At 60.5% G+C, this 57671-nt stretch carries 51 protein-coding genes (2 of these 51 only partly in view); 31 read left to right on the top strand and 20 right to left on the bottom strand.

The annotated features are described in order from the left end of the window. From PH551_RS09670 to PH551_RS09650, 5 genes are all read left to right on the top strand, one after another. Positions 1-288 carry the 3' portion of a GNAT family N-acetyltransferase gene (locus PH551_RS09670; protein ID WP_285192829.1) on the top strand. 228 nt of this gene lie to the left of the window's left edge, so 288 of the gene's 516 nt are visible here — the last part of the coding sequence; its start codon lies off the left edge, out of view; the stop codon is at positions 286-288. 288 nt (positions 289-576) lie between these two features. After that, entirely contained in the window at positions 577-1473 is an 897-nt protein-coding gene (locus tag PH551_RS09665) for a glycosyltransferase family 2 protein (protein ID WP_350223848.1), read from the top strand. Positions 1474-1584: 111 nt separating this feature from the next. After that, the gene (locus tag PH551_RS09660; protein WP_285192828.1) at positions 1585-3957 is read left to right on the top strand and encodes a glycosyltransferase; all 2373 of its coding nucleotides are present in this window, start codon (positions 1585-1587) and stop codon (positions 3955-3957) included. Between the two features lie 207 nt (positions 3958-4164). After that, a complete protein-coding gene (locus tag PH551_RS09655; protein WP_285192827.1) occupies positions 4165-5346 on the top strand; it encodes an ATP-grasp domain-containing protein in 1182 nt (393 codons plus the stop codon). Then, positions 5343-6557 carry a Gfo/Idh/MocA family protein gene (locus PH551_RS09650; RefSeq protein ID WP_285192826.1) on the top strand — a complete coding sequence of 405 codons (1215 nt, stop codon included), beginning with the start codon at positions 5343-5345 and terminating at the stop codon, positions 6555-6557. Before PH551_RS09655 ends, PH551_RS09650 begins: the two co-directional genes overlap by 4 nt. 219 nt (positions 6558-6776) lie before the next feature. On the opposite strand, the gene PH551_RS09645 is transcribed toward PH551_RS09650, so the two are convergent. After that, a complete protein-coding gene (locus tag PH551_RS09645; protein WP_285192825.1) occupies positions 6777-7886 on the bottom strand; it encodes a DegT/DnrJ/EryC1/StrS family aminotransferase in 1110 nt (369 codons plus the stop codon). A gap of 191 nt (positions 7887-8077) precedes the next feature. Between PH551_RS09645 and PH551_RS09640 the strand changes: the two genes are divergently transcribed. Genes PH551_RS09640 through rfbA form a run of 5 tightly spaced genes read left to right on the top strand, consistent with a single transcriptional unit; the run spans position 8078 to position 13473 of the window. Further along, positions 8078-10072, top strand: a complete 1995-nt coding sequence (locus PH551_RS09640) for a CgeB family protein (protein ID WP_285192824.1) — start codon at positions 8078-8080, stop codon at positions 10070-10072. Further along, positions 10062-10640, top strand: coding sequence for a dTDP-4-dehydrorhamnose 3,5-epimerase (gene rfbC / locus PH551_RS09635; RefSeq protein ID WP_285192823.1), 579 nt, complete (start codon positions 10062-10064; stop codon positions 10638-10640). The genes PH551_RS09640 and rfbC overlap by 11 nt, the downstream gene beginning before the upstream one ends. Positions 10641-10646: 6 nt before the next feature. Next, positions 10647-11702 carry a dTDP-glucose 4,6-dehydratase gene (gene rfbB / locus PH551_RS09630; RefSeq protein ID WP_285192822.1) on the top strand — a complete coding sequence of 352 codons (1056 nt, stop codon included), beginning with the start codon at positions 10647-10649 and terminating at the stop codon, positions 11700-11702. 3 nt (positions 11703-11705) lie between these two features. Next, complete coding sequence (gene rfbD / locus PH551_RS09625; protein ID WP_221112329.1) at positions 11706-12593, top strand: dTDP-4-dehydrorhamnose reductase; 888 nt, start codon at positions 11706-11708, stop codon at positions 12591-12593. Between the two features lie 10 nt (positions 12594-12603). Then, on the top strand, positions 12604-13473 hold the full coding sequence (rfbA, locus tag PH551_RS09620) for a glucose-1-phosphate thymidylyltransferase RfbA (protein WP_285192821.1): 870 nt from the start codon (positions 12604-12606) through the stop codon (positions 13471-13473). Positions 13474-13593: 120 nt separating this feature from the next. Here the strand turns inward: rfbA and PH551_RS09615 are convergent, their stop codons facing one another. The 7 genes from PH551_RS09615 to PH551_RS09585 all read right to left on the bottom strand — a co-directional run bounded on the left by PH551_RS09615 (position 13594) and on the right by PH551_RS09585 (position 20176). Next, complete coding sequence (locus PH551_RS09615; protein WP_285192820.1) at positions 13594-14205, bottom strand: riboflavin synthase; 612 nt, start codon at positions 14203-14205, stop codon at positions 13594-13596. Further along, complete coding sequence (gene ribD, locus PH551_RS09610; protein WP_285192819.1) at positions 14205-15362, bottom strand: bifunctional diaminohydroxyphosphoribosylaminopyrimidine deaminase/5-amino-6-(5-phosphoribosylamino)uracil reductase RibD; 1158 nt, start codon at positions 15360-15362, stop codon at positions 14205-14207. The genes PH551_RS09615 and ribD overlap by 1 nt, the downstream gene beginning before the upstream one ends. Before the next feature lie 3 nt (positions 15363-15365). Beyond that, the gene (gene nrdR, locus PH551_RS09605) at positions 15366-15842 is read right to left on the bottom strand and encodes a transcriptional regulator NrdR (RefSeq protein ID WP_003547190.1); all 477 of its coding nucleotides are present in this window, start codon (positions 15840-15842) and stop codon (positions 15366-15368) included. 9 nt (positions 15843-15851) lie between these two features. After that, complete coding sequence (glyA, locus tag PH551_RS09600; RefSeq protein WP_085777703.1) at positions 15852-17150, bottom strand: serine hydroxymethyltransferase; 1299 nt, start codon at positions 17148-17150, stop codon at positions 15852-15854. A gap of 206 nt (positions 17151-17356) precedes the next feature. Beyond that, a complete protein-coding gene (locus PH551_RS09595; protein WP_285192818.1) occupies positions 17357-18658 on the bottom strand; it encodes a L,D-transpeptidase family protein in 1302 nt (433 codons plus the stop codon). Positions 18659-19092: 434 nt separating this feature from the next. Beyond that, complete coding sequence (ldtR, locus tag PH551_RS09590; RefSeq protein WP_004673822.1) at positions 19093-19608, bottom strand: transcriptional regulator LdtR; 516 nt, start codon at positions 19606-19608, stop codon at positions 19093-19095. Between the two features lie 130 nt (positions 19609-19738). Beyond that, positions 19739-20176 (bottom strand): DUF6163 family protein, encoded by a 438-nt coding sequence (locus PH551_RS09585; protein WP_285192816.1) that lies wholly within the window; start codon positions 20174-20176, stop codon positions 19739-19741. Between the two features lie 131 nt (positions 20177-20307). On the opposite strand from PH551_RS09585, the gene hemB reads away from it, so the two are divergent. The 4 genes from hemB to PH551_RS09565 all read left to right on the top strand — a co-directional run bounded on the left by hemB (position 20308) and on the right by PH551_RS09565 (position 23708). After that, positions 20308-21321 (top strand): porphobilinogen synthase, encoded by a 1014-nt coding sequence (gene hemB / locus PH551_RS09580; protein WP_285192815.1) that lies wholly within the window; start codon positions 20308-20310, stop codon positions 21319-21321. A 74-nt stretch (positions 21322-21395) separates the two neighbouring features. Continuing rightward, positions 21396-21854, top strand: coding sequence for an RDD family protein (locus PH551_RS09575; RefSeq protein ID WP_064801688.1), 459 nt, complete (start codon positions 21396-21398; stop codon positions 21852-21854). A 195-nt stretch (positions 21855-22049) separates the two neighbouring features. Beyond that, positions 22050-22826, top strand: a complete 777-nt coding sequence (locus tag PH551_RS09570; protein WP_085777700.1) for an arginyltransferase — start codon at positions 22050-22052, stop codon at positions 22824-22826. Continuing rightward, positions 22827-23708, top strand: coding sequence for a DMT family transporter (locus PH551_RS09565; RefSeq protein WP_285192814.1), 882 nt, complete (start codon positions 22827-22829; stop codon positions 23706-23708). An 81-nt stretch (positions 23709-23789) separates the two neighbouring features. Here PH551_RS09565 and PH551_RS09560 read toward each other — a convergent pair whose 3' ends face one another. Beyond that, positions 23790-24248 carry an SRPBCC family protein gene (locus tag PH551_RS09560; protein ID WP_285192812.1) on the bottom strand — a complete coding sequence of 153 codons (459 nt, stop codon included), beginning with the start codon at positions 24246-24248 and terminating at the stop codon, positions 23790-23792. Positions 24249-24469: 221 nt separating this feature from the next. Next, positions 24470-26725: a DNA topoisomerase IV subunit A gene (gene parC / locus PH551_RS09555; protein ID WP_285192811.1), complete on the bottom strand. Its 2256-nt coding sequence runs from the start codon at positions 26723-26725 to the stop codon at positions 24470-24472. Between the two features lie 233 nt (positions 26726-26958). Between parC and PH551_RS09550 the strand changes: the two genes are divergently transcribed. Then, the gene (locus PH551_RS09550; RefSeq protein WP_285192810.1) at positions 26959-28146 is read left to right on the top strand and encodes a YdgA family protein; all 1188 of its coding nucleotides are present in this window, start codon (positions 26959-26961) and stop codon (positions 28144-28146) included. A gap of 127 nt (positions 28147-28273) precedes the next feature. Here the strand turns inward: PH551_RS09550 and aspS are convergent, their stop codons facing one another. Next, a complete protein-coding gene (gene aspS, locus PH551_RS09545; RefSeq protein WP_285192809.1) occupies positions 28274-30064 on the bottom strand; it encodes an aspartate--tRNA ligase in 1791 nt (596 codons plus the stop codon). A 255-nt stretch (positions 30065-30319) separates the two neighbouring features. Between aspS and PH551_RS09540 the strand changes: the two genes are divergently transcribed. The 4 genes from PH551_RS09540 to PH551_RS09525 all read left to right on the top strand — a co-directional run bounded on the left by PH551_RS09540 (position 30320) and on the right by PH551_RS09525 (position 35591). Further along, the gene (locus PH551_RS09540) at positions 30320-31711 is read left to right on the top strand and encodes a multicopper oxidase family protein (RefSeq protein ID WP_285192808.1); all 1392 of its coding nucleotides are present in this window, start codon (positions 30320-30322) and stop codon (positions 31709-31711) included. A gap of 131 nt (positions 31712-31842) precedes the next feature. Next, the gene (gene rnd, locus PH551_RS09535; RefSeq protein WP_183699535.1) at positions 31843-32988 is read left to right on the top strand and encodes a ribonuclease D; all 1146 of its coding nucleotides are present in this window, start codon (positions 31843-31845) and stop codon (positions 32986-32988) included. 76 nt (positions 32989-33064) lie between these two features. Then, positions 33065-34126, top strand: a complete 1062-nt coding sequence (locus PH551_RS09530) for an adenylate/guanylate cyclase domain-containing protein (protein WP_285192807.1) — start codon at positions 33065-33067, stop codon at positions 34124-34126. A gap of 106 nt (positions 34127-34232) precedes the next feature. Continuing rightward, complete coding sequence (locus tag PH551_RS09525; protein ID WP_285192806.1) at positions 34233-35591, top strand: esterase-like activity of phytase family protein; 1359 nt, start codon at positions 34233-34235, stop codon at positions 35589-35591. Between the two features lie 76 nt (positions 35592-35667). On the opposite strand, the gene ppx is transcribed toward PH551_RS09525, so the two are convergent. From ppx to PH551_RS09505, 4 genes are all read right to left on the bottom strand, one after another. After that, the gene (gene ppx, locus PH551_RS09520) at positions 35668-37188 is read right to left on the bottom strand and encodes an exopolyphosphatase (protein ID WP_285192805.1); all 1521 of its coding nucleotides are present in this window, start codon (positions 37186-37188) and stop codon (positions 35668-35670) included. A gap of 11 nt (positions 37189-37199) precedes the next feature. After that, a complete protein-coding gene (locus PH551_RS09515) occupies positions 37200-39404 on the bottom strand; it encodes an RNA degradosome polyphosphate kinase (protein WP_285192804.1) in 2205 nt (734 codons plus the stop codon). 65 nt (positions 39405-39469) lie between these two features. Further along, entirely contained in the window at positions 39470-40183 is a 714-nt protein-coding gene (hdaA, locus tag PH551_RS09510; protein WP_085777688.1) for a DnaA regulatory inactivator HdaA, read from the bottom strand. Next, complete coding sequence (locus PH551_RS09505) at positions 40176-41300, bottom strand: AI-2E family transporter (RefSeq protein WP_085780030.1); 1125 nt, start codon at positions 41298-41300, stop codon at positions 40176-40178. The genes hdaA and PH551_RS09505 overlap by 8 nt, the downstream gene beginning before the upstream one ends. Before the next feature lie 247 nt (positions 41301-41547). Here PH551_RS09505 and purM point away from each other — a divergent pair, with 247 nt between their 5' ends. The 3 genes from purM (at position 41548) to PH551_RS09490 (ending at position 44558) form a co-directional block, all read left to right on the top strand. Then, positions 41548-42621 (top strand): phosphoribosylformylglycinamidine cyclo-ligase, encoded by a 1074-nt coding sequence (purM, locus tag PH551_RS09500; RefSeq protein WP_285192803.1) that lies wholly within the window; start codon positions 41548-41550, stop codon positions 42619-42621. Continuing rightward, on the top strand, positions 42618-43289 hold the full coding sequence (purN, locus tag PH551_RS09495) for a phosphoribosylglycinamide formyltransferase (RefSeq protein WP_285192802.1): 672 nt from the start codon (positions 42618-42620) through the stop codon (positions 43287-43289). The genes purM and purN overlap by 4 nt, the downstream gene beginning before the upstream one ends. A gap of 249 nt (positions 43290-43538) precedes the next feature. Then, the gene (locus PH551_RS09490) at positions 43539-44558 is read left to right on the top strand and encodes a hypothetical protein (protein ID WP_285192800.1); all 1020 of its coding nucleotides are present in this window, start codon (positions 43539-43541) and stop codon (positions 44556-44558) included. A gap of 25 nt (positions 44559-44583) precedes the next feature. On the opposite strand, the gene PH551_RS09485 is transcribed toward PH551_RS09490, so the two are convergent. The 3 genes from PH551_RS09485 to PH551_RS09475 form a co-directional block, all read right to left on the bottom strand. Continuing rightward, positions 44584-45753, bottom strand: a complete 1170-nt coding sequence (locus tag PH551_RS09485) for an alpha-D-ribose 1-methylphosphonate 5-triphosphate diphosphatase (RefSeq protein WP_285192799.1) — start codon at positions 45751-45753, stop codon at positions 44584-44586. Between the two features lie 133 nt (positions 45754-45886). Further along, positions 45887-46477, bottom strand: a complete 591-nt coding sequence (locus PH551_RS09480; protein ID WP_285192798.1) for an NUDIX domain-containing protein — start codon at positions 46475-46477, stop codon at positions 45887-45889. After that, positions 46474-48678 (bottom strand): molybdopterin-containing oxidoreductase family protein, encoded by a 2205-nt coding sequence (locus PH551_RS09475; protein ID WP_285192797.1) that lies wholly within the window; start codon positions 48676-48678, stop codon positions 46474-46476. The genes PH551_RS09480 and PH551_RS09475 overlap by 4 nt, the downstream gene beginning before the upstream one ends. 16 nt (positions 48679-48694) lie before the next feature. Here PH551_RS09475 and PH551_RS09470 point away from each other — a divergent pair, with 16 nt between their 5' ends. After that, on the top strand, positions 48695-49564 hold the full coding sequence (locus PH551_RS09470) for a 23S rRNA (adenine(2030)-N(6))-methyltransferase RlmJ (RefSeq protein ID WP_097598453.1): 870 nt from the start codon (positions 48695-48697) through the stop codon (positions 49562-49564). 60 nt (positions 49565-49624) lie between these two features. Then, positions 49625-50221 (top strand): glutathione S-transferase, encoded by a 597-nt coding sequence (locus PH551_RS09465; RefSeq protein ID WP_221112315.1) that lies wholly within the window; start codon positions 49625-49627, stop codon positions 50219-50221. Between the two features lie 84 nt (positions 50222-50305). On the opposite strand, the gene PH551_RS09460 is transcribed toward PH551_RS09465, so the two are convergent. Then, positions 50306-50941: an outer membrane protein gene (locus PH551_RS09460; RefSeq protein WP_011424814.1), complete on the bottom strand. Its 636-nt coding sequence runs from the start codon at positions 50939-50941 to the stop codon at positions 50306-50308. Between the two features lie 364 nt (positions 50942-51305). Here PH551_RS09460 and PH551_RS09455 point away from each other — a divergent pair, with 364 nt between their 5' ends. From PH551_RS09455 to PH551_RS09435, 5 genes are all read left to right on the top strand, one after another. Next, positions 51306-52073 (top strand): SDR family oxidoreductase, encoded by a 768-nt coding sequence (locus PH551_RS09455; RefSeq protein ID WP_097598455.1) that lies wholly within the window; start codon positions 51306-51308, stop codon positions 52071-52073. Beyond that, a complete protein-coding gene (gene uvrC, locus PH551_RS09450; RefSeq protein WP_285192796.1) occupies positions 52070-54109 on the top strand; it encodes an excinuclease ABC subunit UvrC in 2040 nt (679 codons plus the stop codon). Before PH551_RS09455 ends, uvrC begins: the two co-directional genes overlap by 4 nt. Before the next feature lie 157 nt (positions 54110-54266). Beyond that, entirely contained in the window at positions 54267-54857 is a 591-nt protein-coding gene (gene pgsA, locus PH551_RS09445) for a CDP-diacylglycerol--glycerol-3-phosphate 3-phosphatidyltransferase (RefSeq protein WP_097598457.1), read from the top strand. Continuing rightward, positions 54854-55108 carry a molybdopterin converting factor subunit 1 gene (gene moaD, locus PH551_RS09440; protein ID WP_285192795.1) on the top strand — a complete coding sequence of 85 codons (255 nt, stop codon included), beginning with the start codon at positions 54854-54856 and terminating at the stop codon, positions 55106-55108. The genes pgsA and moaD overlap by 4 nt, the downstream gene beginning before the upstream one ends. 222 nt (positions 55109-55330) lie before the next feature. After that, complete coding sequence (locus tag PH551_RS09435; RefSeq protein WP_085777676.1) at positions 55331-55792, top strand: molybdenum cofactor biosynthesis protein MoaE; 462 nt, start codon at positions 55331-55333, stop codon at positions 55790-55792. A gap of 56 nt (positions 55793-55848) precedes the next feature. On the opposite strand, the gene PH551_RS09430 is transcribed toward PH551_RS09435, so the two are convergent. After that, complete coding sequence (locus PH551_RS09430) at positions 55849-56745, bottom strand: branched-chain amino acid ABC transporter permease (RefSeq protein ID WP_285192794.1); 897 nt, start codon at positions 56743-56745, stop codon at positions 55849-55851. 64 nt (positions 56746-56809) lie between these two features. On the opposite strand from PH551_RS09430, the gene PH551_RS09425 reads away from it, so the two are divergent. Continuing rightward, on the top strand, positions 56810-57355 hold the full coding sequence (locus tag PH551_RS09425; protein WP_285192793.1) for a CGNR zinc finger domain-containing protein: 546 nt from the start codon (positions 56810-56812) through the stop codon (positions 57353-57355). Next, positions 57352-57671: the 5' portion of a hypothetical protein gene (locus PH551_RS09420; protein ID WP_285192792.1), read on the top strand. The gene runs 184 nt beyond the window's last position; only the first 320 of its 504 coding nucleotides appear in the window; it begins with the start codon at positions 57352-57354; its stop codon lies beyond the right edge, outside the window. Before PH551_RS09425 ends, PH551_RS09420 begins: the two co-directional genes overlap by 4 nt.

Below are 57671 nucleotides of genomic sequence, written 5' to 3'. Positions count from 1 at the left end.
TTCATCGGCGAAGCTGGTTTCCTCGAAGCCCGGCGCGATATGGAACCGTCGATCGAGGGAACGATGGAGATCGGCTGGGCGCTGATGCCCGCGGCTCACGGCCGCGGTTATGCCACAGAGGCGCTGACGGCTCTGATCGGCTGGGCGGAGGCGCATTTTCCGGGAAAGCCGATGAGCTGCATCATCAGTCCCGAGAACCACGCCTCGCTGCGGGTCGCAGCCAAACTCGGTTTCCGCGAGACCATCCGCACGCAATACAACGGCGAGATCATTCAGTTTTCGCGTTAGGGAATTCCGCCAAGCGGGTAACGCAGCGCAGAGCGTCCACCACACAGGCCGATGCTCGTGGAACGCAGAATTGCGAATGCCCGAGAGCGTGCCACCTTCTCCCAGCAATCATGCAGCTATCGAGCGAGATCCGAGGCGTCTTTGGCCAATTTTTCCTGCCCTGCTGCGCAAGCCTCGCGTAATGCCCGAATTCTATGGTCATGGCCAGCGGTCTGCTTGGTCCTTCGGCGAAGCGATCACCGCTCTCGCCGACTGAGGCTGGAGAGAAGCGTTTCAAGGGAGAAGCATTTGCCGCGCGTGTCGATCTGTATACCGGCCTACAAGCCTGATTTCTTTGAACTCGCCCTAAAGAGCGCAATCGCGCAAAGCTATGCGGATGTCGAGATCATTGTCTCGGACGATTGCCCGACGGACGCCATCGAGGCAATCTGTTCACGGTATTCCAGCCTCATTGCTTATAGCCGCAATCCCCATCCCGGCGAATACACCAATATCATGAGGCTGGCGGGTCTCGCTGAGGGCGAATACATCAAATTTCTGTTCGATGACGACGTGCTTAGCCCTTTCTGCGTGCAGTTTCTTCTCGAAGCGCTGGAGGCGACGCACGGCAGAGGGACGAAACTTGCCTTTTCACCGCGGCACGTGATCGACGAGAGGAACAACTTCATCAACCTGATCAACCATTTCCAAGTCGATCGGGGTTTGAAGATCATCGAAGGCCGGGATTTCATCCGCTTGACCGCGATGCATCACCTCAACCTTATCGGCGAATATTCGACCGTGATGATGCGTAAGGCGGACTGCTTTGACGGAAATGGCGAGTTCCGCCTTTTCAGGCCCGAAAACGGGGTCTTCCGTGGCCTTCTTGATCTTTCAGGCTGGACAGAACTCGCCAAGGAAGGCGCGTTCGTCGCCCATCCGCACCCGCTTTCCTATTTCCGGCAGCATTCCAATTCCAAATCAAACCACACCACGAACCCGATCTTCATCTACGCCATCGTCTTTTACGAAGACATTCTGAACTATGCGCACGCCAACGGATTCCTCAGCCCGCAGGATTTGCCGGTCTCCTATCGCAATCTGATCAATGTCTACCAGTATTGGCGCGCCGCCTTTCCAGAACTCGATGCGAGGATCGCTCGCCTGAGCGCGCTGCTTGATGATGTCGGGCGATGGAGCGCGTAGCGGTTGGGTCGCTCGATCCCGGCGAGATTCACTATACCCGCACGTTTCGCGCAATTCTCACGATTTAATTGATGGTCGACATGGCGCGATCATGCAGACAGAGGGTTTCAAATGATGCAGTTGCTGGATGATACTATGGCGGGTTTCGGCGGACGCGAGCAGATCGTGCAGGCGTCTTTTTCCGTCGTCGTTCCCGCCTACAACGCATCAAACGTCATCGGGCGATGCCTGCAGAGCCTATTAAGTCAGCAGGGGCAGACGGCATTTGAAATTATTGTCGTCGACGATTGCTCGGCGGACGACACGATCTCTAAAGCCGAAGAGATAGGTCGTGGGCACAATAACATTAGCGTCCTGCGCCTCGACAGCAACGGCGGACCCGGCATTGCCAGGAATGCAGGGGTACTCAGAGCAAAAGGCGAATGGATTTGCTTCGTGGATGCCGACGACGTCGTGGAGAACAACTTTCTGGAGATGCTTCAGGCATCCGTCGAAGACTTCACGGATATTCTCGCGTTCAACTCCAGCCTTTATGACGCAGAAACCGGCAATAGCCTGAAAGCCAGCATCCGCGAGGATCTCGCCCGAGTCGAGGGCGCCGAAAGGCTGGCGGATTATCTTCAGGATCGCGTTGATCGATCAGTCATCTTCCATCTGTTCCGCCGCCGTTTCCTCCTAGACAATAACATCATGTTCCGCGGCGGCCTTCACGAGGACGTCGATTATATGTTTCACGCGCTGATGCGCGCGCGTTCTGTCAAGAGTCTTGACAGGCAGATCTACCGCAAGCTCGATACCCAGGGCTCAATCGTAAATTCGCTCAGCACCCGTCATGTCGACGGCTTCTTCGATGCGCTCGATGCCATGCATGCGCTCGTGGCGGACACGCCGATGTGGCCTGACCTGAAAAATCCTTTCCTGACCGGCATCATTAACGTGACCGCGTCTCGCCTGCTCAGGCTGCTGCCCGGCAAGGTGGTCAAGCTCGAGGATGCCGGCAAAATTCTCTCCACGCTTCACGGCCGTGTCGTGCGCTCAATGAAGCTTGCCGAGATTGCCTATCCCCTGCCGGTTCCGCCATCCGGCTTCCGCACCAAATATCGGATCACCTTCGATGCCTTTATGAACGGCATGGAAAAAGGCGATACGACCGAAGATATGCTGAGAGTCTTCGCGGAGATCGCGCCGAAGCTCTGGAGCTGCTACGACCTTCATCATTCCATTCTGCTCGGGCCTGGCGAGGTGCGTACCTGCTGCAAGCGCTTCACCTATGAAGGCGAACTGAAAGGCGATGTGGTTCTTTTTGGCGGCAACGGCAAGGATTTCCAGTTCACCTACAGCGATATCAAGCAGGCAAAAGATGCCCTGTTCCTCGAGATCAACCGAGACAACTCGGATGAATGCCGCGGTTGTCCCTTCTTGAAATTCGAGGATTGGGGCCGGCCGCTCGATCAAGGCGTCAAGTATCTTTCCTTCGAGCATCACTCGCTTTGCAATATGCGCTGCACCTATTGCAGCGAAACGTATTTTGGCGGCAAGAAGCCCGCCTATGACGCCGGCGCCTTTATCGACACGTTGAAGGATGCGAAGGCGCTCGAGAACATGGAATATATCGTCTGGGGCGGCGGCGAACCGACGGTCGAGCCGCGCTTCGACGAGCTTCTCAGCAAGCTGGCCGAGGGCATTTCCGATGTAAAGCAACGGGTCATCACTAACGCGACGATGTATTCGGAGACCCTTGCCGACCTTCTTCGGAAGGACCAAGCCCATATCGTTACCAGCATCGACGCCGGAAATAGCAAGAATTTCAGTGAGATCCGCAAGTATAAACATTTCGAGCGGGTATTCGAAAACCTGCGCCGCTATGCTGCCTGCTCTTCGCGCAATGTCGTCATAAAATATATTCTTTTGCCGGAAAACAGCTCCTCAGACGAACTTCGGCAATATGCCGACCTGATCGTCGAGAATGGCCTTACCGATTGCAACTTCCAAATCAGCTGCGATTTCAAAACGGATCGCGTGACCGATGACCAGTTAGTGTCGATCGTAGAACTTCACCATCTGCTGAGAGTTCGCGGCGCGCGCCTCATTTTCCTTGACGATCTCGTTTGGCAGCGGATTTTGACGGTTACGCCGGCTACCCTGGAATTGCTGAAATCCAAGCTGCAACCTTCGGTGCTGGAGACGGCATTCGAGCCGGCCCATCCTGAGGGCGTTGTGGTTTGGGGGATCGGCGGACAGGCTCAGATCATTCGCCGCAAGTCGCAGTTTTTTAAAACGAGCAAAATCGCTTATTTCATTGATCCGCGTCCCGAAATGATCGACCAGAGGCTCGGCGGCATTGAAGTGCGCTCTCCTCATTCGGCCCTGTCGGATGACCTGCCGATTATGATCGGCGCCGTGCAAAGCGCGCCGGAAATCTACGATCAGATTGAGGCTCTCGGCATAAGCCCCCAACGCATTCTGCAGAAAGTCATCCTGTAGCGCTGAACGCAGATCGGAGCGATGGAAAGTCCACCGCCTCGATCAGCAAGCCTCGGGAAACGCCCGCGGCCTACGATTTTGATCACCGCATCCATTTTCGAGTCTTTGAACACCGGAAGCGGATGGAAGAGAGCTGTCAATCTGCTGCTCCAGCGGTTTGATGCGGAACGCCCCTAACTCGTCAGGGGATGTGGGAGGGATTTGAGAATGACCAAGAGAGCATTGCTGGTCGGCAGCAACTTCAGCGCAGTTCCCCTTCTATTCGCGCTGAAAAGGCGCGGCCTGCATATTTCCGTGTGCGGAAACCGGCCGGATGAGCCCTGCCACGCGCATGCAGATCAATCGCATTTCATCGACTACAGCGATCCGACCGTGCTGCTCTCCCTCGTCGAGAGCGGCGATTTCGATTTCATCGTGCCGACCGGCAATGACGTTGCCTATATGTCGACCACCTTCGTCGCCGAAAAGCTCGGATTCCCGCGCTTCGATTCGCTGGAAACTGCGACCATCATTCACACCAAGCAGGCGTTCCGCAGCTTCACCGAGCAGTACGATATCCCTGCCCCACGTTCGGTGCGTCTGCATGGCGACTCGCCGGTCGAGACCGGCGCACTGCGCTACCCGCTGCTTGTAAAGCCAAGCGACAGTTTCAGCGGTCGTGGCGTCACGAAGGTTTTCGACAAGACAGAACTTGCGGACGCCGTCGCCGACGCCCGGCGCAACTCGCGCGCGGCGGAGATCGTTATAGAGGAATTCGTCGAAGGCAGCCTGCACAGCCATTCCGCCTTCATCAAGGACCAGGAAATCGTCTTCGACGTCTTCGTCGACGAATATTGCACAGTCTACCCATACCAGGTCGATTCATCGAATCATCCGTCGCGACTCTCCGAAACTGTCCGTTCGAAGACGCGTGCCATTATGGCGCGTGTCGTCAAGCTGCTCGGACTGCAGGACGGCCTCATCCATACGCAGTTCCTGTCAAATGACGACGATGTCTGGATAGTCGAATGCATGCGACGGTGCCCGGGTGATCTTTACGGCTCACTTGTCGACCAGTCTCTCGGCATCGATTATGCCGACCTGGTCATAACGCTGCTGCTGGGCGAGGAATTTTCGGTCAATCCGCGCTTCAAACCGCCGCTGTTTTTTGGGCGCCACACCATCACCTCCGTCAGGCCCTCGACGCCGTTTTCCTTCTCACATTCCATTCCATCATCCGATGTCCGCATTGCACAACTCAAGACCACGGGCAAACCGATGAATTCGGCACCGCTCGACAAGCTCGCCATCCTCTACGCCCGTTTCGAGACGCAAGACGAGATGCTGAAGGTGGCGCCGGATTTCAAAACGTTCATTTCGCTCCAAACGATGCAAGGAGACCTCGCATGAGCCGCTCAAGCCAGGGAGTAGCGGGAAAGCTGCGCCTCGCCTTTCTGGGCGGCGCCGTCAATTCTGCTGTAGGTCGCGCTCATCGCGATGCAATCGAACTTGATCAGAAATTCGATCTCGTCGCCGGCTGCTTCAGCCGCCACGGCGAGATCAATCGCGAGACAGCGGAACAGTACCGCATTTTGCCGGAGCGCTGCCATGCCGACTTCGATAAGTTGCTATCGAAAGAAGCCGGCAACATCGATGCTCTCGTCGTGCTTACGCCGACGCAGCAACATACGAAGCAGGTTGTCGGCGCACTCGAGGCGGGTATTCCGGTGATCTCGGAAAAGGCCCTTGCCGGCTCGAGCGCCGAGACGCGCATGATCGACAATGCGCGCAGTAACGGGACCTTTTTGGCCGTAACCTACAATTACACGGGGTACCCCATGCTCCGCGAAATCCGCGGCATGGTCGAGCATGGTGTTTTCGGTGAATTGCAGCAGATCCATATTGAGATGCCGCAGGAGAGCTTCCTCCGTTTCCGCCGCGACGGGACGCCGATGACGCCACAGGATTGGCGCTTGCGTGACGGTCCCGTGCCGACCGTTTCGCTCGATCTCGGCGTTCATGTGCACTCGTTGCTTCATTTTCTTACCCAGCGGGAGCCGGAAGAAGTCTGCGCGACCAGCCAGAGTTTCGGCAACTTTCCGCAGGTACTCGACAATGTACAGGCGCTTGTGCGCTGCGCCGGCGGCCTGCATTGCAGCATGTGGTACGGCAAGACAGCGCTCGGGCAACGCAACGGGCTGCGTGTTCGGCTCTATGGCTCCAAGGCATCAATCGAATGGCTTCAGGAAAACCCCGAGATTGCCTATTTCTACGACCGCAGCGGCCGCAGGCAGGTCCTCGATCGCGCCAGCCCGGAAATTATGATCGCCAACGCGAGCCGCTATGAGCGGTTCAAGGCGGGTCATCCTTCGGGCTTCATCGAAGCTTTCGCAAATTATTATGCCGACCTGGCGGACGCCCTGCTGCAACACAAGACCGGTACCACTCGCTTGCCTCACCCCTATGTGCTCGGGTTCAATGAGGCGGAAGAAGGACTGCTGCTGCTGGAAGCGATCGAATGCTCGCGGCTTGAAAAGCGCTGGGTCGAGGTTGAGCCGCGAGGCGTACGACGCCCGGCGATAGACCGGCTCGAAATCCAAGCTCCGCAACTGGCACTCTAAATCTATCCTCTACAAGATAAGAAAGCGGCGTGATCGATGGTCACGCCGCTTTCGTATGAGCAGCCGGCTGCATGCGCGGTTGGCAATTACTTGTTTTGGCAGGCAGGGCCCGCGTTCCCAATCTGCTGACAAGGCGGGCCGCCTGGCCTATTGGCGCGCATATCGCACCGCAGATCGTTTCTATCTGCGGTGCGATACGACATCCGGAATATCGCGTTTTCAAACTGACTCGATCAGCCCACAAACCTTGTCGACGATCTCAATCTCCATGTCCGGATAGATGGGAAGGCAGAGCACCTGTAGTGCTGCTTCGCTTGCGACCGGCAGATTCGACGCCTGGGCGGAAGGCAGGCTGCGATACATCGAGAAGCTTGAAATCAGCGGATAGAAATAGCGGCGCGTATGAATGCCGTTTTCCTTCAATAACTCATAGAGCCCATCTCGTGAAATGGGATAGCCGGGACGGACGAGGATCGGGAAATAAGAGAAGTTGGAGACGGTCTCGCCGGAACGGTCCAGGCATTCAATGCCCGCAACGCCGCGGAGCCGCTCGCGGTATGCACGGTCGATGAGCTCACGCCTTTCCAAGGCAAACTTGATGTATTTCAGCTGCAACAGGCCGAGCGCAGCGTTGAACTCGCTCATCTTGCCGTTCGTGCCTGGCGCGACCACGGTCACTTCATCGACGTAACCGAAGTTCTTCAGCTGGTCGATGCGGGTCTTCGTCTTGATGTCCGGGCAGATGATGGCGCCGCCTTCGAATGTGTTGAAAACTTTCGTCGCATGGAAGCTGAGGATGGAAAGGTCGCCGTGATTGAGAACACTTCCCCGTTCGTCCTCCACGCCGAAGGCATGGGCGGCATCATAGATGACCTTGAGATTGTAGAGATCGGCGATCTTCTGGATCGCATCGACGTCGCAAGGGTGGCCGTAGCAATGCACCGGCATGATCGCCGTCGTCTGCTGCGTGATCGCCGCCTCGATCTTCGCTGGATCGAGATTGAGCGTCACCGGGTCGATGTCGACGAAGACGGGTTTTAAGCCGTTCCAGAGAAGCGAGTGCGAAGTGGCCACGAAGGAATAAGGCGTGGTGATGACTTCGCCCGTGACGCGGAGTGCCTGAAGCGCCGTCAGCAGCGCAATGGTGGCGTTCGAAAAGAGGCTGATGTGCTTCACGCCGAGATGGTTGCAGAGCTCCTGCTCCAGTTGCCCGTGGAATGGCCCGCCATTGGTCAGGATGCGATTGTTCCAGATCGCTTCCAGCGAAGGAATGAATTCTTCAAGCGGCGGCAGGCTGGGCTTTGTTACATAGATCTTTTCGTTTTTCATGACGCCGTCCAGGGTTGGGCCCTATCACGGATTTGGGCCTGGTACGAACATCACGGCTTAACCTGTTGCGAAGCTGACCAGCGAAAGTCATGCCAACAGTGTGGCGCAAGCTTCACGTCCAATAGTCGGCACCCATACGAATGCCGCATCGTGAATCACGAAGACGGCAGCCATTCGCGAAGGACAACGCCTTGACGATCAATCAGCCCATTTCTTCCTTGCCGGCCGGTCTTCCCGATCTGGCGCTTCTCACGGAGAAAGCTGCCGGGACGGGATCCGTCATCATCTATCAGCCTTACCTCGACCCTTCGCAGCGCAGCCAAATCGACGCGGCGGCCATGCCGCTCGACATCTCGTTCAATACGCAGGCCACGACCCGCGAATATGAACTCTTCCGCACCCTGCATCAGCATCACGAGGCGATCGGCCTCGGCGAGGATGTATTCTGGGGGTTGCTCTCCAGCAAATTCGAGATGAAGTCGGTGACGAGCTTCCCGTCCTTTGTCACGGAGGCGGAAAAGGCCAGGGCAGAAGGTGCGGACGCCTATCTTTACAATCCCCTGATCGGCCACGCGGCGATCTACAGCAACGTTTGGGAACATTCGCTGCTTGGCGGTCATCCCGGTATGGACCCGATTTTCCTGCACATCCAGGACCTCGGCTATCCGATTGCGCCGCCGCAGGACAAGACTTCCTTCGCGTTCTGCAATTATTTCTGCGGAAACCGGAAATTCTGGTCCGAGTATTTCGCCTTTTGCGAACGCATTCTCGAATCGCTGGAACACCAGGCGCGCGCCGGCACGCCGGCGGGCACCGCCTATGCCGGTACAGCCCACTATTCGCGCGATGCCAACGCGAAGATGCGGCCCTTCGTGATCGAGCGCCTGCTGGGGCTCTATGTCCAGCAGGCTGCCGCCTCCGGATTGAAAATCGCCGCCTTCGTACCGGCTCTTGCCGATTTCGAATGGAAGTTCGGTACCCGCCTCGGCCGGATGCTGCATGGCCTCTTTGCCGCCAAGGAAGCCTTTCTGAAGACCCGTGACGAGGCTCTGCTGACCTCGTGGCAGGAAGGCCGCCAGCCGCTCATCAAGCAGCCTCATCTGATCTGGATGGCTGACGATCCGCCGGGCTGGATGCCACGCGGGCAGTTCATCGGCGGCCGCGAATTGATGCGCGCCTATGCTCCGCGGGCCCAAGGCGCCCCCCCGATGCCGCAGCAGCCGGTGCGGACGGAAAGGCCCGCTATACCAGCTGCGCCGAAAATCGAGCAGCCGCTCCGCAACCCGCTGCAGCCTTTCGCCGGCGGATGGCAGGCACACAAGGATCGTCATTGCATCTGGATCGTGACGCCCGAAAACTACAATCACAGCCACGCCTTCGACGAAGTCGCACTCGGCATGCAAGGCGCCTTCGAGGAACTCGGCGGCTCGGCACCGATCGTCCGCGACATGAATGCATTCGCCGGCCGTGCGCCGATCATCTACGGCGGCAATCTTCTCCCCGCCGAAATCGTCGGCCATCTGCCGAAGGACAGCGTCATCATTAACCTCGAGCAAGTGTCCGAGGAAAGCAGCTGGATCAATTCGCGCTATACGTCGATCCTGAGGGCGATGCCGGTGCTCGACTACAGCCCGCGCAACCGCGAAAACCTTGCCGCCAAGGGCATCGATCATGCCGGTGTGCTCGAAATCGGTTACAGCGGTTGCCTGAGCCAGATCCAGCACAACCCCGTCAAGGATATCGACGTCCTCTTCTACGGCTCGATGAACGAACGCCGCCACCATATCCTGAAGACGTTGAACGACAGCGGGCTCAAGGTCGCGCACCTCTTCAACATCTATGGTGCGGAACGCGATACGGCGATTGCCCGCGCCAAGATCGTCATAAACATCCATCACTATGCGAGCGGCGTTTTCGAGATCGTGCGCATTTCCTATCTGCTCGCCAATCGCGTTTGCGTGCTGACGGAAGGCGACATCCGCGATCCAGACCTCCAGCCCTTCATCGGCGGGTTGGCAATTGAGCGCTATGACGACATGATCGAGCGCTGCTACAAGCTGATCGCAGATGTAGACGAGCGCGATGCCATTGCCGCGACAGGCCTTGCGGCCATGCAGAGCCGCTCGCAGGCGGAGATGCTGATGAACGTCATGAAGGCCGCAGAAAAGGTAAGTCATGCGCATTGAGACCGCGGTCATCGAGGGCATTGTTGCAATCACGCCGCCACGCTTCGGCGATCACCGCGGCTACTTCTCGGAGGTATTCAAAGATGCCTGGTTCCGGGAAAATGTGGCCGACGTCGCGTTCATCCAGGACAATGAATCGCTTTCGGCGCAGGCTGGAACCGTCCGGGGGCTGCATTTCCAGATCCCGCCCTTTGCACAGGGCAAGCTGGTGCGCTGCCTTGCCGGTCGGATCATGGATGTCGTCGTCGATATCCGCGAGGGATCGCCGAGCTTTGGCAGATGGCTCTCTCAGGAACTCTCGCCGGAAACCGGCAAGCAGCTCTGGATACCGGCTGGTTTCGCACACGGATTCGTTACGATCGAGCCGAACAGCGTCGTCAGCTACAAGGTAACCGCACCCTACAGCCCGCAGCATGATCGGGGCATCGCGTGGAACGATCCGATGATCGGCATTCGCTGGCCGTTCGATGAGAGAGAGATGGTGTCGTCCGACAAGGACAAGACGCTGCCGCGGCTCGCCGATCTGCCAAGCCATTTTTCCTATTCAGCACAACAACCCAAGGATTGATCGTCGATGCGCATACTGGTCACGGGCGGAGCGGGCTTCATCGGATCGGCATTGGTGCGCCATCTTGTCAGCGAGATCGGCGCTGAGGTGCTGAATGTCGACGCGCTGACCTATGCCGGCAATCTGGCATCGCTGAAATCCATCGAATCGGCGCCGAACTATCAATTCCTGCGCGCCGACATCTGCGACCAAGCCAGAATGCAGGAAGCATTCGCATCCTTCCGCCCTGATATCCTCATGCATCTGGCAGCAGAGAGCCATGTCGATCGCTCTATCTCGGGCGCGGCCGATTTCATTCAGACCAACATCGTCGGTACATTCAGCCTGCTGGACGCCGCACGGCACTATTGGGACGGGCTTGACGCGCGCAGCAAGAGCGCCTTCCGCTTTCTGCATGTCTCGACGGACGAGGTGTACGGCTCGCTCGGCGACCAGGGCCTCTTCGAGGAGACGACGCCTTACGATCCGTCATCGCCCTACTCCGCCTCCAAGGCCGCGAGCGACCATCTGGCGATCGCCTGGCACCGCACCTACGGCCTGCCCGTCGTCGTCTCCAATTGCTCCAACAATTACGGCCCGTTCCATTTTCCGGAAAAGCTCATTCCGCTGATGATCCTGAACGCATTAGAGGGCAAGCCTCTTCCGGTTTACGGCAACGGCACGAATGTTCGCGACTGGCTCTATGTCGAAGACCACGCCCGCGCGCTCTTTGCGATCGCATCCAGAGGACGCCCCGGCGAAAAATACAATGTCGGCGGCCGCAATGAGCGCAGGAACATCGATGTCGTTCATCGCATCTGCGCGATCCTTGACGGCGTCTACACTGACAAGGCACCGCATGCGCGTCTGATTACCAACGTCACGGACAGGCCCGGGCACGACGCACGCTATGCAATCGATGCCTCGAAGCTCGAAAGCGAACTCGGCTGGAAGGCGCAAGAGACCTTCGAAACCGGTATCGAGAAGACCGTGCACTGGTACTTGGAAAACGAATGGTGGTGGAGGCCGCTACGCGAAAACGTCTACTCCGGCGAACGCCTCGGCGTTTTCAAGGGACGATAAGCGATGCGCATTGCCGTCACCGGCAAACAGGGCCAGATCGTTCAGTCGCTGCTCAGACGCGGCGCCGAAACGGGCGTTGAAATCAGTGCGGTCGGCCGCCCGGAAATGGACCTCGCAAATCCCGCAAGCATCGCCGCCGCTTTCTCGGCTCTGCGCCCGGATGTGATCGTCTCGGCGGCCGCCTATACGGCGGTCGACAAGGCCGAGAGCGAAGCCGAGCTTGCTTTTTCTGTCAACGCGGCGGGCGCCGGGGCGGTTGCCGAGGCTGCCGCGCGGATCGGGGCTCCGGTCATCCACATTTCGACCGACTACGTCTTCAGCGGCGACAAGGCCTCCGCCTATTCCGAAGAGGATGCGACGGCGCCGATCTCGGTCTATGGGCGTTCGAAGCTTGCGGGCGAGAAGGCCGTCGCGGCGGTGAACCCGAACCACGTCATCTTGCGCACAGCCTGGGTCTATTCGCCCTTTGGCAGCAATTTCCTGAAAACGATGCTGCGGCTTTCCGAGACGCGCGATCATCTTCGCGTTGTCGCCGATCAGACAGGATGCCCGACCTCGGCACTCGACATCGCCGACGCGATTCTTGTGATCGCAACCCGCATCGTAGCGGATCCTGCGCCATCGCTGCGCGGCACCTTTCACCTGACCGGCAGCGGCCAAGCAAGCTGGGCGGACTTCGCCGAAGAGATATTCGCGGAGCTCCTTAAATCCGGCGGCAAAAAGGTCGAGGTCGAACGCATCCCGACGGCGGACTATCCGACACCGGCGAGGCGTCCCGCCAATTCGCGTCTCAACGGCGACAAGCTCGCCAAAACATATGGAATCCGGCTCCCGGAGTGGAAGCAGTCCATGATGGTGGTCATGCAAGACCTTTTGAATAAAGGTCTTTAAGGAGATGGGCATGAAGGGAATTATTCTCGCCGGCGGCACAGGCACACGTCTGCATCCGATCACAGAGGCTGTCTCGAAACAGTTGATGCCGGTCTACGACAAGCCGATGATCTACTATCCGCTGACGACGCTTATGCTCGCCGGCATCAGAGAGTTGCTGATCATCACCACGCCTCACGACGTCGAAGCTTTCAAGCGCCTTCTCGGCGATGGCTCGCAATGGGGAATTTCGCTGACCTATGCCGTACAGCCGAGCCCGGACGGCCTCGCCCAGGCGTTCATCATCGGCGCCGACTTCGTGCACGGCGACAGCTCGGCACTCGTTCTCGGCGACAACATCTTCTACGGGCACGGCCTGCCGGAAATCATGAAATCCGGCACGAGTCGTCGCGAAGGCGCGACGGTCTTCGCCTATCACGTCACCGATCCGGAACGTTATGGCGTCGTCGGCTTCGACGAAAAGATGAATGCGCTGTCGATCGAGGAGAAGCCGAAGGAGCCAAAATCGAACTGGGCGGTGACCGGCCTCTATTTCTACGACCAGCAGGTGGTCGATATCGCCGCCAACCTGAAGCCGTCACCGCGCGGCGAATTGGAAATCACCGATGTCAACCGTACCTATCTCGAGCGCGGCCAGCTTTTCGTGGAGTTGATGGGCCGGGGCTATGCCTGGCTCGACACCGGCACGCCGGACAGCCTGCACGATGCCGCGGGTTTCGTCAGCACGCTGGAGAAACGCCAGGGCTTCAAGATCGCTTGTCCCGAGGAAGTCGCCTGGCGCATGGGTTACATCTCGCAGGCCGAACTCGCCAAGCTCGCGGAGAAGCTCGGCAAGAGTGCCTACGGCCAGTATCTGAGGAAGCTGTCCCCGGATTGGTGAACCATCTGGCTTGCGCCGCCTCACAGACGGTAGTTGGACGTCTCAGGGGCGCAGATGATGTTCCTCGCGCCCGGCATGCCAGTCGTGGCGCGACACCGGAAAGCAGTACAGGTTTGTAATTCAGGCGCTCGGGAATTCCGCCAGCCTGGCAGCGTAACGCGCCATTGTATCGACTTCGAAATTGACGAAATCGCCGGCTTTGCGCTCACCCCACGTGGTGACGTCGAGCGTGTGGCGGATGAGCAGGACATCGAAATCGGTGCCGTCGACCGCATTGACGGTCAGCGAAGTGCCATCGAGTGCGATCGACCCCTTGGGGGCGACGAATCTCGCCAGATGCTCAGGTGCGCGCAAGCGGTAACGGGTAGCATCGCCCTCCGATGTCACCGACAGGATTTCCGCCTTGCCGTCGACATGGCCGGAAACGATGTGGCCGCCGAGTTCATCTCCGATCTTCAGCGACCGTTCGAGATTGATGCGGCTGCCTTCACGCCAGGTGCCGATCGTCGTCAGCCGCAGCGCCTCTTCCCAAGCTTCCACTTCGAACCAGCGGCCATTGCTGCCTTCATCAGGCAGGCCTGTCACGGTGAGGCAGATGCCGGAATGGGAGATGGACGCGCCCATATCGATGGTCGCAGGATCGTAGCTTGTTGCGACGCGCAGCTTGATGCCCTCCTTCAGGGGGGAAACGGATTCGACTATGCCGACATCGGTGACTATTCCGGTGAACATCAAAGCCCTCTTTCGTATTCGTCCAGGCGATCGTCGCCAAACATTCGCGTGCTCATATGCATGAAACCGGATGGTATGTCGGTTGCCTGCACCGGGGATTCAATACCGCCCTCACCGATGAGGCCGGGCGCCTGGTAAAGCTGGATTCGATCGACGAGGCCGGCCTCAAGGAAAAGCCGTGCTGTCTTTGCGCCCCCCTCGACCAGAAGCGAGGAAATACCCCGCGTCGCAAGCGCCGGCAGCAGGACCTCGGGGTGATAGGGATTGCAGTAGACGACTTCGACGCCGGCGGTTTCGAGCGCGGTGCGGCGGGAGTCTATGTCGGCGGGGTCAGTGGGGGAGATGTCCGGCAGGACAGAGGGGGGTAATCCTTCAGCATCCGCCGCCAACGGCGAAACTTTCTCGCTCGCCACCACGATGACCGGCACCTCCCGCGCCGTCTGAACCAGCTTACTCGTCAGCGGCAACGCAAGAGACGGATCAAGGACGATGCGGATCGGCGACTGGGCTTCGAGGCCTGGCGTGCGCACCGTCAGAAGCGGGTCATCCGCTATCGCGGTGCCGATGCCGACGAGGATCGCGTCGGATTCGGCGCGCAGCGCCTGAACCTCGGCGCGGGCCTCCGGACCTGTGATCGTCACTTGGCCCTCCCCCTCCCGGCCGATCATGCCATCGGCGGAAACGGCAAGTTTGAGAGTCACATAGGGGCGGTTCTTCGTCTGGCGGGTGAGATAGCCGGCCAGCGAACGCTGGCCCTCCGTCTCCAGTGCGCCGGCGTCCACCTCGATGCCGGCTTGGCGCAGCATGGCGATGCCTCGGCCGGAGACGCGCGGATCGGGATCGGTAACGCTGATGACTACGCGAGCCACGCCATAGGCGATCAGCGCCCCGGCACAGGGCGGTGTCTTGCCGTGATGCGAGCAGGGTTCGAGCGTCACATAAGCGGTGGCGCCGCGGGCGCGTTCGCCGGCTTCGGCGAGCGCCTGCGGCTCGGCATGCGGACGGCCGCCGAGCGCCGTGACCGCACTGCCGACGACGACGCCGTCACGAACGATGAGGCAGCCGACGGAAGGGTTGGTGGCGGTGCGGCCGAGATGCCGGCGCGACAGGCGGATCGCCGATGCCATGAAACCTTCGTCATCCGCCGTGACGCTCATGGCTCATCTGTCCAGCGGGTCGCGGGCGATCTTGGCGTTGATTTCGGAAATGACCTTCTCGAAATCCTCGGCAAGCGAGAAATCCCGATAGACCGAGGCGTAGCGCACGAAGCCGACATCATCAAGGCTCTTCATGGCTTCCAGCACCTGCAGGCCGATCTGCTCGGAGGAGATTTCCGTCTCGCCGGAACTTTCGAGCCGGCGGACGATGCCGGAGACGGCACGCTCAATGCGATCCCGCTCGACAGGGCGCTTGCGCAACGCGACTTCGAAGGAGCGCACCAGCTTGTCACGATCGAACGGTACCTTGCGGCCGGTCTTCTTGATGACCATCAGCTCGCGCAGCTGCACACGCTCGAAGGTGGTGAAACGCCCCCCGCAATCCGGACAGATACGCCGCCGGCGGATGGACGTATTGTCCTCCGCCGGACGCGAATCCTTGACCTGGGTATCTTCCGAACCGCAATAAGGGCAGCGCATCGCTACTCCTTACCCCATGTAGCCATACATGGGGAAGCGGTCTGTGAGGTTGACCACCTTGCCGCGCACGGCGGCTTCGACGGCGGCGTTGCCGTCATCGGAATTGGCGACCTTCAGGCCGTCGAGAACCTCGACGATCAGATTGCCGATCTCGCGGAATTCGGCTTCCTTGAAGCCACGCGTCGTGCCGGCCGGTGCGCCCAAACGCACGCCTGATGTGACGAAGGGCTTTTCTGGGTCGAAGGGGATGCCGTTCTTGTTGCAGGTGATATAGGCGCGGCCAAGCGCTGCCTCGGCGCGCTTGCCGGTGGCGTTCTTCTTGCGTAGGTCGACCAGCATCAGGTGGTTGTCGGTGCCGCCGGAGACGACGTCGAGGCCGCCTGCAATCAGCGTTTCGGCCAGCGCCCGGGCGTTCTTGACGATCTGAGCGGCGTATTCCTTGAATTCCGGCTGCAGCGCCTCGCCGAAGGCGACCGCCTTGGCAGCGATGATGTGCATCAGCGGACCGCCCTGCAGGCCGGGGAAGACGGCCGAATTGAACTTCTTGGCGAGATCCTCTTCATTCGTGAGGATGACGCCGCCGCGCGGGCCGCGCAGCGACTTGTGCGTTGTCGTCGTCGCGACATGGCAATGCGGGAACGGCGACGGATGCTGGCCGCCGGCAACGAGGCCGGCGATATGGGCCATGTCGACCATCAGATAGGCGCCGACGCTGTCGGCGATCTCGCGGAAGCGCTTCCAGTCCCAGATGCGGGAATAGGCGGTGCCGCCGGCGATAATGAGCTTCGGCTTGTGCTCCTCGGCCTTGCGGGCGACTTCATCCATGTCGAGAAGGTTGTCGCCTTCTCGCACGCCGTAGGATACGACGTTGAACCACTTGCCGGACATGTTGACCGGCGAACCATGCGTGAGGTGGCCGCCCGAATTCAGGTCAAGACCCATGAAGGTGTCACCAGGCTGCAGCAGCGCCAGGAACACGGCCTGGTTCATCTGCGAGCCGGAATTAGGCTGGACGTTTGCGAAATTGACGCCGAACAGCTTCTTGGCGCGCTCGATCGCCAACTCCTCGGCGATGTCGACGAACTGGCAGCCGCCGTAATAGCGCTTGCCGGGGTAACCCTCGGCATATTTGTTGGTCATGATGGAGCCCTGGGCTTCAAGCACGGCGCGGGAGACGATGTTCTCGGAAGCGATCAGTTCGATCTCGTGCCGTTGGCGACCGAGTTCCTTTCCGATCGCGCCGAAGATTTCCGGATCGACGTCCGCAAGCGAGCGATTGAAGAAGGATTCGGTGGAAGCATTGGTCATGGGCGGGCTCCTCAACTGGAATGCGCTGAGGTATTAGCCTTCCGCCGGGGCAAGGGCAATACGAAGAACGACATTTGCTGGGCAAAGCGCGCTGCAGCTCTTTTGTGAGCACCCCTCGGCAGGACGCGTCAAACAGCGCCCTTCCCGGCATAAAAAACCGCGCCCCGAAGGCGCGGTTCTCAAAATCACCATGCTGAGGTCGCCGCTTACTGAACCGGCTGTTCCATGCCGGCCGTGGTGTCGAGCGCGAGCTCGGCATTGCCGTCCATCTGATAGATGTCGTCGCGAAACTGGACGATGCCGTCGGGCATGCCCCAGGCGGAGATGTAGACGAAATAGACCGGAACTTCGGTGGCGAGCTTGATCGGCGTGTTGACGCCGCTTGCGATCACCTGCTCCATCTGCTGGCGGCTCCAGCCCGGCGTCTCGCGCAACAGCCAGGTCGACAGGTCGCGCACGTTCTGAACGCGGACGCAGCCCGACGATTCAAAACGCATGAGCTTGTTGAACAGGCCCTGCTGCGGCGTGTCGTGCATGTACTCGCCGTTCTTGTTGTAGAAGTTGATCTTCGTCGATGCCATGGCGTTGATCTTACCCGGGTCCTGGCGGAACATCAGGTTCGGCGCCTCGCCGTTCCAATCGACAGTCTCCGGAGAAACCTCATTGCCCTTGCCGTCGATCAGGCGGATCGCGTTCTTTTCGAGATAGGTCGGATCCTTGCGCATCAGCGGCATGATGTCCTTTTCGACGATCGAGCGCGGCGCGGTCCAGTAGGGGTTGAGGATGACTTCGTAGATCTTCGAGTTGACGAGATGCGTCGGGCGGCTCAGACGGCCGACGACCGCAGTGTGGCGAGTTGCAACGCTGCCATCTTCGACCGCCTCGACATAGGCGGCCGGAATGTTGACCATCAGGTGGCGGCGGCCGAGATCTTCCGGGAAGGTCTGCAGGCGGACCAGGTTGGTGTTCAACTGCTGCAGGCGGACATCGGCCGGAATATTCATCGCCTTCAGCGTGAACTCGCCGAGAACGCCGTCGGACGGCAGGCCGTGACGCGCCTGGAAGCGTTTGACGGCGCCGTCGACATAGGAATCGAAGGCGTTCGACATGCCTGCCTCCCGCGGCAGGTCGCCGGTGATCGCAAGGCGCTGGCGCAGCGCCTGGACGGCGGGAGAGGAAACGCCGAGCTGCAGGCGCTGATCACCGGGATTGACTTCGGGCCAGCCGCCCGCAGCGGCAATCTGCTGATACTGCATGATCGCCTGCTGGGCGCTCGCGACCGATTGGGGGCCGAGGATCGGCGTGTTGGAAACGACGGCCGTCGCCGTGCGCGACGCCGCCTTAGCATCGAACTGGTCGTCCCAGTTGCCGCGGCGCGGCGCGTTGATCAGCGTATCGAGCGCCGACTGCGCGAATGCCGGCGCGGCCATCGCGCTGGCGCCGATCGTTGCCGCGGACGCAAGGAAAGCGCGGCGCGAGAGAGCTTCATTTCCGTTTTTCTTCGACATAGTCCCAACCACTGAATGCCGCTATGAAGGAAGCGCGGCGCTTTGCGATATCACTGCGCCGTAACGCAGATCCCTATCCATTCGTTCTCCCGGCACATCGGAAAATCCTGCCCACCGCATCACAAGATTGCGATGCGGAAGCCTGAACGTTCCTGGTCCATTGAAAGCGCCGGTTGCCAACCTTCCGCTGCCACACCAATATGGCCAATTCGTGTTGCCTGGACCGCAGATAGCTGGCGATGGCCGAGTCATCACGCAACGAACCATGTGACGAGGTAAATCGTGCCGGTTAATAACGGCTAAAAAACGGCTTGAATACCGGCTCTTACGCTTGCCCGCCATGCGTTGCAAAGATGCCACGGGCGCAAACGACAAAACCGGACGCGCAGGGAACGCATCCGGTTTTCTTCAACCCTGAAAGGAGGTCGAGGGTCTTAGAGGCGATACATGATCGAGTCGTTCCAGAAGCGATCCAGGCGCTGGAGCAGCTTGTTCATCTGGGTGAACTCGTCGGTGCCGATGCCGCCGACCTTGTCGATCGAGGCGATGTGGCGTTCGTAGAGCTTGGCGACCGTTTCGGCGATGTCCTGGCCGGTTTCGGTCAGGCTGATGCGGACCGAGCGGCGGTCGATGCGGGAGCGTTGGTGGTTGATGAAACCGAGGTCGACCAGCTTCTTGACGTTGTAGGATACGTTGGAGCCGAGATAGTAACCTCGCGAGCGCAGCTCGCCGGCGGTCAGCTCGGAATTGCCGATGTTGAAAAGGAGCAGCGCCTGGATGGCGTTGACGTCACTGCGACCCTGACGGTCGAACTCGTCCTTGATGACGTCGAGAAGACGGCGATGAAGACGTTCGACAAGATGAAGGGATTCCATGTAAAGATCACGGATGCCCTGATCCTGCTGGTCACGGAAGTTGGATACCGCCTGCGGCTTGATTTTCGTGTTCATATTGACTGCCTCACTGTTTTGTTTGGCGGTGTCGTTTTCTTCCCGCCTTGAGTGAGACCCTATCGAATACATATAAAATTCGACTTAAACCGCAGGCTTAATGGAGCCTTACCGGAAACCCCACGTTGTCTCAGGGTAAATCAACACTTACCTGGCGGCGGTGCCGGCGCTTTTCCAGCCAGAGCAACAGGCGGAAAATGCAGTAGACCGCGGCGACCATGAGATGCAGCAGGATGATCAGCTTATTGGGCCCGAAAATATCAGGCAGCAGACCATACATCAGAATCTGGCCGCCCGCTGCCAGCACCCAGATAACCGGCCCCCAGGAGACGGTGAGCCAGAGGCCGAGGGAGGCGACGGGGAAAAGCACGGCAAGGCTGGTGCTTGCCACCTTCCACGGCAGGCTCAAAAGATCGAAGCGGCCGGCCCCGACCAGCGAATAACCGACGAGCATCGCCCAATATTGCAGCCCGAACCAGAAGCAGGATACGGCCACCAGCCTCAGGAACAGGATGAAGAGAAGATCCGCCAGCGTGGGTTTCGGTAATGTCGGGGAATCGGTTTCCATAGCGCAAACATCGGTTCGGGATCGGATCGTTACAAGCGGTTTTTCCGCCGCGGCCAATCGTCCGGTTTGGATTTTCCGGGCGCCATGATAATGAGCGCTGCGATAAATGGAATGGGCCAGGGATAGATATCATGCAGGACAAGACGCATCTCGTCGACGACATCACCGGCCATCGCCGCATGCGGCGCAATCGCAAGGCAGACTGGACGCGCCGGCTGGTGCAGGAAAACCGGCTGACGGTCGACGACCTGATCTGGCCGATCTTCGTCGTGCCGGGCTCCGGTATCATCGATCCGATCCGGGCCATGCCCGGCGTCAACCGTATGAGCATCGACAAAGCAGTCGAGGCCGCGCGCGAAGCGGCTGGCCTCGGCATTCCGGCGCTGGCGACCTTTCCCAATATCGAGATGGAGCTGCGCGACGAGACGGGTTCGAACAGCCTCGAGGCCAACAATCTGATCAATCAGGCCACGGCGGCGATCAAGAAGGCGGTGCCCAATATCGGCGTCATCACCGATGTCGCGCTCGACCCCTTCACCAGCCACGGCCATGACGGCATTCTGAGAGACGGCGAGATCGTCAACGACGAGACGGTCGATCAGGTGGCGCGTGCCGCGGTGATGCAGGCCGATGCCGGCGCCGACATCATCGCGCCCTCGGAGATGATGGACGGGCGCGTCGGCGCGATCCGCAGGGCGCTCGATGCCGCCGGCCATCAAGAGGTCGGCATCATGAGCTATGCGACGAAATTCGCCTCCGCCTTTTATGGCCCCTATCGCGAAGCGATCTCGACCGGCGGGCTGCTGAAGGGCGACAAGAAGACCTATTATATCGACCCGGCCAACGGCACCGAGGCGATCCGCGACGCCGCCCTTGACGTCGAGGAAGGCGCCGACATGCTGATGGTCAAGCCAGGCCTGCCCTATCTCGACATCTGCTGGCGGATGAAGGAGGCCTTCGGCCTGCCGACCTTCGCCTACCAGGTTTCCGGTGAATATACGCAGATCAAGGCCGCAGCGATGAACGGCTGGATCGACGGCGAGCGGGCGATGCTCGAAACGCTGCTGTCGTTCAAGCGGGCGGGATGCGACGGCATCCTCACCTATTTCGCAGTCGAGGTGGCGAAAATTCTCAGCAAACGGTGATTTCGAGGCGAATGATTGTATTTCGCCCCGCCGACACCATATCAGCGGCGTCGCTTTTGCGAGAGGAGATCGAGATGAGCTACAACCCCAATCCGCTTTACGCCGCACCGGAGGACTGGCGCGCCTATAGCGGCGTGTTGAGCCGCCGTGTCTTTGCCTTCATCCTCGATTACCTCATCGTGGCGCTGCTGTGCATTCCCGCGGCGATCGTTTTGTTCTTCCTTTCGATCGTCACGCTCGGCCTCGGCTTCTTCCTCTACCCTGCCCTCTTCGTCATCGTCGCCGGCCTTTATTTCGGCCTGACCGTCGGCGGGCCGAGCCAGGCTTCGCTCGGCATGCGGGCAATGGGAATTGCGATCGTGCGCGTCGACGGCCGGCCGATGGATTTTCTGACGGCGATCGTGCATCTGGCGCTGTTCTGGATCCTCAACTCGGTGCTGACGCCGCTCATCCTGCTTGCCGGCCTATTTATCGAGCGCAGCCGTCTCATCCACGACCTCCTGGTCGGCACGGTGACGGTGCGCACTGCCTGAGACCTGCCGTCTGAGACCTGGCGGCGGAGACGAAAAAACTCTCCGCCTTGCCTGTACCCGGCATCACGACGCTCCATATCCAAAGATTAGAAGACTGAAATGAAGGGCGGAGACCGCCGCGCTGTTGACGTTTTCTATTCTTAGGTCATGCTGTCAGAAAACGGCACTGTCTCGACAAGGAAACTTCCGCGACAAATGAATACGCAGACGACGCCATCCCCGCAGTTTTATCTGACGGCTCCGGCTGCGTGTCCGTATCTGCCGCATGAGATGGAGCGCAAGGTCTTCACCCATCTGGTCGGCCCGCGGGCCGCCGAGATGAACGACATCCTCACCCAGGGCGGGTTCCGCCGCTCGCAGAACATCGCTTACCGACCGGCCTGCGAATCCTGTCGCGCCTGCGTTTCCGTGCGGATTCTCGCCCAGGAATTCGAACCGACGAAATCGATGAAACGGGTGCTTGCCGCCAATTCCGATGTCATCGCCACCGAATTCGCAGCCCAGCCTTCCAGCGAGCAATATTCACTCTTCCGGCGCTATCTCGATTTCCGCCACCAGCAAGGCGGCATGTCCGATATGACCGTGCTCGATTATGCGATCATGGTGGAGGACACGCATGTGAACACGCGAATCATCGAATACCGCCGGCGCGAGGAAGGCTCCGGGCTGGAGGAGCGGCCGAAGGGCGAACTGCTTGCCGCCGCACTGACCGACACGATGAGCGACGGGCTGTCGATGGTCTATTCCTATTTCAATCCTGCGCTCGAGCGGCGTTCGCTCGGCACGTTCATGATTCTCGACCATGTCAGGCGCACGAAAGCGCTCGGTCTGCCGCATGTCTACCTCGGCTATTGGGTTCAGGGGTCACGGAAAATGGACTATAAGACCCGTTTCCAGCCGCAGGAGCATCTGACCCCGCGCGGCTGGGAACGTTTCGACCCCTCCTCCATGCCCGAAAGCACGCGCGACTGAATGTTCCCCACCGCTCTTTCCGATCATCGGAAAGGCCTGCTGCTGACGGCGATCGGCGGGCTGGCACTTTCCATGGATATCCCGCTCGTCCGCCTTGGCGACGGTGACATCTGGTGGGTTCTCGGAATGCGGAGCGCAGCAACAGTTGTCGCCACGCTCGTGATATTAGGAGCAATGCGCCTTGTTTCGGGCAAGTGGCCGGTCCTCGTTCCGGGGCAACCTGGTCTTATCGCCGGTCTGCTCTACGGTCTCTCTTCCCTAACTTTCGTGCTGGCCGTCTTCAATACGGCCACGGCCAATGTCGTCTTCATCGTCGCCTTCAATCCGATGTTCGGGGCGCTGCTTTCCTGGATTTTCCTCAAGGAGAAGCCCCCGGCCGCGACGCTGATCGCCATGCTGTTCATGATATCAGGCGTCGGACTGATTGTAAGCGAAGGACTTGCCAGCGGCCATATCTTTGGCGACGCCATGGCGCTTCTCAGCGCGCTCATTCTTGCCGCAGCCATTACACTCGGGCGTGCCTCGCGCCGGCAAATGGGCTTCGTGCCGCTGCTTGCCGCCATCCTGCCGGCCGCGCTCGGCCTCGCGCAAGCTCTGCCCTCAGCGTTTGCAATCGCCCATCCCGTCTGGATCCTCCTCAACGGCGCCGTCATGATGCCGGTCGCCTTCTGGTGTCTTGCAACCGGGCCGCGCTACCTCTCCGCACCTGAAGTCGGCATGTTCTATCTACTGGAAACGGTGCTTGCCCCGATCTGGGTTTGGCTGATCTTCGCGGAAACGCCGGCGACGATGACACTCGTCGGCGGCGGTATACTGGTGGCGGCGATCGCTGGGCATTGCTTCTGGATGCTACAAGGTAAGGGCATCAGACAAATCGCATGATGCGACGTGGTCCCTTGCCTGCCCTATGTCATAACAACAAGGACGGCGCGATGCGCCTTCTTTGGAATTTCAGCGTGCCGCTCAGCCGGTCGCCTTCAACTGTTGCTGTTCCAGTTCCCTGCCGAGCGCTTCGACGACATGCGCCCAGCCTTGCCGTGTTTTCTCCTCGTGCGCGGCCCATTCGGCGCACATTTCGTGGGTCAATGTCAGGCGGCTTCCGCCACCAAGAGGCATGATGTCGATTTCGACGCGATCGCAATTATGGTCATGCTCCTCGACGGAAAAACTGAAGACCATGCGTTGCGGGCGCTTCAATTCCAGGAAGACGCCCTGATGAAAAGCGTCGCCGGTCGGGCGGCGGTCGACGACGAAGAAACGGCCGCCGACGCGCGGGTCGATGTCGGCACGGATGACGTGACCATCATCAGTCGCAAACAGGAAGCGGCGGGCAATTTCGGGGTTCAGCCAGGCGTCGTAGACGACAGCGGGCGGGGCCTTGTAGGTGTGGCTGACATGCAATTTGATGGTGCTGGCGGGCATCGATTTTCCTCCGGTAGGGGCACGCGCGCCTTCTCGAAGCGCAACGAACCACAGCCGTTCCGTCCGCCCACGCAACCGGCCTTCTCTTCTTTTTGATAACAGCAATGAAATAGAGAAGTTCCCGCGCCCGCCAAGAGCCAAGAGCGGAATTTAGTTCGGCAAAAAATCAAGGCCTACGGCGTCCTTTGCGCGCCTGAACAGGCGCGCGGCGCTGTAAAGCCTCAGCCAGCGAATTTGCCGCTGCGCGGGAAGCCCTTCGGTACAGTCCGTCCGGCGCTGGCGCGATCGCCAAGCCATTCGGCGAGTTCGTCCTTGTTCTTCGTGAAGGTGCGGCCGGCGCTGTCTTCCCAGACGAGGCCGTCTGATATCGCGAAGCATCGGACGTCGGAAATGCCGCCGTCCTTGTAGCGCTGCAGGCGCACGCCCTTGCCACGCGACATTTCCGGCACCTGCGCGAGAGGGAAGACCAGCAGCTTGCGGTTCTCGCCGACGACGGCGACGTGATCGCCGCTGACGGGCACCAGCAGCTGCGTTTCCTCCGGCAGCGCGACATTCATGATCTGCTTGCCTTTGCGCGTATTGGCGACCAGCTCCGCCTCTGGCACGACGAAGCCGTTCCCAGCCGTCGAGACGATCAGCTGCTTGCGCGAGGGATCGTGCACGAAGGCGGTCAGAACAGCCTGGTCGTTATCCATGTCGACTATGATACGCAAAGGTTCGCCGTGGCCGCGACCGCCCGGCAGCTTGTCGCCACCGAGCGTGAAGGCCTTGCCGCCTGTCGTAACGATCAGGATCTTGTCCGTCGTCTGCGCCGGGAAGGCCACTTTCAAGCCGTCGCCCTCCTTGAAGGTCAGGGTCGACGTGTCTGCGATGTGGCCCTTCAGGGCGCGGATCCAGCCCTTTTCGGAAATGACGACGGTGATCGGTTCCTTCTCGATCATCGCCTGCTGGATCGCTTCCTCGTCGGCTTCGGGCGCATCGGCGAACTGGGTGCGTCGACGGCCGACCTCGGTCGCCTTGGCGAATTTCTTCTTCACTTCGCCGATTTCCCAGGCGACCGTCTGCCACTGCTTGTCGTCGGAGGCAAGCAACGCCTCAATCTCGCTCTTTTCCTTGGTGAGTTCGTCGAACTCCTTGCGGATCTCGAATTCTTCCAGCTTGCGCAGGGCGCGCAACCGCATGTTGAGGATCGCTTCGACCTGGTTGTCCGTCAGGTCCCATCGCGCCATCATGACCGGCTTCGGCTCGTCTTCCTCGCGGATGATCCGGATCACCTCGTCGATATTGAGATAGGCGATCAGAAGGCCGCCGAGGATTTCGAGACGCTTGTCGATCGCGGCCAGACGGAAGCGCGACCGGCGCTGCAGGACCTCGCGACGGTGGTCCAGCCACTCCTTCAGCACTTCGTTCAGCGCCATGACCTTGGGGATGCGCCCCATGGACAGGACGTTCATGTTGAGCGGAAAGCGGCTTTCGAGCTCCGTCAACTTGAACATCGACTCCATCAGGATCGTCGGATCGACGCTCCGGGACTTCGGCACCAGGACGATGCGGATGTCCTCGGCCGATTCATCGCGGATGTCTTCCAGCAGCGGCAGCTTGCGGGCAATCAGCAACTCGGCGATCTTCTCGATCAGCCGCGATTTCTGCACTTGGAACGGAATTTCGGTGACGACGATCTGATAGCCGCCGCGGCCCAGATCCTCCGTCTGCCATTTCGCCCGCACGCGAAAACCGCCGCGGCCGGTGCGGTAGCTCTCGATGATGCTGTCGCGGCTGTCGATGATGATGCCGCCGGTGGGGAAATCCGGGCCGGGAATGAACTCGACGAGCTTTTCGACCGTCGCATCGGGATGCTTGATCAGATGCAGGGCGGCATCGCATAGCTCATGGGCATTGTGAGACGGGATCGAGGTCGCCATGCCGACGGCGATGCCGGAGGAGCCATTGGCGAGCAGGTTCGGGAAGGCGCCGGGAAGCACGACCGGCTCGGAATTCGATTCGTCGTAGGTGTCGCGGAAATCGACCGCATCCTGATCGATCCCTTCGAGCAGCAGTTCGGAGACCGCCGTCATCTTCGATTCGGTGTAACGCATGGCGGCAGGGCTGTCGCCGTCGATATTGCCGAAATTGCCCTGGCCGTTCACCAGCGTATAACGCTGCGAGAAATCCTGCGCGAGACGAGCCAGCGCGTCGTAGATCGACTGGTCCCCGTGCGGATGGTAGTTACCCATCACCTCGCCGACGATCTTGGCGCATTTTCTGAAGGCTGAAGTCGGCCTCAGCCCCATCTCGTTCATCGCGTAGACGATGCGGCGATGGACAGGCTTCAGCCCGTCGCGCACGTCAGGCAGGGCGCGGTGCATGATGGTCGATAACGCATAGGCGAGATAGCGCTGCTCAAGCGCCGCCTTCAGGTCGACCGGTTGGATGTTGTCGTCGTCTCCGCCGGAAGGCGGCAAAATCTCTTGTCCCATAGGTCCTGACTAGCCCAGAAGAGGCTGGCGGGCAAGGAATCCAGGCCATTGCAGCTGTGGATGAAGTCTTCCGGCTGATATCAAAGGATGAGACAAGCTCATCGCGGCAATTTGGATTTCGTTTGCCCTTCCCTTCAACAAAAAATTAGTGGGCCGCAATATAAAGCAGGCCCAATCCGTAGTAGCGTAACTGCAGATTTCCAACCGTCACACGCCACCAGAGGAATCACCCTATGAACTTTTACCGGACAACGCGGCTGATGCTGTCGGGCGCAGCCTTTTTCTCGCTCGCAGGCTCGGCTTTCGCTCTCGACGGCGCCGATCTGCTGAAGAAGCTCAATGCCGCCTATGCCGCGCAGGGCGGAACGATTTCGGCTGAAGGCATCGATATCGACGGCACGACGGTGACCTTGAAGAACGTCAGCCTCAAACCGACCGGCGGCGAAAGCCTGCCTATCGGCGAAGTCACTCTTTCCGGTGTCGAGGAAGACGAGGACGGCGGTTACTACATCGAAGAAGCGACCTTCCCCGACATCAACAAGACCGAAGATGGCGTCACTGTGACGGCGCAGCAGCTGACGCTTGGCGGCATTTCGATCCCGTCAACGCCCGGCGGCGACTCGCTCGATACGATGATGCTCTACGAAACAGCCCATACCGGCCCGCTGAAGGTGGTCAAGGACGGCGCGGAAGTCTTCTCCGTGCTCGAAAGCAACATGAACCTGACATTGCGCGAAGACGAATCCGGCTTCGATTTCGACGGCGCTTTTAAGAGCATGAAGGCCGATCTCAGCAAGGCCGAGGATGCGCAGAGCAAGGACGCGATCGAGAAGCTCGCCCTGCAGCACGTCCAGGGCGACATCACCATGAAGGGCGCCTGGGAACTCGCGCCCGGCACGATCGACATTTCGGAATTCGCCTTCGACTTCACCAACATCGGCAAACTGAACCTTGGCTTCAAGATCTCGGGCTATACGATGGCCTTCATGAAGTCGATGCAGGATGCGATGAAGCAATCCGAAGCCAATCCGAACAAGGAACAGTCGCAGCAGGCGCTCGGCCTCGCCATGCTCGGCCTGATGCAGCAATTGTCCTTCGAGGGCGCAAAGGTGCGCTTCGAAGATGCCTCGATCACCAAGCGGGCGCTCGATTATGCCGGTTCGCAGCAGAACATGTCCGGCAAGCAGATGGCGGACTCGCTGAAGGCGATGACGCCGATCATGCTGGCGCAGCTCAATATCCCGGAACTGCAGAACGCCGTTACGGCCGCCGTCAACACCTTCCTCGACGACCCGAAGAGCCTGACCGTCAAGGCCGCTCCCGAAAAGCCGGTGCCGTTCCCGACGATCGTCGGTGCTGCCATGGGCGCTCCGAACACGCTGCCCCAGGTGCTCGGCGTCAAGGTTTCGGCCAACGACTGATCGCGCAAATCTCAAGAAAGGGCCCGGCAGTTCCGCTGCCGGGCCTTTTTGTTTGCAACGGGGACGATGAGGGCAAACGAAAAGCCCGGCGATTGCAGCCGCCGGGCTTTCTCATTGGGAAACGAACTCAGTCCTTTTTGACCGGCGGAATCGGCCGGATCGAAAGCTCGCGCAGCTGCGTCGGCGTCGCCGGGCTCGGAGCGCCCATCAGCAGGTCCTGAGCCTGCTGGTTCATCGGGAAGAGCGAGATTTCGCGCAGGTTCTTCGCGCCGACGAGCAGCATGATGATGCGGTCGATGCCGAAGGCGGCGCCGCCATGCGGAGGTGCGCCATACTGGAAGGCGCGGTAGAGGCCGCCGAAACGGTCCTCGACGTCCTGCTGGCTGAGGCCGACCTTCTCGAAGGCGGCAACCATGGTTTCCGGCGACTGGTTGCGGATCGAACCCGAGGCGATCTCGAAGCCGTTGCAGACGGCGTCATATTGGAAGGCCTTGATCGTCAAAGGATCCTGGTTCTGCAGCGCGTCGAGGCCACCCTGCGGCATCGAGAACGGGTTGTGAGCGAAATCGACCTTCTTTTCTTCCTCGCTCCATTCGAAGAAGGGGAAGTCGACGATCCAGCAGAGCTCGAACCGGTCGCGGTCGACGAGGTTGAGTTCTTCGCCGGCCTTGGTGCGGGCCTCGCCCGCAAACTTATAGAATTTTTCCGGCTCTCCGGCGACGAAGAAACAGGCGTCGCCGTCATCGAGGCCGAGCTGAGTGCGGATCGCATCGGTGCGCTCCTCGCCGATGTTCTTGGCAAGCGGTCCGGCGCCTTCGAGCTTATCGCCTTCCTTGCGCCAGAAGATGTAGCCGAGGCCCGGCTGGCCCTGGCTCTGCGCCCAGGCGTTCATGCGGTCGCAGAAAGCACGCGAGCCGCCTGTTTTGGCAGGGATCGCCCAGATCTGGACCTTCGGGTTGGAGGCGATCATGCCGGCGAAGACCTTGAAGCCGGAGCCGGCGAAATGCTCGGTCACCGCTTCCATGACGATCGGGTTGCGCAGATCAGGCTTGTCGGAACCGTATTTGCGGATCGCCTCGTCATAGGGGATGCGCGGCCATTCCTTGGTGACCGGCTTGCCTTCGGCAAACTCCTCGAACACCTTGGTCATCAGCGGACCCATCGTGTTCCAGACGTCTTCCTGGGTGACGAAGCTCATTTCGAGGTCGAGCTGGTAGAATTCGCCCGGCAGGCGATCGGCGCGCGGATCTTCGTCGCGGAAGCACGGCGCGATTTGGAAGTAGCGGTCGAAGCCTGCGACCATCAGAAGCTGCTTGTACTGCTGCGGCGCCTGCGGCAGAGCGTAGAAGGTGCCGGGATGAATACGGCTCGGCACGAGGAAGTCGCGCGCACCTTCCGGCGAGGAGGCCGTCAGGATCGGCGTGGTATACTCGGTGAAGCCAGCGCTGCCCATTTCACGGCGCATGGCCGAAATCACCTGGGTGCGCTTGACGATGTTCTTGTGCAGGGTTTCGCGGCGAAGATCGAGGAAGCGATACTTGAGGCGAACGTCTTCCGGATAATCAGGTTCGCCGAAGACTGGTAGCGGCAACTCCTTGGCGGCGGAGAGCACTTCGATCTCCTGGGCGTAGAGCTCGATCTCGCCGGTCGCCATGTTCTTGTTGACGGTGTCCTCGGTGCGAGCCTTGACGAGGCCGTCGATGCGGATGACCCATTCGCCACGCACGGTTTCCGCTGTCTTGAAGGCCGGGCTATCCGGGTCGGCGACCACTTGAGTGATGCCGTAATGGTCGCGAAGGTCGATGAAGAGAACGCCGCCATGGTCGCGAACGCGATGGACCCAGCCGGCGATGCGGACGGTCGAGCCGACATCCGTCTTGCGGAGGGCGGCACATGTGTGGCTGCGGTAGCGATGCATAATCTCAAATCCTGGCATGTGGCTGAAGACGGCAGCAGGGATTCGAAGACCCTCCCGCGCCGACAAGAAAATCGGGCGGAAAAGCGCATGGACGCTCCGATTTGTCAAGGCTTGGCGCGCCCCGCCCCTGGGTTTGGCATGCGTTTATGGCGAGGCTGCGACCCACAGGCTGCGGCAGTTTGGCCGCGTTTCCCGTATTGATGAAGATGCAGCTCAACTTTAAAAGGATCGGCATTCCCATCCTGGAGCCGCCGCATGCCTCTGCTGACCCGCCGCAACCTTCTGAAGGCATCCGCCGTCGCGGGCGCCTATGGCGCCGGCATCGCCGTTGCGGGCAAATTCGGGCTTGCCGGGGCGGCGCCGGAACCGCAGCTGCTGATGGCTGTGAAAACCGAGGCCATGCTGACCCAGACGGGTCCGACCATGGACATCATGAGCTGGGGCCATGACGGCATGCCGCCGGTTCTGCGGATGACCAAGGGGCGGCCCTATGCGGCAAGGCTGAAAAACGGGCTCGACGAGCCGACGACGATCCATTGGCACGGGCTTCGCATCGACAACCGCATGGATGGCGTGCCGTTCGTGACGCAGCCCTATATCTATACCGGCGACAGCTTCGATTATGCCTTCACGCCGCCGGATGCCGGTACCTTCTGGTATCATCCGCATTGCAACACGCTGACGCAGATGGGACACGGCATGACCGGCATGCTCGTCGTCGAGGATCCGGCCGATCCGGAATTCGATGCAGAAGTGCTGCTCAATCTGCGCGACTGGCGTCTCGGAGGCGACGGGCAGTTCATCGCGCCCTTCCGGCCGCGCGACGCTGCCAAGAGCGGCACCTACGGCACGGTGCGCACGGCCAACTGGCGCCAGGAGCCGCAATATGATGCGCCGGCCGGCGGGTTGGTGCGGCTGCGCGTTGCCATCACCGACGTGACGCGCATTTTCTCGCTGAAGATGGCGGGCGCAGATGCGACCGTCATCGCAATCGACGGCAATCCGGTGCCGAAACGCTTCCCCCTCGACCTCCTGCAGATCGGGCCTGGCCAGCGGCTCGATCTCGCCGTACGCATGCCGGATGGCGAAGGTGCCGTCGCGACACTGGAAGACATTCGCGGCACGGCACCGAAGACGATCGCCAGCCTGCGTGCCGTTGGGGCATCGCTGAAGCGCGATATCGGCGATCTCGGGCCTCTTGGCCGAAATCCTGTCCCGAAGGCCGATCTTTCCGCTGCCGAACAGATCCCGCTGGTGTTGAGCGCCACTGCGGAAAATGCCGCCGTGGAGAGCATCTGCGGCACGCTCGGCTACAGCTTCTGGGCGATCAACAAGGTGCCCTGGCCCGGGGACACGCCCGATCCGACGGCGCCGCTGGCGGAACTGAAGCTCGGCAGGAGCTATGTCTTCAACCTTGAGAACACGACGCCGCACTCGCATCCGATCCACCTGCACGGAATGAGTTTCACGGTGATCTCCTCCTCGACGCGGGAGGTGATGCCACTGGTGTCCGACACCTACCTCGTCCAGCCGGATGAGAAGGTGCAATTGGCCCTCGTCGCCGACAATCCCGGCGACTGGGTGCTGCATTGCCATATCATCGAACATCAGAAGACAGGAATGACCAGCTATATCAGAGTGAGCTGAAGCATTCGCCTTGCCTCAGTTTGGACGTGATTCTTCTTCAGCAATGCTCGAAGCTTATGCTGTTGTATTGACATATCGAAGCGAAAGGAGAAGGAAGGTTCAACCGACCTTTTCCTTGCGAATGAAATGATATGATCGAAACCACCGCCGAATTGGCGGCCGCCTGCAAAGAGCTGGCCAAGTCCGACTTCATCACCATCGATACCGAATTCCTGCGTGAGACGACCTTTTGGCCGGAGCTCTGCCTGATCCAGATGGCAAGCCCGACAGTGGAAGTTCTCGTCGATCCGCTGGCGAAGGGCATCGATCTCGCTCCCTTCTTTGACCTGATGGCGGACACGAAAGTGTTGAAGGTCTTTCACGCGGCGCGCCAGGACATCGAAATCATCTTCAACCGCGGCAATCTCATTCCGCATCCGATCTTCGACACGCAGGTCGCGGCCATGGTCTGCGGTTTCGGCGACAGCGTCTCCTACGACCAGCTGGTCAGCCGCATCAAGAACGTCCATATCGACAAGTCGTCGCGTTTCACCGACTGGAGCCGCCGGCCGCTCTCCGAAAAGCAGCTGGAATATGCGCTGGCCGACGTCACCCATTTGCGCGACGTCTACCTGTCGCTGAGCGCAGAACTCGACCGCGAAGGCCGCACGTCGTGGCTGCGCGAGGAAATGGACATTCTCGAAGCGCGCGAAACTTACGACATGCATCCCGACGACGCCTGGCAGCGTCTGAAGATGCGCCTGCGCAAGCCGCAGGAGTTGGCGGTCCTGAAATACGTCGCCGCCTGGCGTGAGCGCGAGGCGCGGGCCCGCAATGTACCGCGTTCGCGCGTCTTGAAGGACGATGCGATCTATGAGGTCGCCCAGCAGCAGCCTAAGGATGCCGAAGCGCTCGGCCGCTTGCGCACGATTCCGAAGGGCTGGGAGCGCTCGGCCGCCGGGACGGCGGTCGTCGAAGCGGTCAACGCTGCACTTGCCCTACCGAAAGCCGAGATGCCGCATGTGCCTCGTCAGGCGCAGGCGCCGGAGGGCGCAGCTGCCGCCGTCGAACTCTTGAAGGTGCTGCTGAAGCTGATCTCGGAAAAACATGGCGTGGCGCCAAAGGTGATCGCCAACAGCGAGGATCTCGACAAGATTGCCGCCGATGGCGAGAACGCCGATGTCGCTGCCCTGCATGGCTGGCGGCGCGATCTTTTCGGCGAGCCCGCACTGCAGCTGATCCAGGGGCAGATCGGATTGCGTTTCGCCGGAAGGAAGGTTGAAACCGTCAGCCTCTGAAACCAAGCTGAATTCGCTTGACGCTTTTTTCCCAGCTGAAACAATGGCTGAAGGAAACCTCAGGCGAAGAGGCGGCATGCGGGAAATATCTCCAACGCAGAACTGGATCTTGATCGCGATCGTGCTGGCTGCGAGCGGCGTCATCTACGATCTGATGTTCTACTCCAATCAGACGCCGGTCATCGGGGCGATCTTCGCGCTCTTTATCGGCATGCCGATTCTCGCCTTCGAGCGCAAGGTGCTGTTTCGCACCCTCTACCGACGGATCCAGAGGCTGCCGACCTTCGTGTTCATCATCACGGAGCTGGTGATCTACGAGATCCTGATGAGCATCGGCTTCGCCTGCGCCGGCCTCCTGCTCTGGTCGCTCGGCATGCTGAAGCCGTCGTCGCTCCTCGATCTCGTCGTCATGCCGTTCGAGGTCTTCCTCTATGCGCTTGCCGTCTGCTCGGCACTGATCTTCATCCTGCGCGTGCGGGAATTGCTCGGCCGCGAAGTATTCGTCAGCATGCTCATCAGCCGCTATCGCAATCCGGTCAAGGAAGAGCGTGTCTTCCTCTTCATCGATCTCGTCGATTCGACAGCTTTTGCGGAAAAGCACGGCGACCTCAGGGCACAGCAGCTGCTGAGCTCGCTGTTTGCGACCTTCGCGGAGCCGGTCCGGCGCCACAAGGGCATGATCAACGACTATGTCGGTGATGCGGCGATCATTACCTGGCCGCTTGCCCGCGGCGTCAAGGATGCGCGCTGCGTTCGCTGCATCTTCGATATTCTCGCCGATATCGAAGCCAATGCCGCCGGCTGGCGGAAAAATTACGGCCAGGTGCCGAAGCTTCGCGTAGCCCTCCATGGCGGCGAGATCATCACGGCGGAAGTCGGCGTCGACCACCACAAAATCAGCTATTTCGGCGATACGGTGAATACGACCGCCCGGCTGGAGACGCTCTGCCGCAGCCTGAACCGGCAGGTGCTGATCTCCGCGGAGCTGGCCCGGCGCATGACTTTTCCCGACTACATTTCCTGCGAAGATCTCGGGATCCATGCCGTCAAGGGACGCGGCCAGGCACTCGGCGTCATGGCGCTGTCCTCGCGTGCGGTGACCGTCCTGAACACGCCCGCAGTCGTTCTGCACGGCTGAGCAAGTCCATTTATCACCCGTCACCAAAGCTTCACCCAACCGTCAATTCGCTGACACGGAAGCCCTGTTAAGCGGAAGCCATTCGCATCCGTTCCATGGGGATATTATGAAGAACGTCCTTTTTGCTTCCGTATCGCTTTTCATCCTGATTGCCGGCCCCGTTTCGGCCGACCAGCAGCAGTTCCCGGCCAATCTCGCCGGCCAGGCGATCCTGCCAGCCAATACCATGGTTCCTGCTCCGGCCGACGCCCCCGAATTCCTCAAGCATTCCGGCAAGTTCACGACGCCGGACCGCAAGCGCACCGAAGCACTCGGCAGCGTTCCCGTCAAGGACGGCGCGCGCGTGACCGACCTCAAGCTTCCGTTCGACGGCCAACCGATCCAGGGTTTCTCGGGCATCAAGACGATGGCCGACGGGACCTTCTGGACGCTCTCGGACAACGGCTTCGGTTCCAAAGCCAACTCTTCCGACTCCATGCTGTTCCTGCATCAGATGAAGTTCGACTGGACTGCCAACAATGCTGAGGTCGTCAAGAACCTCTTCCTCTCCGATCCAAACAAGATCGCGCCGTTCCCGATCGTGCTCGAAGGCACAGAAAAGCGTTACCTCACCGGTGCCGACTTCGACATCGAATCGATCCAGCCGGTTGCCGACGGCTTCTGGCTGGGCGACGAGTTCGGTCCCTATATCCTCAAGGTCGATACCGAAGGTCGCCTGACGGACGTGATCCCGACGAAGCTCGACGGCAAGGGGGTGCTTTCGCCCGACAACCCGCTGATCCAGCTGCCGGGCAATCCGGCCGCCAAGATGCCGGTCTTCAACCTGAAGCGCTCCGGCGGCTTCGAAGGCCTTGCCATGTCGAAGGACGGATCCAAGCTCTACGGCCTGCTCGAAGGCGCCATCTACAAGGATGACGGCACAATGGAAACGGCTGACGGCCATACGGCCATCCGCGTCATCGAATTCGACGCTGCCTCCAAAAAGTGGACCGGCCGCAGCTGGCTTTATCCGTTCGAAGACAAGGGTGTATCGATCGGTGATTTCAACATGCTCGACGACTCCACCGCTCTCGTCATCGAGCGCGACAGCGGCGCCGGCACCAGCGATAAGGCCTGCGCCGACCCGAAGCAGCCGAAGCCGGATTGCTTCGAAGCTCCGGCGGTGCTGAAGCGCGTCTACAAGATCGAGTTCAACGACGCCAATGTCGGCAAGGCCGTCCGCAAGATCGGCTATATCGACCTCCTGAACATCCAGGACCCCGACAACAAGAAGAAGGCCGGCAACAAGGACGGCGTCTACGACATGCCGTTCGTCACGATCGAAAACGTCGACCGCGTCGACGCCACGCACATCATCATCGGTAACGACAACAACCTGCCCTTCTCGGCCGGCCGCGCCGTCGACAAGGCCGACAATAATGAGTTCAGCCTGCTTGAGGTTGGTGAGTTTTTGAACGCGAAGTAATTTGGGCTCTAATGTGAGATTGAGAGGGCGGCGCGTCAGTGCCGCCTTTGTTGTCGAGGGCGTGCCGCAAATCAACCTACTCGAACCGGAACGCCAGCCTCTTGTTCGTCAGCCTCGACAGCTGCTGCAGGCGACCGTCCAGGCGTTCGCCGGCGAAATCGCGGTATTCCGGCGGCACCACGAATTCGAGGTCGAAGTCCGGGTTCGACGATTTGCGGAAGGTCAGGTTCTTGACGACGCCGGGCATGGAGGCCGAGAAGAGGTAGACGACGCGCAGCATGCCGCCGAGCAGCTTGGCGCGCTCGATGAACTGCGGGGTGGCGATCTGCGCCAGCGGGCCGGTGGCGCCGTCGTCATGCAGCCCCTCGAAACGGTAATAATTGGTGAGCGCGATGAAGGCGCGACCGGGATGGCTGATGCCGACGAAGGACGAGTGGGCAATGACGTTCAGCGCCTGCAGGCCACGGTAATCAGGATGGGCGCGCCAGCTGATATCGGCGAGCAGACAGGCGGCCTGGCGATAGCGGCTTTCCTCTTCCGTTTCCTGAACGTCGAAGAAAGGCATCATACGGCCGGTCCATTCCGCCAGTTCGCGGGCGTGCTCCGGCGAACGGGCACGCAGGATCGCCAGTTCGCCTGCAGCGGCCAACAGCGGATCGGCGCGGCGCTCGGCCTCAGACAGCAGCGAATAAAGATATCCCTCGCGCACGCCCTGCGCCGAGAAGGAAATCACCGACGGCTTCATCACGCTCAGCACCTCCTTCATGGCGACGGCGCCGAAGGGCAGCAGCGAGCGGCGGTGCTTGGAAACGGCCTGCAGCGCCGGCTCGCGCGAATCGCGCGCGGTCATCACCTGTTCGAGGAACAGCATCATCGCTTCAAGCGATACCTCATAGCCCTGCATCATATGCAGCGGATAACTGGTGATCTCCATGTGCAGCTTGGCGATGTTTCGCCAGGTGCCGCCGACGGCGTAGAAGGTGCGCCCCTCGCCGTTCGTCAAAAGCTTTGCCGTCTTCAGCTGCTTGCGGGCGAAGTCACGCGCTTTGGAAAGAGAACCGCCGGCATATTCCGACAGGCGCAAACCGCCGAGCGGCAGCGTAATGCCCTTGCCGACCTCCTTGCCCTTGATGTCGATCAATTCAAGAGAGCCGCCGCCGAGGTCGCCGGCAATGCCGTCAGGATTGAAGAAACCGCTGATGATGCCGAGCGAGGCGAAACGAGCCTCCTCCTCGCCCGAGAGCACCCTGACGTGGCGCTGCAGGATCGTCTCGGCCTGATGGATGAAATCGGGGCCGTTGCTCGCCTCACGGGCGGCGGCCGTCGCCAGCACATACATGGTGGCGGCCCGCGCCTGATCGGATAGGGCCTTGAAACGGTGGAGCGCCGCCAGAGCCCGAGCGACGCCCTCTTCATCCATCTTGCCGGTGACGGCTATACCTTTGCCGAGGCCGCAGAGGACCTTTTCGTTGAAGAGGATCGTAGGCGAACGGGACAGGCCTTCGTAGACGACAAGACGAATGGAATTCGATCCGATGTCGACGACGGAGACCGGGGCGATCCCTGGAAGGCGCCCCTGGGCTTCAGATTCAACCATATGGTCCAGTTTTACTTGTTGTTGCGGCCTTCGAGCAGGCCGGCGATCAGTTTCGGCGCGCTTGATTTCAGAGCTTCACCACGGCCTGACAGGCTCGGATTGGTCATGAAATACTGCTGCGCATTGAACGGCTCCTCGCCCCTGCGCACTTCCATGCGCCGCGACGTACCGTCGGGCAATATCTCGTAGCTTTGTTGATTGTCAATCACGTTGCCGAGCATAATCTGTGACAAGACCTGCTCATGAACAGTCGGATTCGTCAGCGGAACCATGGTCTCGACGCGGCGGTCGAGATTTCTCGGCATCATGTCTGCAGAACCGATGTAGACCAGCGCCTTGTCGGACGGCAGGCCATAGCCGTTGCCGAAGCAGAAGATGCGGCTATGCTCGAGGAAGCGGCCGACGATCGACTTGACGCGGATCTTCTCCGAGAGACCGGGCACTTGGGGACGCAGGCAGCAGATGCCGCGCACGACGAGATCGATCTCGACGCCCGCGTGGCTGGCGCGATAGAGCGCATCGATGATGTCGGGGTCGACGAGCGCGTTCATCTTCATCCAGATCGCCGCCGGCCCGCCTTTCCTGGCGTGTTGAATCTCTTCATCGATGTGACGCAGGATGCGCGGGCGCAAGGCATTGGGAGAGACGGCGATCTGCATTCCTTCTTCAGGTTCACCGTAGCCGGTGATGAAGTTGAAGATGTTCGCCATGTCGTGGGCGATGACGGAATTGCAGGTGAAATAGGAGAGATCCGTATAGATCTTGGCGGTGATCGGGTGGTAGTTACCGGTTCCCAAGTGACAGTAGGTTCTGAGCTTGCCTTCCTCGCGGCGGACGATCATAGACATCTTGGCGTGGGTCTTGAGCTCGATGAAACCGAAAACGACCTGCACGCCGGCGCGTTCGAGATCGCGTGCCCAGCGGATATTCGCCTCTTCGTCGAAGCGGGCCTTGAGCTCCACCAGCGCTGTCACCGACTTGCCGGCTTCAGCGGCATCAACCAGAGCGCGGACGATCGGGCTGTCGTTCGAGGTGCGGTAAAGCGTCTGCTTTATCGCCAGAACGTCAGGATCGCGCGCAGCCTGGAGAAGGAACTGGACCACCACGTCGAAGGATTCATAGGGGTGATGGACGACCATGTCCTTCTCGCGGATGGCGGCGAAGCAGTCGCCGGCATGTTCGCGGACGCGCTCGGGAAATCGCGCATTGTAGGGCTGAAACCTGAGATCGTCGCGCGGCGCCTTGGTGATCTCCGACAGAGTGTTCAGCGCCAGGAGCCCCGGCAGAACGGCGACGCGATTGTCAGGGATGCTGAGCGCCTGCACGACGAACTGGCGCAGCGAGGCCGGCATTTCCGAATCGGTCTCGATGCGGATGACCTTGCCGCGACGGCGTCGCTTCAGTGCGGTTTCGAAAAAGCGCACGAGATCCTCGGCCTCTTCCTCGACTTCGATATCACTGTCGCGGATGACGCGGAACGTACCGGAACCCTGCACCTCGTAACCGGGGTAGAGCCTGTGGATGAAGACGTTGGCGACATCTTCCAGCGTGATGTAGCGGATCGTGTTCCCATCATCGGGCAGCCGGACGAAGCGGTCGAGCGCCACCGGCAGGCGCAGCAGTGCCGTCATCGGCTCGCGGCCATTCTTGCTGACGAGCTGCAGCCCGATCGAAAAACCGAGATTGGGAATGAAGGGGAACGGATGAGCCGGATCGATGGACAGCGGCGTCAGCACCGGGAAGATCGCCTGTTCGAATTCGGCCGCCAGCCACTGGCGGTCTGCATCACTCAAAGCGCCCGGGCGCACGATCAGAATGTCTTCCTTGGCGAGATACTGCTGCAGCACGGCGAGCGAAGCCTGCTGCTCCATTTGCAGATGGTCGATCTCCTGCAGGATCGAATCCAGCTGTTCGGCCGGTGTCTTGCCGTCGGGGCTGCGGATGGCGATGTTCTGGCGTACCTGGCCCTCGAGGCCGGCGACACGCACCATGAAGAACTCGTCGAGGTTGGCTGCCGAAATCGACAGGAAGCGGACGCGCTCGAGCAGCGGATGCTCGGTATTCAGCGTCTCTTCCAGGACGCGCCGGTTGAACTGCAGCCAGGAGAATTCGCGATTGATGAAGCGCTCGGGGCTCGCCAGCAGTTCTTCCAGCGGGGGGACATTGTCGTTGGTTTCCGGAGTGAGTTCCTGATGTTCTGCGACTGCGCTGTCCATGGTCCGCTTACCCCGTTTTCAATCGCGACGGCAATTATATCAGTTTCACGACGGATCTGTGACAGTCAATCGGCCAGTTCCGAATTTCCCAATTCATTCAATACCTCGGCAGCAAGAGACCGGGTGATTTTCGTGCCCCGCGACAGGGCCAGCCGGTCGAGCCTTTCGACGATCATCTGGGCCGCGTTCAGCGACCGCTCCATCCGGTTGACGATATAGAGCACGAGTTTGTCATCTATATAAAGCTGCCGGTCGGCGAAGAGCTTGACGATCACCTGCGACAACAGGGCTTCATCCGGCTCACCGATCTCGACGACGGTGGCGGCCTTGAGGCGAGAGCGCAGATCCGGCAGCAGGACCGGCCACGACATCGGCCAGAGACGGCTTGTCATCAGGAGGCTGGTGCCGTTTTCGCGCACGCTGTTGATGACGTGGAAGAGCGTGTTGTCGTCGAAGCCGAGACGATCGGCATCCTCGAACAAGACAGGGCCGTTCGCCGCCGTGACCGCGGCATTGGAGCCGGCCTTGGGGTGAATGATCTCCGCTCCGCTGTGTTCTTTCCAGATCCCGGCCAGGTGCGATTTTCCGGATCCTACCGGACCGGCGAGGACAACGACCGGTGACGGCCAGTTCGGCCATGCGTCGACGATCGAAACGGCGGCGGCGAGACGCTCCGAGATCAAGAGATCGTCGCGGCCGGTTGCAACATCATGTGAAAAGGCCAAGGGAAGCTGCTCTCCGGCCTTGCGCTTCGGATCAGCGTTCTTCACGTCATTCATTGGGTACTGATTTCGTCTTCCGGGCGCGGCCGCCTGATGACCCGCCAAAATAAAGATCGCTCTGAAGGTAGCGCGAAAGCGCGAAGCGGACAAGGACACCGACGGCCGCGGCGGCCGGCACGGCGACCAGAAGCCCGACGAATCCGAAGAGCGCGCCGAAGGCAAACAGCGCAAACATCAACCAGACCGGATGCAGGCCGACGCTGGAGCCGACGAGCTTCGGCTGCAGGATGTTGCCTTCGAGGAACTGGCCGCTGAAGAAGACGGCGAGCACCAGCCCGATCCAAGGATAATCCGGCCAGAACTGCACGAGTGCCACGCCCACAGCGAGAATGAGGCCGACTAGCGAGCCGACATAGGGAATGAAGCTGATCATGCCGGCGAAGAGGCCGATCAGCAGGCCGAAATTCAGCCCGACCAGGGAGAGGCCGGCGGCATAATAGACGCCAAGAATGAGGCAGAGCGAACCCTGGCCGCGAATGAAGCCGGCGATCGCCTGATCGACTTCCTTGGCAATCTGGCGGACATCGCCGACATAATCGCGCGGGATCCACTGGTCGACCTTGGCAACCATGCGGTCCCAATCGAGCAGGATATAGAAGGCGACGACGGGGGTGACGACGAGCAGCGATATGACGTCGACGATCGCTTTGCCGGAATTCCAGAGCTGCGCGAAAAGCCCCGTAAGGAAGCCCATGCCTTCGGAGAGGATGCCGGAGAGATTGTCCTTGATCGTGCCGGCCTGGCTCTTGACCCAGTCCGGCAGCAGCGAATTCTGCGTCTGGGTGACGAACTGCTGCAATTGGCTGATATAACCCGGCAACCGCTCGGCGAAATCATTGAACTGGCTGATGAGCACGGGAATGAGGATCATCAGCGCCAAAGCGAAGACGACAACAAAGGCAATGAGGATGACGATGGTCGCCATCATACGGCTCAGGCCGAGCCGCTGCAGCCTGTCCGCCACCGGGTCCAGGAAATAGGCAATCGCCATGCCGGCGACGAAGGGCAGCAGGATCGAGCTGAAGACATAGAGGAAGGCGATGAAGAAGACGAGCACGGCCAGCCAGAAGAATATCTGGCGCTTCAGACTATTGCCGCTGACATGCTGTGGCATCGCTTCCCCGCTGATCGCTCGCCGCCGCACAAACGCCGCGCCCGATCCGGCGCGGCCATCAAGCACATAGGATGCAGGCGCAAAGATGGTCAACCCTGCCACATCAAATCCCGGAAAGCCTCGGGGGAGACGTGGGAAATTGGGGGCTTTTGCCATGCGACGCTTGCATAAAGGCCCCTGTCATGCAATTGCGACCGGCAGATGACGCGGCGCGTCCGCCGCCCGGAAATAGCCATCGGAGACCAGCATGAGCCAGTCTGGAAAAAACGGCCTGACCTATAGCGATGCGGGCGTCGACATCGATGCCGGCAACCTCCTCGTCGAAAAGATCAAGCCGGCGGTGCGCTCGACGCGCCGCCCGGGCGCCGACGGCGAGATCGGCGGCTTCGGCGGGCTCTTCGATCTCAAGGCGGCGGGCTTTACCGACCCGGTTCTCGTCGCTGCCAATGACGGCGTCGGCACCAAGCTGAAGATCGCGATCGACGCCGATTACCACGACACCGTCGGCATCGACCTTGTCGCCATGTGCGTCAACGATCTCGTGGTCCAGGGCGCCGAGCCGCTGTTCTTCCTTGATTACTTCGCGACCGGCAAGCTCGACCCCGACCAGGGTGCTGCAATCGTCGGCGGCATTGCGGCGGGCTGCCGCGCGGCGGGCTGCGCGTTGATCGGCGGCGAGACGGCCGAGATGCCCGGCATGTATTCCTCCGGCGATTACGATCTCGCCGGTTTTGCCGTCGGTGCTGCCGAACGCGGCAGGCTGCTGCCATCAGGCGATATCGCCGAGGGTGACGTGATCCTCGGACTTGCCTCCTCCGGCGTCCATTCCAACGGCTTCTCGCTGGTGCGCAAGATCGTCGAACTGTCCGGCCTCGACTGGGATGCGCCGGCGCCGTTCGCCGAAGGCAAGAAGCTCGGCGAAGCGCTGCTCGAGCCGACCCGCATCTATGTGAGGCCGCTTCTGAAGGCGATCCGTGAGACAGGGGCGCTGAAGGCACTCGCCCACATCACCGGCGGCGGTTTCCCGGAGAATATTCCGCGCGTGCTGCCGAAACATCTGGCCGCCGAGCTCGATCTTGGCGCCGTCAAGGTCCCGCCGGTCTTCTCGTGGCTCGCCAAATCTGGCGGCGTCGAGGCGAAAGAAATGCTGCGCACCTTCAATTGCGGCGTCGGTATGATCGTCGTCGTCGCCGAAGAGAATGCCGCCGCGGTATCGCAGGCGCTAGAAGCCGAGGGCGAGAGCGTCATCATGCTCGGCCGCATGATTGCCCGCGCCGAAGGCGCTGCCGGCACGGTCTACAAGGGTACGCTTGCCATATGAGCGCGCCGCGCAAACGCGTCGTCGTCCTTATCTCCGGCGGCGGCTCCAACATGATGGCGCTGGTCGCGGCGGCGAAAGCGGCCGACTATCCGGCCGAAATCGTCGGCGTCATTTCCGATAAGCCGGACGCCGGCGGGCTCGCGAAGGCAGCAGCCGAGGGCATTGCCACCTTCGCCTTTCCTCGCAAGGACTATGCCAGCAAGGAGGCGCACGAGGCGGCGATCTTTTCTGCGCTCGACACGCTTTCGCCCGACATCCTGTGTCTCGCCGGATACATGCGGCTGCTGACGGCGACCTTCATCCAGCGGTATGAAGGACGGATGCTCAACATCCACCCTTCCCTGCTGCCGCTGTTTCCTGGGCTGCACACCCATCAGCGCGCCATCGACGCCGGCATGCGCATCGCCGGCTGCACCGTGCATTTCGTCACCGAAGGCATGGATGAGGGCCCGGTCATCGGCCAGGCAGCCGTACCGGTTCTTTCCGGCGACACTGCCGAAGGCCTTGCCGCACGCGTGCTGACTGTCGAACACCAGATCTATCCGCAGGCCCTGCGGCTCTTTGCCGAAGGCCGCGTGACGATGGAAGGCGGCAAGGCCGTGGGCACCGAGGCTTCAGCTGCCGTGCCCACGGCCCGGTTAATTTCGCTGATCGGCGACCACGCCTAGAGCGCGTCGCAACGTCGAAGTTAGCTGCCGCACTTTAAGTCTCGACTATCCTTGCCCGTGACGACTACTAGTGAACCCCTAGCATCGACATTGAAGCTCGGGGCCAGGATCTCTGACATTTAATTGTTACTCGTCCGCAGAGGCATTCCGCCATCACCTTCAACTGTGTCTACGCCACCTTAAATCTACAAGTTGCATTTTCAACTAATATACGTACAATTTTTCTCTCAGTTTTCTGAGGGGATAGAAATGAAAAACTTAGGCATATCGATTCTTACTGCAGCAATACTGACAAGCTGTGCATCGGCGCCTCCGTTCGATTTAACTACAACCGAGAGGACACACGGTAGCCCGGTGATCAAGATCGCGTCCGTGATGGCAAACATTAAGTGCGAGCTCTTCACGGCTGCCAATGATGACAAACCGCTGCCTCTTTATATAAACGACAGGCCATTGCGCGAAAGGAAATTGTCCGATCCGGGGCCTGATCGGAGGTTCAGCCTCAAAAACATCTTCTCCGCGATTGAGTATGTTGGAGAGGTTGAGCTAACGATCGACGCTACACATACCGAGGGTCTTAATCCATCCCTCTCCTTTCCTGGATTAGGATCGGACAAAAACCCCCTTACGATTGGCATCGAAGGAGGTATCTCGGAGATCGGGCACCGCTCCAACAAGACTTATCACTCAGTTGACTTCGAGCGGCTCGTAGAAGGCACTGAACAAGAACCGGCCAAACGGCCAACCCTCCCGTGCGCCAGTGGTCCAGAGCTTCAAGGCCGACTTGGGCTAGAAGACAATTTAAAAATGGGAATTGTAGCTTCCAGCATGAACGACCTTTCCGTCTGGCCAGGGAACGCTTCCAATCCAGGCGCAGGCAGCAGTCTTGGAGACGAATACACTGCAGGCCGTATTCACGCTGTGGTCGATTTTACCACCACCACAAGCTTGAGCGGGGGCCCAAATTGGGAGTTGGCGCACTTCGTTGGCCCTAACAGCAACGATGGTCTGTTCAATCACAAGCGTGAAGCATTGAACCAACTGAGCTTCACGTTCATTCCCATTTGCATAAGGGATAGATATCGCGGGACGAAAGGCCGGGCAGGACGGTGGGAATATAGTCCGTCGCTGCCACATGGTACTCCCGCATGGGCCAACTATCTGTCACCGTGTAGTAAGACGTCTCCGCAGACGAAAAGCAAAGCCCTCAGCGACGCGCATCAGACCAATATCATGTCCTTGGACAATATTCGTCTCCGCGATTTCTAAGCGGGCGTCATCGAGCGTAAGTGGGTCACGCCGCCAGGGCCCGCAACGGGTGCAGCGTGCCGTCGCTGTAGACGAAGTGGCCGGCGCGGAAGGTGGCGCGGATGCGGTTGATGTCGCCCGGCTCCACAACGACCAGATCGGCGCGTTGGCCGAGGGCGATTTCGCCACGGCCGAAGAGACCGGCGGAGCGGGCGGCATTGCCGGTTGCCAGCGCGACGGCTGCCGGCAGGCCGCCTTCCACTGTGTCGGCAAGCTTGAAGATGCCGGGCACGAAGGCGGCAGGATGATAATCGGCGGCGATGATGCTGAGCAGCCCGGTCCTTGCAGCGTCTAGGGCGCTGAGATTGCCTGACATCGACTGGCCGCGCAGGGCGTTCGGCGCGCCCATCAGCGTCCAGAGGCCGCGGCGGCGTGCTTCCTCGGCCGCAGGAGCGGTGGCCGGAAACTCGCTGATGGTGACGCCGAGGTGATGCATCTCGGCGACCTTCTCGACGCTGTCATCGTCATGCGAGGCCAGCGACAGCTTGTGCTTCAGCGACAGCGCGACAATCTCCTTCAGCTTCGCTTCGATCTCGGGATTGCTGCGCATGGCGATACGCTTGGCGACGATCTCGGCGGCCATTTCCTCGGAGATGGCGCGGCGCTCGGAAATGCTGAGGATGTAGCTCTGCAGGTTGTTGTACTGGCCCTGGCCCGGCGTGTGGTCGGTCAGCGACACCATGTCGATCTGATCGGCATTCAGCAGCCGCTCGAGTGCGGGAGCGGCGCCGACATTGGTGATTTCATAGCGGGCATGAACGCGGTGGTCGATCAGGAGGTCATCACGCAGCCGGTTGATGCCCTCGATCACCGCCGACGTCGTCTCAAGCGAGCGGACGTGGCCATAAACGCTTTCCGTGGCGAAAGAGACCGCGGCAAAGGCTGTGGTCACACCGGCGGCGGCAAGCTTCTTGTCGAGTTCGTGGATGCCGAAATCGATCGGCATGGTCGCGTTCGGCCGTGGCGCGATCTCGCGCTCGATCATGTCGCCGTGCAGGTCAACGAAGCCCGGCATCAGCAGCCGCCCGCCGCCATCGATCGCAGCGCCGGCAACCGGCCCCGGCCGGATCTCGGCGATGGCGCCGTCCTCAACACGCACGGAACCTTTGCTCACCACCTCGCCCGGGAGAACGAGGGTGAAATTGCTGAGCCACATGGGCTTTCTCCTGACCGCATCCGATGATCGACAAACCGCAGCGGATAGAACCGCTTCGTGACAAACGTATGAATTTACGCGCGCCGGAGCCGACGTGGGTGATCGAACGATCCCCCCAAGACATCCCGACTCGCTATCTGATCCTATCCCGGTTCAACGCGGCCCATTGCAAAAGCATGATCGTCTTGGCGTCGAAAATCTCGCCGGTCTCGATCATCCCTGCAGCGTCGTCCAGCGGGATTTCCAGAACCTCGATATCCTCATGCTCCTCGTCCAGACCGCCGCCTTCGGCGACGCGATCGGCGGTGTCGATCAGGGCTGCGAAGAAGTGGACGACTTCGCTAATGGCGCCCGGCGACATGTAGCATTTAAAGAGGAAGCGCGCCTCGCGCAGGCGATAGCCGGTCTCCTCCATCGCCTCGCGGCGTATCGCCGTCTCGGGATGATCGTTATCGAGAAGGCCGGCCGGCACTTCGATAACCCAGGCGGGATCGCCGTTCAGATGCACGGCAAGACGGAACTGGCGGACAAGGACGACCAGAGCGCGTTTCGGATCATAAAGCAGAATGCAGGCGGCCGGCGTGCGGTGGTAGACCTCCCGCTTCAACCGCTGGGTCGCACCGTTACGGTCGATATAGTCGAGCAGATAGCTGCTCAACCGCGTCCACCCATTCGACAGTATTTCCTCGCCGACGATCTTCACCCGTGATTTCGGCTGCATCATGCTGCGTCCTTGCGAAGCCAGACCTTGTTGTCGTGTACCGCCGCTCCGCCATAGGGCGCGACCGGATCGGCGCCCGTCAGGACGTTGATGCCCTCCCCGTCGACATGCGCCTTGTTCGGCCAGAGGCCCTCGGCAACCAGAACGCCCGGTTTCACCTCCGTGGTGATACGGGCGTGGATGCGGAGATCGCCGCGGCTGTTGCCGATGCGGACGAGATCGCCGTGGGCGACACCGTTGGCTTCGGCATCGACAGGATTGATCATCACCTCGGGACGGCCCTCTTTCTGACGAGACGTCTTGGTCTCCGAAAAGCTCGAATTCAGGAAGTTGCGCGCCGGCGACGTGGCGAGACGGAAGGGATGCTCTAGATCGGCAACTTCGATGACATCGACCTGATCGGGGAAGGCCGGAAGCTCGGCATGCGGCCCGAGCGCGCCGACGGCGGCCGGCGGCTTGTTCGGTGCGGGCTGGTTGATCCAGTCGGGGCGGAAATGGAACTTGCCGTCGGCATGAGCAAAGCCGTTCAGGAAATGGGCGTCCTCGAAAGCCGGCTGGCGATCGAACCATTTGTGTTCGAGGAAATGTTCGTAATCCGGCAGGTCGCTCGATCGGAGGATGCGGTCGATCATCTCGCGGGCGGTAAAGCCGAAGCCGGGGCGATCGGCGACGCCGAGGCGTTTTGCCAGTTCCTCGATGACGAAGAGATTGGTGCGCACGGTCGGCGGCGGCTCGACCAGCTTCGGTCCCAGCAGGATGTGGTTCTGGCCGCCGGCGCGGTAGATATCGTCGTGCTCAACGAACATGGTCGCAGGAATGACGATATCGGCGATGTCGGCCGTTTCGGTCATGAACTGCTCGTGGACGGCGACGAAGAGATCGTCGCGGGCAAAGCCGCGCCTCACGAGACGCTGCTCGGGAGCGATGTTGGCGGGATTGGTGTTCTGGATCAGCATCGCCGTCACCGGACCACGATGGCGCAGCGCCACCGGATCTCCGGTCAGCACCCGGCCGATCTGCGACTGGTCGAGCATGCGGATATCGCCGTCCTTCATCGACCGGCCGGTCAGTTCCGCATTATTCATGCGGAAGATATCGCTGTTCGAATGGAAGGCGCCGCCACCCTCATATTGCCAGGAGCCGAGAACGGTGGCGACCGACGCGGCCGCATGCATGGCGACCGCGCCGTTGCGCTGGCGGGTGAAACCGTAGCCCAAGCGGAAGAAGGTCTTCTTCGTCGTGCCGACGAGGCGGGCAAAGGCTTCGATCTCCTCAACCGACAGACCGGTGATCGCAGCGGCCCATTGCGGCGTCTTCGTCCTCAGATGCGCTTCGAGACCCTGGGGATCGTCGGCATATCTCGCCATGTAGTCACGATCGGCATAGCCATCCCGGAAGGCGATGTGCATGGTGGCGCAGGCGAGCGCAGCATCGGTGCCAGGCTTGACGATCAACGCCATGTCGGCCTGCTTCATCGTCGGATTGTCATAAATGTCGATGACAACAATCTTGGCGCCACGCTCTTTGCGTGATTTGACGGCGTGGGTCATGACGTTGACCTGGGTCGAGACCGCATTGGTGCCCCAGATGACGACGCAATCGGTGCGGCCCATCTCGCGCGGATCAGGCCCACGGAGCGTGCCGGTTGCCATGGTAAAGCCGGTCCAGGCCGGATTGGTGCAGATCGACGAGAAGAAGCCGGAATAGCGCTTGGCGTGGCGGAGGCGATCGATCGAATCGCGCTGCACCCACCCCATGGTGCCGGCATAAAAATAGGGCCAGATGGCCTCGCTGCCGTCCCTTGCCTCGGCCTTCATGAAGGCTTCGGCGATTTCGTCAAGCGCATCGTCCCAGGAAATCTGTTGCCACTGCCCTGCCCCCTTGGCGCCAGTGCGGCGCAGGGGATGCAGCAGCCGGTCGGGATGATAGAGCCGCTCGGCATAACGGGCGACCTTGGCGCAGATGACTCCCGAGGTGTAGGAATGGTCGCCGGCGCCGCGCACTCTGCCGATGCGGCCGTCCTCCGATATCTCAACTTCGAGCGCGCAGGTGGAGGGACAGTCGTGCGGACAGGCCGTGTGGCCGATCTTGCTGTCCAGCTTCGGGGATTTGGCGTCGATAGGGGTCGCAATGTTCATGGCATTTGTATATGCCAAGGCCTGCATGGCCAAAAGCCAGAAAAACTCCCCATGACGTGAATTCATACGGACATCAGCGAAAATGAACTACCGCCACATCTACCACGCGGGCAATTTTGCCGATGTGCTGAAACATGCCGTGCTGGCGCGGCTGATCCGTTACATGCAGAAGAAGGAGGGCGCCTTCCGCGTGCTCGACACGCATGCCGGCATCGGCCTCTACGATCTCTCTTCCGAGGAAGCGCAGAAAACCGGCGAGTGGCAGGCTGGCATCGGCAAACTGATGGAGGCCGAACTCGGGCCTCAGGTTTCCGAGCTGCTGGAGCCCTACCTCTCGGCAATCCGCGAACTCAATCCCGAGGGGGGCATCCGCTTCTATCCCGGATCGCCGAAACTTGCGCGCATGCTGTTCCGGCCGCAGGACCGGCTGTCGGCGATGGAGCTGCATCCCGAGGATTACGCCCGCCTGCACCGGCTGTTCGAGGGCGATCACCACGTCCGCATCACCGAACTCGACGGCTGGCTGGCGCTCGGCGCGCATCTGCCGCCGAAGGAAAAGCGCGGCATCGTGCTCGTCGACCCGCCCTTCGAGGAAGAGGACGAGTATGAACGCCTGGCCAAGGGACTCGAAAAGGCCTATCGCCGCTTTCCCGGCGGTACCTACTGCCTTTGGTACCCGTTAAAGAAGGGCGCGCCGATCAAGGAATTCCACGAGGCTCTGCAGGCACTCGACATCCCGAAGATGCTTTGCGCCGAACTCACCGTGCGCAGCGACCGCGGCATGACCGGACTGACCGGCTCCGGCCTCGTCATCGTCAATCCGCCATTCACACTAAAGGATGAGTTGCACCAGATGCTTCCGGCGTTGAAGGACCATCTTGCCCAGGACCGCTTCGCCTCCCACCGCGCCTTCTGGCTGCGCGGCGAAAACAAGACGATCAAGAGCGATTGACCGGGCAAGCTGCTTCGGGAATAGTCCGTCCCACCGCCCCATAGTCTCACCAGGTGTTCCATGAAGCTCCTCTGCTCACCGGCCTCGCCCTATTCCAGCAAGGTGCGGATGGCTGCACATTTTCTGGGAATCGAGTTGAACGCCATCCGGGTCGATACCAATACCGGGCCGGCGATCCTGGTGGACAACAATCCACTCGGGAAAATTCCGACGCTTCTGACGGAGGAAGGCGCTTCGATCTTCGACAGCGTGGCGATCATGCATTATTTCGACCGGCTGACGAATGGTGGCCTCTACCCGTCCAAAGACGGCAAACGCACGGATGCGGAAGTGCTTGAGGCGCTCTGCGACGGTATCTGCGACTGCCTGCTTACCATCGTCTACGAGCGCCGCTTCCGTGACGAGGAGAAGGTTCACCAGCCCTGGATCGACAGGCAATGGAAGAAGGTGACGGCCGGGCTTGCTCATCTCAGCGCCAAGCCGCCGAAACTCGGCAAGAAGCTCAATGGCGGACATTTCGCCCTGGCCGCCACGCTCGACTATCTCGACCTACGCTTCAAGGATCAGTGGGAAGCCGATCACGCGACGCTGGTCGACTGGCTGGCGCAGTTCGAAAAGAAATTCCCTGCTCATCGCGAGCTCAAAGCCAGCGCCTGATCCGGAGCTGAAACGGATCGGACAGCAGACAGCAAAAAGCCGGGCGATGAGCCCGGCTTCTGCATATTGGGATGTTCAATCGGCTTAGAACTTCACGCCGATACCGAGCTTGACGCTGTTCTCGTCGTAACCGCGCGAGAAGCTGCCGGAGTCGAGGTCGTAGTCCTTGCTCTGGTAGTCGGTGTAGCGATATTCCAAGCGCGTCGTGATGTTATTTGTCACGAAGGCTTCGACACCGGCGCCGACCGTGTAACCGTAGTTCGTCTTGCTTTCGTCCGAGGTGCCGTCGGAAACCTTGACGTTGCCGAGGGCAAGACCAGCCGTACCGTAAAGCAGGAAGGGATTCATGTCGTAGCCGACGCGGCCGCGGACGGAGCCGTTCCAACCATACTTGTTCTTGACGCCGCCCGAGGAGACGTCATCGCCGCTGTAGCCGAGATCCGATTCAACGCCGTAAACGATCTGGCCTGCTTGCCAGTTGTAACCGGTGAAGACCTGGCCGCCGAAACCATAGGTGTGGCGGTCGGAACCGAAATCACCCATGTTGTAGGTGCCGGCGCCGCCGAGATAGAAGCCTTCCCAGTTGCCGGCCGGCTTGACCGGGGCGTCCTGGGCAACCGGTGCTTCCGGAACCTGGTCGACGGCATCAGCCGCCTGAGCTGCCGAAACGCCCGCGATTGCAAAAGCAGAGGCCATGAGGCCAGCAATGAGTACACGCATACTTTTCTCCTTTCAGTCCCGCGCCGCTTTCATCTGTCTATAAGCGAAGCATTGGCGGGGAAATTGCCAGATGTCCCTTCCGGATCGAGACTGAAATTGGAACTGAAATGCGGATTTGAAAGAGCCAAATTGTGATATCATTGTGGCTGCCGCATGGCGGAAATTCGATGTTGCTTGAGAGCAACATAGGATTCATTAACCCTACCGAATGGTTAAACTTAAAATACTTATTTTAAGAAACAACATTATTAAATAATACATAGAATATCCCGGCCATGGATGCAACTGTGGCCGCCTATTTATATAATCTCCGCCCGCCCTTATATAGGTTGCACACAGACTCGCGGGATCAGAAGGCAAGATTTTGAACCACAGAAGACTTCGCTCAGCCCTGATAACAGGGGCGGCCAAGAGAATAGGCAGGGCAATCGCTGAAGACCTTGCTGCAAATGGCTTTTCCGTCGCGATCCACGCCAACAGCTCCCTCGGCGAAGCCGAAGAGCTGGCGGCGGAATTGCGGCGAAAGGGACAAAGAGCGGTCGCGTTGCAGGCCGATCTTACCGATATCGGCGAAACGGCTGAACTGGTCGCGAAGGCGTCGGAAGCGCTCGGGCCGCTCGATCTGCTCGTCAACAATGCGTCGGTTTTCCAGCATGATTCCGCGCGCAGTTTTAACGCCGCCACATGGGCGCTGCACTTCGATCTGCACGTGCGTGCGCCCTCGATCCTCGCGGCGACCTTCGCGCAGCAGCTGTCTGCCGAGGCGGCGGGACTCATTGTCAACATTATCGACCAGCGCGTCTGGGCACTGAGACCGAGCTTCTATTCCTACACGCTCTCCAAGTCCGCGCTGTGGACGGCGACGCAGACGCTTGCCCAGGCTTTGGCGCCCCGCATCCGCGTTAATGCGATCGGCCCCGGGCCATCAATGCCGAGCGAGCGGCAGTCGTTGGAGGACTTCCAAGCGCAGGTCTCAGCCCTTATCCTGCAGCGAGGGCCGGCACTGGAGGAATTCGGACAAACGATTCGTTTCCTCTACGACACGCCCTCGATCACCGGCCAGATGATTGCGCTCGACGGCGGCCAGCACCTTGCCTGGCAGACGCCCGATGTGGCGGAGATTAAGGAATGAACGGACGAAAGCTGCCGGATGGCGGCGTTCTCTACGATGATACGGATGAGAGCGAAGACGAAATCGAGGTGGAAGGCGACGTTTCCGCCTCGCCTCTTGCGGCAGCTGTCGACTGGAACGCCGGCAGCCTCAACGAAACCGGGCTCATCGGCGCCGAACTGATCGGCGAATTCGTCAAGCGCCTGCCGAACAGCCCCGGCGTTTACCGCATGTTCAATGCCGAGGGCGACGTGCTCTATGTCGGCAAGGCGCGCAGCCTGAAGAAGCGCGTCGGCAATTACGCCGTCGGCCGTGTGCATTCCAACCGCATCGCCCAGATGGTGCGCCAGACGGCGAATATGGAGTTCGTGACGACGCGCACGGAAACCGAAGCCCTGCTGCTGGAAGCGAATCTGATCAAGCGCTTGCGGCCGCGCTTCAACGTGCTGCTGCGCGACGACAAGTCGTTTCCCTATATCCTTATTACCGGGGATCACCGGGCGCCTGCGATTTTCAAGCATCGTGGCGCCCGGGCGCGGAAAGGCGATTATTTCGGGCCCTTCGCTTCGGCCGGCGCGGTCGGGCGCACGATCAATTCGCTGCAGCGCGCCTTCCTGATCCGCACCTGCACCGACAGTGTCTTCGAAACGCGCACGCGGCCCTGCCTGCTTTACCAGATCAAGCGCTGTTCCGGGCCCTGCACGCACGAGGTCAGCGACGAGGGGTATGCCGAGCTGGTGCAGGAGGCGAAAGATTTCCTGTCCGGCAAGAGCCAGAAGGTGAAGTCGCATATGGCGGAAGCCATGAACCAGGCGGCCGAGGACCTCGATTTCGAACGGGCGGCGATCTATCGCGACCGCCTTGCGGCACTTTCCCATGTCCAAAGCCACCAGGGCATCAACCCGGCCGGTGTCGAGGAGGCTGACGTTTTCGCAATCCACCACGAAGGCGGCGTCTCCTGCATCCAGGTGTTCTTCTTCCGCACCGGGCAGAACTGGGGCAACCGCGCCTATTTTCCGAAGGCCGATCCGCAACTATCCAGCGCCGAAGTTCTGAATGCCTTTCTCGCGCAATTCTACGACGACAAGCCGGTGCCGAAACAGATCATGCTGTCGGAAACGGTCGAGGAATTGGAGCTGCTCGCCGCAGCACTCAGCGAAAAGGCCGGCCACAAGGTTTCCATCCTCGTGCCGCAGCGCGGCGAGAAGCGCGATCTCGTCGAGCATGTGGTCGGTAATGCGCGCGAAGCGCATGGGCGAAAGCTTGCTGAGACGGCGTCGCAGTCGCGGCTGCTCGAAGGATTCAAGGAAACCTTCGGGCTCGCCTATGCGCCGCAGCGCATCGAGATCTACGACAACTCGCATATCATGGGCACTAACGCCGTCGGCGGCATGGTGGTGGCGGGGCCGGAAGGCTTCGTGAAGAACCAATACCGCAAGTTCAACATCAAATCGACCGATATCACCCCCGGCGACGACTTCGGAATGATGAAGGAAGTGATGACCCGGCGGTTCTCGCGGCTGATCAAGGAGGAAGGCATTCCCGACCGGACGGCGCAGACAGCAGCTGCCGACGCTGCCGACATGCCCTTCCCCGCCTGGCCGGACGTGATCCTCATCGACGGCGGCCAGGGGCAGATGACGGCGGTGCGGGCCATCCTGGCCGAGCTCGGCATCACCGACAGCGTGACGGCGATCGGCGTCGCCAAGGGTGTCGACCGCGACGCCGGACGCGAGCGCTTCTTTGCGCCGGGACGCGAGAGTTTCACATTGCCGCCGCGCGATCCTGTGCTCTATTTCATCCAGCGCATGCGCGACGAGGCGCACCGGTTCGCGATCGGCTCGCACCGGGTGCGGCGCAAGAAGGAGATGGTCAAGAACCCACTCGACGAGATCGGCGGTATCGGCCCGTCGCGCAAGCGCGCGCTGCTCCAGCACTTCGGCACGGCGAAGGCGGTTTCCCGCGCCGCCCTTTCCGACCTGATGGCGGTGGAAGGTATCTCGGAAGCCGTGGCAAAGCAGGTCTATAACCATTTCCACGACGACGCCCCGAAATAAGCGGCGGCCGTCGCAAATTCCACGCAATGGCGGTGAAAAGACAGAAAGAATGTTGACGGTTCCTGGCCAAAGCCGTCATCTACATCGACCGAAAATCGAAAACGGTTTTCGTAAAGACGCGGCGCTGCAGCGGCGCATCAATTCAGAGAAACGATCCATGGCATCGCGTGCGTACAGCCTTCCCAACCTTTTGACTTACGGCCGCATCCTCGCCGTGCCACTGATCGTTCTCTGCTTCTTCGTCGAGGGCAGGCTGTCGATCAGCAATACGGCGCGCTGGGTGGCGCTGTGGATCTTCGTCATCGCCTCGATCACCGATTTTCTCGACGGCTATCTCGCACGCATCTGGAACCAGACCTCGAATATCGGCCGGATGCTCGATCCGATCGCCGACAAGCTGCTGGTCGCCTCGATCCTTCTCCTGGTCGCGGCCGACCAGACCATCGCGGGCTGGTCGATCTGGGCGGCAATCATCATTCTCTGCCGTGAGATCCTGGTTTCCGGCCTGCGTGAATATCTGGCGGCGCTGAAGGTCAGCGTGCCGGTGACACGGATCGCAAAGTGGAAGACGACGCTGCAGCTCGTCGCCATCGCCTTCCTGCTCGCGGGACCTGCCGGCGACGAGATTTTCCCCTATACGACGCAGACGGGCATTGCGCTCTTGTGGATCGCAGCACTGCTGACCATCTATACCGGCTACGACTATTTCCGTGCCGGGCTGAAACATATCGTGGATGACGAGGAATGACGCGGCTTGTCTATTTCGCCTGGGTGCGTGAGCGCATTGGCAAGGGCGAGGAGGAGATCGACCTCCCCTCCTCCGTCGTCACCGTCGCCGATCTTCTGAATCACTTGAAGACGCTGGGCGAGGAATATGAAGCCGCACTTCAATATACCGAGGTGATCCGCGTGGCGCTCGACATGGAGCATGTCGAGCATGACGAGCCGATAGGTGCGCCCCGTGAGATCGGGATTTTTCCGCCGATGACGGGGGGATGAGACGGTGACGGTGGTGCCGTGTCGCTACCCCCCTCTACCCTGCCGGGCATCTCCCCCACCAGGAGGGAGATTGGCTGGGCGCACGGGCTTTCTCAAACAATTGGCGTTTCGGCCCGGCGAAGCGGTAAATGGTCAAGAAGAGCGTGCCACTTGTGATCTCCCCACACGGCACAGCCCTTCCGCATTCTTCATAGCGGCTTCAAAGCAGCGGAGGATTTCGCTGTGACCATCACCCCCACGATCCGCGTCCAGCGCGAAGACTTCGACCTGCAGGCCGAAGTCGATCTCCTCTCGAAAGGCAAAGCCGACATCGGCGCCGTCGTTACCTTCTCCGGCCTCTGCCGCGATGAAGGCGGGAGGCTGGCGGCGCTTGAACTCGAGCATTATCCCGGCATGGCCGAAGCCGAGATGACCCGCATCGGCGAACTCGCCATCACCCGTTTCGGGCTGCTCGGGCTGACCGCCATCCACCGCTACGGCAAGATCGCTCCTGGCGAGAACATCGTGCTCGTCGTTGCAGCCGCCCCGCACCGGCAGGCCGCCTTCGACGGCGCCAATCTCGTCATGGATTTCCTCAAGACCGCAGCCCCCTTCTGGAAGAAGGAGCACGGCAAGGACGGCGCCAGGGGCGACTGGGTCGCGGCGAAAGACGCCGACGACGCGGCGCGCGACAAGTGGAAATGATCAGAGCATGATGCCGAAAAGTGTGCGCGGTTTTCGGCTAACATCATGCGTCATTTTTAAAGCACCACACGCTCCCTGCGGCTCATAACCAGAAGCAGGACGAGCAGCGAGAAGACCACCAGATCCCGCCAGACGAATGCGCCATAGGCGCCCCACAAGGTTTCGACAACGGCAAGCCCGGCAGCGCCGCCAGCCGAACGCAGCGGATCGGAATAGCCGCCGACGGCTGCGATCAGCAGCACCTTGAGCCCGAACATCAGTCCCGCGCCGAAATCCATCGAACCGTAGTAGAAGGTGGCGAGAATGCCGCAGAGGGTGGCGACGAGAGCAGCTGCCGCATAGGCGACAAGGAAGACACGGCTGGCGCTGGTACCGCAGAGCTCGGCGGCCAGCGGATCATCGGTGACGGCTCGCCAGAGGCGACCCCAGGCCGTGCGCCTGAGGATCAGCGCACCGAACGCGACGATGGCTGACATCAGCGCCGTGTCGATCAGCTGGATATAGGTGAGAGTCACTTTGAACGGACCATCACTCCAGAAGACAACAACCTGGTTCAGGAACGGCGGCAGCCAGATCGCTCTTGTATCGGCGGCAAGGCGGGCGGTTTCCATCAGCACGATCATGATGCCGAGCGCGGCAACGATCACGGTATTCGGCGATTTGCTGGCCAGCGGCAGCATGATCGAGCGGCCGATCCAGATGCCCGCGGCCAGTGAATAGCCAAGCGCAGCGCAGGCGCCGATGGCAAGGGCGGCCGGCAGCACCAGCCAGAACCTGACATAGGCGAGTTCGGTAAAAAGCAGCAGGATCTGGCCTGAGAAGGCGAAGATCGCCCCATAGGTGATATCGGCCCGCTTGGTCACGCCGAAGGCAACCGCATAACCGAAGGCGAGCGCGGCATAGAGGGCGGCAAGCGGCACCGCATTCGCCAGTTGTTGCAGAAGATAGGCCATTCCGAAGACTCCGCGTCGGCAAATTATAACTGGTAAAACCTATTTCACCAGTTATAATTTCCTCATGAGCTTTTCCTGGACCCCTCACCGTTTTGCCGGCGGCGCACTGGCGCTCGATGTCGCCAACAGCGTCGTTCTGCGCGACGACCCAAAGCGGCGGGTCGACCGCTTCGCGAGCCGCGAGCAGATGCGCAACTTCCCGCGCGCCGCCGCCGAATTCTGCGCCGAACGGGCCTTGTTCGGTGAGATCGCGCCGGTGGCGCCGCATGACGAAGTCGACTTTATCGCGCTGCGCGAGGCGATCGACCGCTATTTCCGCAAGCGTATACTGGATGGCGGCGACGACCAATTGCTGGCCGAATTGCTGGAGGCGCTAGCGAAGATCTTGCGCCAGGCAAGCCCGGCAAGCTTGGCGGCGGCGACCGCCCATTCGGTGCTCAGGCTGATTGCCATGCCGGATCCCGAGCGCATGAAGATCTGCGGCAATTGCGGCTGGCTGTTCATCGACCGCAGCAAGAACAAGAGCCGCGCCTGGTGCGACATGGCGATCTGCGGCAACCGCGCCAAGGCGAACCGTCACTATCGCCGTAAGAAGGAGGAGACGCCATGAGAAAATGTCTAATCGTAACAGCGGCGGCAACAAGCCTTCTGCTGTCCGCCTGCCAGCGCCAGGCCGAAAATCTCGTCGAAGTCACCGGCCATCTTTTTGTCTTCAATTATCGCGTCGCGAGCGCCACCTATCTGCTGACGCTGAAGAAGACAGGTCCTATCCCCGACGGTTCGGTCATCATCGCCGAATTCGAGAACCCGCAAGGCGGCGACCCGCTGGTGCTGAACCAGAAAATCTACCCGATCGACGACAAGATCGCGCTGCAGAGCGAAAACCTGCACTGCGTGCGCAAGGACCGCCCCTATTCGGTGAATGT

This window comes from Rhizobium atlanticum (assembly GCF_030182485.1).
In the GTDB taxonomy this organism is placed as follows: domain Bacteria; phylum Pseudomonadota; class Alphaproteobacteria; order Rhizobiales; family Rhizobiaceae; genus Rhizobium.
Note: the sequence above shows the minus strand (reverse complement) of the source record. Positions and strands in the feature narration are given on the sequence as shown.

Coding starts and splice junctions, on each gene's coding strand:
- PH551_RS09465 (WP_221112315.1), top strand. CDS start 49,625: ATGAAGCTCCTCTGCTCACCGGCCTCGCCCTATTCCAGCAAGGTGCGG.
- PH551_RS09575 (WP_064801688.1), top strand. CDS start 21,396: ATGAGCTACAACCCCAATCCGCTTTACGCCGCACCGGAGGACTGGCGC.
- rfbD (WP_221112329.1), top strand. CDS start 11,706: ATGCGCATTGCCGTCACCGGCAAACAGGGCCAGATCGTTCAGTCGCTG.
- purM (WP_285192803.1), top strand. CDS start 41,548: ATGAGCCAGTCTGGAAAAAACGGCCTGACCTATAGCGATGCGGGCGTC.
- rfbC (WP_285192823.1), top strand. CDS start 10,062: ATGCGCATTGAGACCGCGGTCATCGAGGGCATTGTTGCAATCACGCCG.
- PH551_RS09585 (WP_285192816.1), bottom strand. CDS start 20,176: ATGGAAACCGATTCCCCGACATTACCGAAACCCACGCTGGCGGATCTT.
- pgsA (WP_097598457.1), top strand. CDS start 54,267: ATGGCATCGCGTGCGTACAGCCTTCCCAACCTTTTGACTTACGGCCGC.
- PH551_RS09595 (WP_285192818.1), bottom strand. CDS start 18,658: ATGTCGAAGAAAAACGGAAATGAAGCTCTCTCGCGCCGCGCTTTCCTT.
- hdaA (WP_085777688.1), bottom strand. CDS start 40,183: ATGAATGACGTGAAGAACGCTGATCCGAAGCGCAAGGCCGGAGAGCAG.
- PH551_RS09515 (WP_285192804.1), bottom strand. CDS start 39,404: ATGGACAGCGCAGTCGCAGAACATCAGGAACTCACTCCGGAAACCAAC.
- moaD (WP_285192795.1), top strand. CDS start 54,854: ATGACGCGGCTTGTCTATTTCGCCTGGGTGCGTGAGCGCATTGGCAAG.
- PH551_RS09655 (WP_285192827.1), top strand. CDS start 4,165: ATGACCAAGAGAGCATTGCTGGTCGGCAGCAACTTCAGCGCAGTTCCC.
- rfbA (WP_285192821.1), top strand. CDS start 12,604: ATGAAGGGAATTATTCTCGCCGGCGGCACAGGCACACGTCTGCATCCG.
- glyA (WP_085777703.1), bottom strand. CDS start 17,150: ATGACCAATGCTTCCACCGAATCCTTCTTCAATCGCTCGCTTGCGGAC.
- ldtR (WP_004673822.1), bottom strand. CDS start 19,608: ATGAACACGAAAATCAAGCCGCAGGCGGTATCCAACTTCCGTGACCAG.
- PH551_RS09530 (WP_285192807.1), top strand. CDS start 33,065: ATGCGGGAAATATCTCCAACGCAGAACTGGATCTTGATCGCGATCGTG.
- PH551_RS09550 (WP_285192810.1), top strand. CDS start 26,959: ATGAACTTTTACCGGACAACGCGGCTGATGCTGTCGGGCGCAGCCTTT.
- hemB (WP_285192815.1), top strand. CDS start 20,308: ATGCAGGACAAGACGCATCTCGTCGACGACATCACCGGCCATCGCCGC.
- ppx (WP_285192805.1), bottom strand. CDS start 37,188: ATGGTTGAATCTGAAGCCCAGGGGCGCCTTCCAGGGATCGCCCCGGTC.
- PH551_RS09430 (WP_285192794.1), bottom strand. CDS start 56,745: ATGGCCTATCTTCTGCAACAACTGGCGAATGCGGTGCCGCTTGCCGCC.
- rfbB (WP_285192822.1), top strand. CDS start 10,647: ATGCGCATACTGGTCACGGGCGGAGCGGGCTTCATCGGATCGGCATTG.
- parC (WP_285192811.1), bottom strand. CDS start 26,725: ATGGGACAAGAGATTTTGCCGCCTTCCGGCGGAGACGACGACAACATC.
- PH551_RS09480 (WP_285192798.1), bottom strand. CDS start 46,477: ATGATGCAGCCGAAATCACGGGTGAAGATCGTCGGCGAGGAAATACTG.
- PH551_RS09470 (WP_097598453.1), top strand. CDS start 48,695: ATGAACTACCGCCACATCTACCACGCGGGCAATTTTGCCGATGTGCTG.
- ribD (WP_285192819.1), bottom strand. CDS start 15,362: ATGAGCGTCACGGCGGATGACGAAGGTTTCATGGCATCGGCGATCCGC.
- uvrC (WP_285192796.1), top strand. CDS start 52,070: ATGAACGGACGAAAGCTGCCGGATGGCGGCGTTCTCTACGATGATACG.
- PH551_RS09615 (WP_285192820.1), bottom strand. CDS start 14,205: ATGTTCACCGGAATAGTCACCGATGTCGGCATAGTCGAATCCGTTTCC.
- PH551_RS09460 (WP_011424814.1), bottom strand. CDS start 50,941: ATGCGTGTACTCATTGCTGGCCTCATGGCCTCTGCTTTTGCAATCGCG.
- rnd (WP_183699535.1), top strand. CDS start 31,843: ATGATCGAAACCACCGCCGAATTGGCGGCCGCCTGCAAAGAGCTGGCC.
- PH551_RS09505 (WP_085780030.1), bottom strand. CDS start 41,300: ATGCCACAGCATGTCAGCGGCAATAGTCTGAAGCGCCAGATATTCTTC.
- PH551_RS09425 (WP_285192793.1), top strand. CDS start 56,810: ATGAGCTTTTCCTGGACCCCTCACCGTTTTGCCGGCGGCGCACTGGCG.
- purN (WP_285192802.1), top strand. CDS start 42,618: ATGAGCGCGCCGCGCAAACGCGTCGTCGTCCTTATCTCCGGCGGCGGC.
- PH551_RS09645 (WP_285192825.1), bottom strand. CDS start 7,886: ATGAAAAACGAAAAGATCTATGTAACAAAGCCCAGCCTGCCGCCGCTT.
- PH551_RS09485 (WP_285192799.1), bottom strand. CDS start 45,753: ATGTGGCTCAGCAATTTCACCCTCGTTCTCCCGGGCGAGGTGGTGAGC.
- PH551_RS09560 (WP_285192812.1), bottom strand. CDS start 24,248: ATGCCCGCCAGCACCATCAAATTGCATGTCAGCCACACCTACAAGGCC.
- PH551_RS09540 (WP_285192808.1), top strand. CDS start 30,320: ATGCCTCTGCTGACCCGCCGCAACCTTCTGAAGGCATCCGCCGTCGCG.
- PH551_RS09475 (WP_285192797.1), bottom strand. CDS start 48,678: ATGAATTCACGTCATGGGGAGTTTTTCTGGCTTTTGGCCATGCAGGCC.
- aspS (WP_285192809.1), bottom strand. CDS start 30,064: ATGCATCGCTACCGCAGCCACACATGTGCCGCCCTCCGCAAGACGGAT.
- PH551_RS09660 (WP_285192828.1), top strand. CDS start 1,585: ATGATGCAGTTGCTGGATGATACTATGGCGGGTTTCGGCGGACGCGAG.
- PH551_RS09570 (WP_085777700.1), top strand. CDS start 22,050: ATGAATACGCAGACGACGCCATCCCCGCAGTTTTATCTGACGGCTCCG.
- nrdR (WP_003547190.1), bottom strand. CDS start 15,842: ATGCGCTGCCCTTATTGCGGTTCGGAAGATACCCAGGTCAAGGATTCG.
- PH551_RS09525 (WP_285192806.1), top strand. CDS start 34,233: ATGAAGAACGTCCTTTTTGCTTCCGTATCGCTTTTCATCCTGATTGCC.
- PH551_RS09490 (WP_285192800.1), top strand. CDS start 43,539: ATGAAAAACTTAGGCATATCGATTCTTACTGCAGCAATACTGACAAGC.
- PH551_RS09650 (WP_285192826.1), top strand. CDS start 5,343: ATGAGCCGCTCAAGCCAGGGAGTAGCGGGAAAGCTGCGCCTCGCCTTT.
- PH551_RS09565 (WP_285192814.1), top strand. CDS start 22,827: ATGTTCCCCACCGCTCTTTCCGATCATCGGAAAGGCCTGCTGCTGACG.